We start from the raw sequence: 47,893 nt of genomic DNA, 5'->3' as shown, positions 1-47,893 counted from the left end.
CGAGCAGGGTGGCCGTGAGGGAGGGGTTGGTGAGGATGCCGGAGGTGCGCGCGAGGGGGACGTGGTCGACGGTGAGGGAGGCCGCGGCGAGGAGGTCCGGGGAGAGGTCGCACTTGCCCGGTTCGTCCGCGCTGAGCGTGGTGAGGTGCTGGCCCTCGCGGGTGTCCGCGAGGGCGAGCAGTGGGGTGCGCGACCACGTCGCCAGGAGGACGAGGTCGGACGCCGCGCTGACGGCGGACGGGGAGGGGGCGACGGTCCCGTCGTGTCGCGCGGCGAAGGACGCGGCCCGCTCCGGGGCGCTGTCGTGGACGGTCAGTGAGGGCCAGGCGCGAAGTCTGTGCAGACCTGCAATCGTGATCTCGGCCTGCGCGCCCGCCCCGATCACCCCGAGGCGACCGCCCGGCGCACCCAGTGCGTCCAGCGCGAGCGCAGCGGACAGGCCGGTCCGCCACGCGGTGATCGTCGCCGAGTCGAGCAGGGCCAACAGCTCGCCGTCGGCGGCGGCATGCAGGCAGATGACGCCGCGCAGCGCGGGGCGGGCGGCGGGGAATTTGGCGTTGACCTTCACCGTGTAGGCGTCGACGCCCGGCAGCAGCCCGGGGATGAGCGCGGTGGCCCTGCCGGGGAAGGGCAGTTCGGCCACGACCCGCTGCCCGGAGGGCGCGTGGGGGTCGGCGGCGAGGAACGCGGAGCGCAGCGCGTCGAGGCAGGCGTCCGGGTCGAGGACGGCGAGCAGGTCGGAGCGGGTGAGCAGCAGGGTCACCCGTCCAGGGTCCCAGCGGAAAAGCCACGGGGCCCCGACCTCGGTGAGAGGTCGGGGCCCCGAAGTGGAGCGGAGGCTGAGGGATTTGAACCCTCGATGGGCGGTAAAACCCAAACCGCATTAGCAGTGCGGCGCCATAGACCGGACTAGGCGAAGCCTCCTCAGCGTTTGCGCTCGCCCACTGGCGATCACAACCGTCTGCAGGGATGATGCCACAACCCTGGGGGCTGCGGCCAACCTCAGACCACGTTACTAGGCGGGTCGCCGGGATCGCAAAAACAATGCGATAGTGCTAGCTGGCCGCTGCGGCCCCACCCAGGAGGAGCCGCAAGGAGCCGCAAGGTGCAAGAAAGCGAGTAGGAGGACCTCCCGTCGTGAGCAGCAGGCCGACCCGAGGCACTGCTCGCCTCGCCGCGATACTCGACGCCCTTCCCGACGCGCTACTGCTGGTGAACAGCAACGGCACCATCGTCGACGCCAACGCCGCGGCGGTGCGGAGCCTCCAGGCGCCGGGGACGTCGCTGGTCGGCCGGGGCGTGCTGTCCGTCCTGCCCGAGTTCGACCCGAGCCGGATCCCCGGCTCGATGCGGCCGCGCAAGAACGCGGAGGGCGTCGAGGAGGACGACGACGAGCCGGTGCGCATGAACGCCGTGCGCACGGACGGTTCCGTGCTGCCCGTCGAGGTGCAGCCCGCCGAGTTCGAGGACGACGGCCGGATCTCGCTGGGCACCCTGGGCAGCTCGTCGAGCAGCTACTCCGGCTCCTACTACGGCGGCACCGGCTCCGGCATCACCTCTCCCAGCGACCGCGAGCTGCTGCTGATCGTCGTGCGCGACCTCAGCGCCCGGCTGGAGGTCGAGGCGGAGCTGCGCCGTCAGCACAAGCAGACCGAGATGATCCTGCGCGCCGCGACCGAGGGCGTGGTGGGCGTGGACACCGAGGGCCTGGTCGTCCTGGTGAACCCCGCCGCCGCGCACATCCTCGGCCACCGCGCGGGCGAGCTGGGTGGCCAGGAGCTGCTGCCGCTGGTGATGCACTCCCGTCCGGACGGCACGCCGCTGCCGGCGGAGGAGTCGCCGCTCGCGGACACCCTGGAGTCCGGCCGCCGCCACCGGGTCCGCACCGCGACGCTGTGGCGCAAGGACGGCACCCCGGTGACCGTCGAGCTGTCGACCGCGCCGGTGCGCGACGGCGACCAGCTGGTCGGCGCGGTGATGACGTTCACAGACCGCACCTCCTACCTGAACCTGGCCGAGCGGCACGAGCACCTGACGGCCGTGCTGGAGCAGGAGCTGCGCAAGCCCCTGGACCGGCTCAACGACACCCTGGAGCAGCTGGCCCGCGACCCCGCCGGGCAGCTGTGGCCGGAGGCCAACTGGGTGCTGCTCCGGCTGGCCGACGAGTGCCGCCGCACCTCGGCCCTGGTCGACGGCGTGCTGTCCTACCAGCGCTTCGACGCCGACGTGGAGTCGGGCAAGCAGCGGCTCGAGCGGCGCCCGGTCTCGCTGGACAAGATCCTCGAGGAGGCCGTCGCCATGGCGACGGCCCTGCTCGGCGCGGGCCGGGTCGACATCACGGTGCATCCGTCCTCGGTCGAGCTGATCGGAGACGAGGGCCGGCTGGCCGAGGCCCTCGGCCATCTGCTGGCCGAGATCGCGGTCGCCGGCGACGACGCGTCGAGCGCCGGCGGCGAGCTGTTCGGCATGGCGGTCGGCGTCGCCTCCGGGCTGTCCGGGCGTCGGCCCGGCGGACGCCACGGCGCGCGCCGCGCGGGCGGCGGCGGCGTGGTGGTCGCGGCGGCGCAGCGTGGCGAGGTCGCCCGGATCGAACTGCGCGGCCCCGGCGTGGGCGGCGGCGCGGTGCACCAGCCGATCGCGCGCGGCATCGTGGAGCGTCACGGCGGCGTGCTGCAGTCGCACGACCTGCCGGAGGGTCAGGGCCGCGTCTACATCGTGGAACTGCCGCTGGACCCGGCGAACGCGGTGGCCCGCTTCGCCCCGGCGCCCGCACCCGGCGAGAACGCCACCACGCTGCTGCCGGACCTGCCACTGGAGGCCCTCCCGAAGGCGCCGACGAGCGCGCCGGCGGAGGACGAGGCCGCGCCCGCGCAGCAGCCGTCCGGATCGTCGGCGACCCCGACCCAGGGCACCGACCGCTCGCGCCGGCGCAACCGGCTGCCCGAGCCGGAGATCGTCCGCCCGCCGCGCGCCGTCCAGCAGCAGCTGGAGGAGCAGCAGGCGCTGGAGGCGGCCGAGGCGGCGGCGCGGGAGCAGCAGGGGGCGCACCTGCCCGCGCTGCCCGGCGCCGAGCACGGTGCGGAGCAGGGCGGTCAGCCGGGCCAGGGCCGAGCGGCCCGGCGCCGCGCCCAGGCCGGACAGCAGGCCGACCAACAGGCCGACCAGCAGCACGCGCAGGGCGGGCACCCCGGCCGGCAGGGTCACCCGGATCAGCCCGGCCGACAGCAGCCCGGTGACTTCCCGGGCCTGATCGGCGGTCCGGTCTACCCCGGCCTGGAGAACGCGCTGCCGCCGGCCGGCAGCGTGGTCGCGCCCGAGCCGCGCCGGCAGGCCACCCCCGGCAACGGCCGTCGCCGCCAGCTCGCCCTCGGCCCCGCCAAGGGCGACGAGAACCCCGCCGCGCAGCAGTCCGCCGAGTCGGGCCCGGCCGCGCTGGAGCCGGTCCACCCCGCCGCCCCGCCCGTGCAGGCGGCGCAGGCGCCCTTCGGCGGCCGCTTCGAGCTCGGCCCGGCGCCGGTGAACGGCGCGCAGCACAACGGACAGAACGGGGCCCAGAACGGGGCCCAGAACGGCGCGGTGAACGGCCAGGCCGCGTCCGGCCACCAGGGACGCAACGCGGCCAACGCGGCCGGCAACCGGACCAACGGCGCCAACACGGGCACCAACATGCCGGTTCCGCAGCAGTCGCGCTCCCGCGGTCGCGGCCCGCTGCCGCTGCCGCCCGCCGCGCCGGTGCCCGCAGGCGGCACCTTCGGCGGCCGCGGCGGCGTGATGAGCCTGTCCCAGTCGCCGCTCCAGTCCGTGCAGACGCCGCCGAAGGGGACCAACGTCCCCACCCAGCAGGCGCCGCAGCAGACCGACCAGCCGTCGCAGGGCCCGGTCCAGGGCCCCCTCCCGCGCCAGGAACCCCGGCAGCCGGGCGGCGACGGGCCGCAGCAGCTCGGCGACGAGGGCCCGCTGACGGAGAGCCGGCTGGAGTTCATCGCCGGCGCCGACTACCCGACGATGGTCGCCCCGGCCTCCGACGGGCGGCCGCGCCGCCTGCTGGTCTGGCCGGAGCCCGACCCGTCGACCCGTCAGTCGCTGCAGGAGCGCGGCTACCAGCCGATTCTGGTCCGCACCCGGGACGAGCTGGACGCGCAGGTCCCGGGCTTCCCGGCGGCGCTCTTCGTCGACCCGCTGACCGAGCCGATCACCCGCACGGCGCTGCAGTCGCTGCGCACCGCCGCAGGGGACGCGAACGTGCCGGTGCTGGTGACGGCCGGCCTCGGCCAGGCCACGCCGGAGGCCGCCTACGGCGCCGACCCGGCGGTGCTGCTGCGCGCGCTCGCGCCGCGCGACAGTGAGCGGCACGCCCCGCGTGTGCTGCTGATCGAGCACGACCCCCACGTCGCCTCGGCGTTCACCGCCGCGCTGGAGCGGCGCGGCATGCACGTCGAGCACGCCGCGTCCGAGAACGACGCGGTCTCGCGGGCGAGCAGCGTGCAGCCGAACCTGGTGGTGATGGACCTGATGCTGATCCGGCGCCGCCGGATGGGCATCGTCGACTGGCTGCGCAGCAACAACCGGCTGCACCGCACGCCGCTGGTCGTCTACACCTCCGTGGACGGCCCGGAGCAGCGTGCCGGCCTGCGCTCGGGCGAGACGGTCCTCTTCCTCGCGGAGCGCTCCACCTCTCCCGAGGTGCAGGCCCGCATCGTCGACCTGCTCGGCCGCATCGGCGCCCTCGGCGAGGTCTGAGCAGCACACCGAACGACCGAAGGGGCGCGGGTCCTGCCGATCGGCAGAACCCGCGCCCCTTCGACACCCGTACGGCTACTCGCCCTTGCCGAGGGTCGTCACGTCCAGCTCGCCGGCGGCGTAGCCCGCGCGGATGACCTTCTTGTCGAACTTGCCCACGCTCGTTTTCGGCACGGCCTCGACCAGCGACCAGCGCTCCGGCAGCTGCCAGGAGGCGACGCGCTCGGCGAGGAAGGCGCGCAGCTCGGCGAAGCCGATCTTCGCGTCCGGGCGGAGGACGACGGTGGCCAGCGGGCGCTCGCCCCACTTGTCGTCGGGGACGGCGACGACCGCGGCCTCCAGGACGTCGGGGTGGGCCATCAGGTGGTTCTCCAGCTCCACGCTGGAGATCCACTCGCCACCGGACTTGATGACGTCCTTGGCACGGTCGGTGAGGGTGAGGAAGCCGTCGGGGCTGATCGTGCCGACGTCGCCGGTGCGCAGCCAGCCGTCCTCGCTGAACTTGTCGGAGGAGAGCTCCTCGTCGCCGTAGTAGGAGCCGGCGATCCACGGGCCGCGGACCTCCAGCTCGCCCGCCGTCTCGCCGTCGAACGGCACGGGGGTGCCGTCGGGGCCGATGATGCGCGGCTCGACGGAGGCGGGGAAGCGGCCCTGGGTGAGGCGGTAGGGCCACTGCTCCTCTGCGGTCAGGCCGCCCGGCGGGAGGGCGAAGGAGCCCAGCGGGGAGGTCTCGGTCATGCCCCAGGCGTGGACGAGGGTGATGTGGTGGCGCTCCTCGAAGGCCTTCATCAGCGAGGGCGGGCAGGCCGACCCGCCGATGACGACGCGGCGCAGCGAGGAAGTGTCGTAGGAGCCGTGGTCGAGCTCGTCCAGCAGGCCGGTCCAGATGGTGGGGACCGCGCCGCTGACGGTGGGGCGCTCGGCCTGGATCATCTCGGCCAGCGGCTTGGGCTGCAGGAAGCGGTCCGGCATCAGCAGCGAGCAGCCCACCATGAACGCGGCGTGCGGCAGGCCCCAGGCGTTGACGTGAAACATGGGTACGACGGGCAGCGCCTTGTCCGCGGAGGTCAGCGCGAAGTCCTCGGCGGAGATGACCTGCAGACAGTGCAGGTAGACGGAGCGGTGGCTGTAGACGACGCCCTTCGGGTCGCCGGTGGTGCCGGAGGTGTAGCACATGGCCGCGGCGGTGCGCTCGTCCAGGTCGGTCGGGAACGGGTAGCTGGTCGGCCGGTCGGCGATCAGCTCCTCGGAGTCGTGGACGGCGATGCCGCGGGCCTTGGCGTCGTCCAGCGCGGCGCGGTCGCCGGGGCCGACGACGACGATGTGACGCAGCGTCGGTTCGAGCGTCGGCAGGAGGGGGGCGAGCAGCGGCAGCAGGCTGCCGTTGACGAAGATCGCGTGGTCCGCGGCGTGGTTGACGATGTAGGAGAGCTGGGCGGCGGGCAGTCGCAGGTTCAGGGTGTGCAGCACCGCGCCCATGGAGGGCACCGCCAGGTAGATCTCCTGGTGCTCGGTGTTGTTCCACATCAGCGTGGCGACGCGCTGGTCGCCGGTGACGCCGAGCTCGTCGCGCAGGGCGTGGGCGAGCTGCGCGGCGCGGGCGCCGACCTCGGCGAAGGTGCGGCTGTCGGCGCTGGTGCCGTTCCAGGTGGACACGGTGGCGGCGCCGTGGAATCCCGCCCCGTGGGCGAGGATGCGGCCTACGGTGAGTGGGACGTCCTGCATCGTGCTGAGCACCTGGGTCCTCCTTGACGTGACCTGACCCGCCGGCTCCGCCGGCGCGCCCCCGATTACCGGTGGGTAGGGGCGTGTGTGGGGGAATTCTCGCCCCCGCCCGGCCGCAGGACAATGGCCGCGGCGGCCGACGGCCTGTCCAGAGGACAAGCGTCACACCGACCGCCGCGCCCGGCACCCGCTACCGACCTGCACCGCCTCCCGCTAGGGAACGACCGCGACCGGGGCGTCGACGGCGTTGCGGTCGATCATCGCGCTCTGGCCGCCGTGGTTCTCGACGGCGTTGCCGACGTACTGGTGCACCCGCCGGTGCCCCGCCCACTGGCTCTGGCTGAGGGCCTTGTAACCGTCGGTGGAGGCGCGGTGGTCCCAGCGCGCGTACCAGACCACGTCGGGCATGGTGCCGGGCGGCGGCGCGGCCCGGCCGGTCGCGGCCAGCGAGGCGAGGTCGGCCACGCCGGAGTCGGCGGAGCTGTAGAAGCCGGAGAGGTAGCCGGCCTGGTGCACGGCCCGGGACCAGGCGGCGGTGTAGCGCAGCACGGCGAGGCTGCACCTGCCGCGGTCGCGCGAGTACGCCTCCATGTCCAGGTAGACGGGGCTGCCGGCGCCCAGGCCCAGCCCCCGCGCGGCGCGGACCGCATCCTGCCCGTCGGACTGGCCCTGGCCGAAGGCGTTGGCCGAGTTGATCCGGCCGGTGCGGGCGTGGGCGTCGGTCACGCAGGGCGCCTGGGCCCCGACGTAGAGGGGAAGCATCCGCCAGCCCATGCCGGCCGCCGCGCGCACGTAGCCGCGGGTGAGCAACGGCTGGGAACAGGCCCGGTTGCCGCCGCCGATGTAGAGGCCGAGCGCGCCGTAGGGCGAGCTGCGGCGCCAGGCGCGCAGCAGCGCGGGGCTCGGGGCGGAGCAGGTGTCGAAGGCCCGCCCGGTGAAGACCTGTGGCAGACCGCGCCGGGTCGTCGCGGCGGCCTCGGTCGGGCAGACCAGCGCCGGTACGAACACCAGCGCCAGCATCGTGCAGAGCAGAGAGCGCAGCGGGGTGCGCGTACGCGGAGAGCGACGAGGACGCAGAGGGGTTCGTTGAGTGGTCACATTCGATCGTTAGCTGAATGCCCGTTATCTGACGATATGCCACGCCAGAGTAAGGTTCTTGCTGCTGTTACACCCCTGATGCCGCCTCCCCCGGACGGGGGCGCTCAGCCCAGCTGCTTCCGCTGGGCGACCCAGGTCTGCTTGGCCCGGTAGCCCAGCCGTTCGTACAGCCCGACCGCCCCCGTCGGGGAGTCCGCGTCCACGCCCAGGGAGGACCGGTCGTATCCGGCGGCCGCCCCCTCCCGCAGCACGTGGGCGAGCAGCGCGGAGGCGATGCCCCGCCTGCGGCCGGCGCGGGCCGTGCCGACGAGGGCGACGTAGAGGTCGCGTCCCGCCTCGGAGGAGGACTCCTCACACATCACGATGGCCAGCGGCTCGCCGCTCACCCTGTCGTAGGCGAGGTGGCTGCTCCCGGCCCGGAACGACGCGCCGCCGGTGAAGTGCGCCCACCCCTGCGGGGTCTGCGGCGCCATGTCGTAGTGGTCGCGGAACGCGTCGTTGCGCACCGTCAGGGCGTCCGCCGCGCGCTCCTCGGTGAACACGCGGAACTCGACGCCGTCCGGGACGGGCAAGGGCGGCAGCGCGGCCACGGTCGCCGCGAGGTCGTCGACGACCATGCTGCGGTACCACCGCGCCTGCTCGTAGCCGAGCCGGGCGAAGAGCTGCTCGGAGGCGGTCGAGCCGACGCAGCACCCGTCCACCAGCGCCAGCGGCGCGCCCGGGAACCGCTCCTCGTGCAGCGGGCGCGCGGCCTGCTCGGCCCAGGTCAGCAGGCGGAGGCCGACACCTCGGCCGCGGTACTCCGGGTCGACCCCGCCCAGCTGCCAGAACTCGTGCCCCGGATCGGCGGCGGTGCGCGCCTTCATCCAGTGGTACCCGACCATGCGCTCGCCGTCCCAGGCGGCGAGGCTGCCCCGGGCCATGTCCACGTAGGGATCGTCGAAACGGTCCAGCAGGTCGGCCTCGGTGGAGTGCTCGTCGTCCTGCTCGACCACCTCGATCGCGTCCAGCAGCAGCTTCCACGCGGCGACGTGGCCGCGCTCGATGGGGCGCCAGCTGAGCCCGCTCGGCTCCGTCGCTCGGTCGGCAGTCATGCCACCGAGTCTGCGCGCGGCGTCACGGCGGGAGCAAAGGATTTAGCCGTCCGCCGTCAGCACCAGGCCCGAGGTCGGCACGCCCGTCCCCGCGGTGACCAGCACCGCGGACGCGTCCGCGACCTGGTTGACGCTGCTGCCGCGCAGTTGGCGCACGCCCTCGGCGATGCCGTTCATCCCGTGCAGGTACGCCTCGCCGAGCTGGCCGCCGTGGGTGTTGACCGGGAGCCGGCCACCCAGCTCCAAGCCGCCGTCGGCGGCGAAGTCCGCCGCCTCGCCGCGGGCGCAGAAGCCGAACTCCTCCAACTGCATCAGTACGAACGGCGTGAAGTGGTCGTACAGCACCGCCGTGTCGATGTCCTGCGGCCCCAGGCCGCTGCTGCCCCACAGCTGCCGGGCGACGACGCCGAGCTCCGGCAGCCCGGTGAGGTCGTCGCGGTAGAAGCTGGTCATCGCCTCCTGTGCCCGCCCGGCGCCCTGTGCGGCAGCCGCGATGACGGCGGGCGCGTGCCGCAGCTCGCGGGCGCGCTCGACGGAGGTGACGACGACGGCCTGGCCGCCGTCGGTCTCCTGACAGCAGTCGAGCAGGCGCAGCGGCTCGACGATCCAGCGGGAGGCGGCGTGCTCGGCCAGGGTGATCGGCCGCTGGTAGAAGTAGGCGGCCGGGTTGGCGGCGGCGTGCCGGCGGTCGGCGACGGCGACATGACCGAGGACGTCCGGGCTGAGGCGGTAGGTGTGCAGGTAGCGGGCGGCGTGCAGGGCCACCCAGGAGGCCGGGGTGAGCAGCCCCGGCGGCATCGTCCACCCCATCGCGACACCCTCGGCGGACGGCTGCCGCGACTGGAGCCCGGAGCCGAAGCGGTGGCCGGAGCGTTCGTTGAACGCCCGGTAGCAGACCACGACCTCCGCCACACCGGTCGCGACGGCCATGGCCGCCTGCTGGACGGTCGCGCACGCGGCGCCGCCGCCGTAGTGGATGCGGCTGAAGAAGGACAACTCGCCGATGCCCGCCGCCTGCGCGACGGTGATCTCGGGGTTGCTGTCCATGGTGAAGGTGACCAGCCCGTCCACGTCCGCGGGCGTCAGCCCGGCGTCGTCGAGCGCGGCGTGGACGGCCTCGACGGCGAGCTTCAGCTCGCTGCGGCCGGAGTCCTTGGAGAACTCGGTGGCCCCGATCCCGACGACGGCGGCGCGGCCGCCGAGCGTGTCGGCGCGGTGCAGGCTCATGTGGTGGCCCTCCCGACCTTCCTGGTCACGTTCACGGTCACCGTCACCGTCCCGCTGACATGGACCCCGAGCCGGTTCGTGCCCCGGACGGCGAGCACCAGCCGTCCGTCCTCGCCCCGTTCGGTGACCTCGCCGCTGAACTGCAGCTCGTCCCCCGGGTAGGCGGGCACCCCGAGCCGGATGGCGATCGACTCGATCCGGGCGTCGGGGCCGGTCCAGTCGGTGACGTAGCGGCCGACGAGGCCGTTGGTGGTCAGGATGTTCATGAAGATGTCCGGCGCGCCCTTGGCCCGCGCCAACTCCGCGTCGTGGTGCACGTCCTGGTAGTCGCGGGAGGCGATGGCGCCGGAGACGATCAGCGTCCGGGTGAGCGGCACGCGCAGCGGCGGCAGCCGGTCCGGTCCGGCCAGGTGGAAGACGGGCAGCTCCAACTCCTCGTCGTAGCGCTGGAACCCGAGCCGCACCGGCGTGCCGATGGCGATGTCCTCGGGCGCTGCTCCGACCACGTTCGCCACGACCCGAACGTCCTCAGCGAGTTCGACGAGCGCGACGGTGTAGGGCTTGGTGCCGAAGGCCGGTGGGAGCGGGTGGTGGACGACGACCTTGGAGTACACCTCGCCCGCGCCGCTCGCCGCCTCGGCGTGCCAGCGGTCGCTGCCGCAGGCGTTGCAGCCGGGCAGCCAGGGGAAGCGGGCGGTTCCACAGGCGTCGCAACGCTGGAAGCGCAGTTCGCCTGCGGCGACGCCCTCCCAGTAGCCGGCGTTGTCGCGGTTGACCACGGGCCTGGGCCGTCGCGGCTTCGCGTCCACACCCTGTGGACGCTCGGCCCGCTCGGCGGGCCGGAACTTCAGGATCCGGAAGCGGTGGGTCCCGACCGGGGTCGCCTCCCCCGGCTTCTCGCCGGCCGCCTCGTCATAGGCGCGGACGTCCATCCGGGTGGTGATGAAGTAGCCCGTGCCCAGCGCGGTCCGCTTCTCCGCCGAGACGCTCTCGATGTCGGACTCGAAGAGGACCCGCTCGCCGATCCGCAACGGCCTGGCGTACTGCTGCTCGCAGTCCGTCGCCACCACGGAGGCGAACCCCGCAGTCTCCAACTCCCGCATCAGTGCGTTGAAGTGACCGCGGCGGCCGGAGGAGCCCATGGTCCACGCCTGCAGCATCGCCGGGGGCGCGAACGCCTCCGCTCCGGCCGCCGTGTAGGCGGGGTTGGCGTCGCCCATCGCCTCGCACCAGTGCCGGATCATGGGCGCGTTGACGAGATCCGGTCCGACGCCGGCGACGGTCGAGGGAAGTCCCTGGTATGCCTCCAGATTCACAGATCTGACAGTGCGTCAGATTCACGCGCACTGTCAAGGCTGCTGCTGCCGGAGAGCCCGGAGACCCTGGAGACGCGGCGACGGCCCCGAGGGGGACACCCGGGGCCGTCGCCGTACGCACACGCCGGGGAGCGTTACCCCCCGAAGTCGATCCGCACGTTGCTGTTGGACTGGTTGCTGAAGATCGGGCCGTTGTTGCCCTTCACGGCGAAGGTGTTGTTCTGGTTCGCCGCGCCCGACCCGTTGGCCGTCTGCTGCGTCCAGTTCGCGTTGCCGTCCACCCAACCGGACAGGTTGCCCGTCCCGTTGTCGGAGACGGAGGTGGTGGTCGTGCTGCTGGTCGAACCCCCACCCGCGATCGCCCCGTTGTCGGCGGACGCCACCCCTGCTCCGAGCAGCAGCGCGGCGGCGGTGAGCGGGACGGCGACAAGAGCGGTACGGATACGGGACATGCGGTCCTCCTGGCTGGCTCTGCGGTACTGCGGACTGCGACGTCGCACCCTCAGAATTCCTCAATGAATCGACAAAGCTCCAGACTTTTCGGCCCAGTTCGCCCTTTGGTGTGGATCGCGCACGGAGCGTGCATGAAGACCCCTCCGGCGGCGCAGCGCCCGCGTGTCGCCGTGGATTACGTGGGCTCCGAGGATTCCGAGGATTCCGTGGAAATTCGCTTGCCCCGGCCGCGGTGCACGGGTGCACTGTGCCGGGCGCCCGAGCCGTGGCGCCGCGATCCAGGGGAGGCAGAGCCCGCCATGCAGATCCGCTCCACCGCCACCGCCGAGGACCGCGACGTCTTCGTCAGCACCGTCGACGTCGCGTTCGGACACTTCTCCGCGACGCCCGACGAGAACGGCGGCGGGGTCTGGTGGGCGGCCCTGGAACCCGACCGGTGCCTGCTGGCGTTCGACGCGGACGGACGCCCGGTCGGCACCACCGGCTCGTACGCCTTCGAGCTCACCCTGCCCGGCGAGCTCACCGCCCCGGCGGCCGGCATCACCGCCGTCGGCGTCGTGCCCACTCACCGGCGCCGCGGCGTGCTCACGGCGATGATGCGGCATCAGCTGGGGGAACTGCGCGCCCGAGGCGAGTTCCTCTCGGTGCTGCTGGCCACCTCGGCGGAGATCTACGGACGCTTCGGCTACGGCCCGGCCACCCACACCCAGCGACTGACGGTGCCGCGCCACCGGGCCGCGTTCGCCGCGCCACGTGCGGGCGGCGCGGACAGCGGGGGGACCGGGAGCGGCAGCACGGACCGCGGCTCCGTCGAGGTGCTGCGGCGTGCCGAGTGCGGCGACGTCCTGGAGGCGGTCTACGACCGGTACCGCCGGACCCAGCCCGGCGCGCTCTCCCGTCCCCCGCGCTGGTGGGCCCTCGGCGCGGGCCAGCCCCCGGTGGCCCAAGCCCCGCGCTACATCGCCCTCCACCGCGACGCCGCCGGGGTCCCGGACGGCTACGCCAGCTACGCCCGGAACGGCTCGGAACTGACGGTCGACGAGATCGTCGCCGTCGACGACACCGTGTACACGGCCCTGGCCGGTTTCGCACTCGGCCACGACCTGGTCACCGAGGTCCTGATCAAGCATTTCCCGCCGGAGCACCCGCTGCGCTGGCGGCTCGCGGACTTCAACGCCGGGCAGATCGGCAACCACACCGACTGGCTCTGGGTGCGCCTGCTCGACGTCCCCCGCGCGCTGACGGCCCGCGCCTGGTCCACCGACGGCGAGCTCGTCCTCGACGTCACCGACCCGTTCCTCGGGGAGCACGACCGCTACCTGCTCACCGTCCGCGACGGCAAGGCCGACTGCGCGCCGACCACCCGCGCGCCCGACCTCTCGCTCGACGTCCGCGACCTCGGCTCCCTCTACCTCGGCGGCACCACCCCGTCCACCCTCGTCCGCGCCGGCCACGTCCGCGCCCACCACGCCGAGGCGGCGGCCCTGGCCGACGCCTTCTTCCGCACCGACCGCATCCCGCACTGCCTGCACTGGTTCTGATCCGCCACAGGCGGAACCGGACGCCAGAAGGGCGGGTCCCCACCCGGGGCCCGCCCTCCACTGTGCCGACGTCGACGCCGCGTCAGATCCCGGGGGTGGTCTGCACCGCGGCGAGGTGGGTCAGCGACGCGACCGGGAGGATGTCGGTCACGGTGTCGGCCAGGGAGCCGGCGGTGCCGAGGACGTCGCCGACACGCACGGAGGCGCCGTAGCCCTGGACGCTGGCCGCGGCGCTGGCGATGCCGCCGGAGATGAAGTCCAGCTCGCCGTCCGAAATCTCGGCGGTGGCGATCTGCGAGTCGGCGTTGGTACGCATGGTGTGGCCTTTCTTCAACTGCTGCGAGGAGTGGCGGAGACGGGTGTGAACCGCGTTCCGCACTCTCTACGCAGCCCGGGGGGTGCCGGGTTACAGTGACGCCGGTCACACGCATGGCCCGCCCGGGCGTCAGCGAACGTAGACCTCGTCGAGGCGGGTCACCAGGCCCGATGCGTCCCGTCGGACCGCGAAGAGCTGATCGGGATGACCGGTCAGCTCCGTGACCAGTTCCTGGAGCGAGCTCAGCCGTGAGTCGGAGCCGCTGCTGAGGGGGGCCGTCGTGGTCACCACGACGTCGGGCGCCGTCGCCAACGCCTGCTGCGGGCCACTGGGCACCGGCCGCCCGTGGACACAGGACACCGGGATGGCCGACAGCATCGAGTCCGTCCCTGTCCTCAGCGCACCGGCGGCGCCCAGCGCGTGCAGCAGGACCAGGCTTTCGCCCTTCACGGGCACCGCGCACGCGGCGTCGCCGATCGGTGCCGGCGGCACCGGTCGCGAGGACGGCGAGGCCGCGGTTGCGGTCGGACTCCCGGAGGGTCGCGCGGAGGCACGCGCCCCGGGCGCACGGCTCACCCCGGAAGCCGGCACGGTGGGTGCGCCGGATGTACGGGGCGCGACCGGGAGGGCGCTCTGCGCGGGCGTGGTGGGCCCACCGTCGGTGGAGTGGTGACCGGTGAGCGCGAAGGCGGTGACGCCCACGAGCAGCCCAGCGGCGGCAGCCGAGGGCACGACCGCCAACCCGATGCGCCGACGCCGGTGCCCGGCCCGGGCACGCAGCTCGGCCCCGCTCAACGCGGGTGTGCCGCCGGCGCTGTCCGCGAGGCGGCGCAACGCCAGGCGCAGCCCGTCGTCGCCGGGCACGGAGGCGTCGTCGTGGTGCTGGTCGCTGCCCATCATGCCTTCAGGTCCGTGAGATCCCCGGTCAGGTGCCGGGCGAGTGAGGCGCGGGCCCGAGCGAGACGGACCTTAACGGTACCGACCGGCGCACCGGTCTGTTCGGCGACCTCGGCAACGGGCAGGTCGCAGAGGTAGTGCAGGACAACCACTCGGCGCTGCTCCTCGGGAATCTTGCGCAGTGCCGCCACCAGCGCGGCGTGCTCCGGGTCCGGTCCCGCCGCCTCGCTCGGCGTGCCGTGGCGGACCAGCGCCGACAGATAACTCCGCGCGCGCCGCCACCGGCTGACGGCGAGTCGCCACGCCACCGTCCTGACCCACGCCTCCGGCGCCCCGGACGCGGACAGCTCCTCCCGCCGCCGCCAGGCACGCACGTACGCCTCCTGGACCACGTCCTGAGCCTCGGCCAGATCCCCGGTCATCACGTACAGCTGACCGACCAGCCGCGACCAGCTCCCGGCGTAGAACTCGTCGAACTCCTCGGGCGACAAGCGCTCCCGCTCCCTGCTTCGGCCGCTCCGGCACTACGCGATGCATCCGTCCGCGGATGGGCATCGCCCGGGACATCATCTGATCACGTGCCCGGCGTCGTTCAGTTCCACGACGGTGAAGCTTCCGGGGAGATCAAGGGCTGGTTCGGTGATTCACCTGATCCACGGGGGCCAGGCAAACGAACCGGGCCCGGCGGATTTCTGGCATGGCGTAGTTCGATACCGAGGCGCAGACACCGTTGGCGATCGATGACCCTGGCCGAGCGCACGCAAACGTGGGGCAACAGACTCACGGATCATCGATGACAAAGCGGCCCCCGACCGTTGTTGCTGGTCGGGGGCCGTTCTACTGCGGAGTCTGTGGGATTTGAACCCACGGTGGCGGTGAAGCCACGACGGTTTTCAAGACCGTTCCCTTAGGCCGCTCGGGCAAGACTCCCTGGGTGGACGGGGTGATCGTATGCGATCACGTCCACGCCAGGGATCTTCTCACGAGTTGGGGCGGGCGTGGTGGTGATTACTGGTTGTCACCGCTGCGGGAGCCAAGCGTGAGGGTGGTGGTGTGGGTCTGGCCGTTGCGGGTGAAGGTGACGGAGATCTTGTCGCCCGGGTGGTGGGCCCAGATCTCGCTGACCAGGGTCGGGCCGGAGTCGATGATGACGCCGTCGAGCGCGGTGATGACGTCGCCCGGCTTCAGGCCGGCCTTGTCGGCCGGGCCGCCCGGGGTGACCGGCGGGGTGCCCTGGACGGAGGTGCTGTTGATGCGCGCGCCGTCACCGGTGAAGCTGTCGTCGCGAAGGATGCCGATGATCGGGTAGACCGGGACGCCGGTCTTGATCAGCTGCTCGGCCACCCAGTGCGCCTGGTTGATCGGGATGGCGAAGCCGAGCCCGATGCTGCCGGACTGGCCGCCGCCCGTGGACTGGCCGGAGGACTGGATCGCCGAGTCGATGCCGATGACCTGGCCCTCCCCGTTCATCAGCGGGCCGCCCGAGTTGCCCGGGTTGATGGAGGCGTCCGTCTGCAGGGCGTTCATGTAGGACGTCTGCGCGCCGGTCTGGTCGCCGGAGGCGACCGGGCGGTTCTTGGCGCTGACGATGCCCGAGGTGACCGTGCCGGAGAGCCCGAAGGGCGCGCCGATGGCGATCGTGGTGTCGCCGACCTGGACCGCGTCCGAGTCGCCCAGCGGGAGCGGGACCAGCTGCTCCTTCGGGGTGGTGTCGAGCTTGATCACCGCGACGTCGTAACCCTGGGCGCGCCCGACGACGGAGGCGCCGTAGCTGGACCCGTCGGCGAACTTCACCGTCAGCTTGCCACCGCCCAGTGAGGGCGCGACGACGTGGTTGTTGGTCAGGATGTGGCCCTGGGTGTCGAAGACGAACCCGGTGCCGGTGCCGGACTCCGAGGAGCCGCTCGCCTCGATGGTGACGACGCTGGGCAGCGCCTTCGCCGCGATCGCGGCGATCGAGCCGGGCGCACGGCTGAGCGCCTTCGGGTCGGTGGAGCTGGAGACGGTGGTGCTGGCGTCGGCGCCACCGGAGTTGCGGCTCTCGAGCCAGGCGCCGAGCCCGCCACCGAGGCCGCCCGCGAGGATCGCGGTCGCGGCGAGCACGGAGATGAACGCGCCACGACGGCTGCCCTTGGGCTTCTCGTACGGCGTACCCGCGCCGTACACGCCGTAGGGGGCCGAGCCGCCGTACGGCGGCTGGCCGCCGAACGCACCGCCGCCGAACGTGCCGCCGCCGTTGGCGGTCGGCGGGGTCGGGGGGACCGGCGGCACCTGTGGGGCGCCGTACGGCTGGGCGGGCGCCTGCGGCGCCGCGACCGTGGGCGGCTCGGTGGGCAGCTGCGCCGTCGGGGCCTCGGCGTGCGAGGGCTGCGCGGGCGTCGCGGCGTAGGCCGGCGTGGCGGGAGCAGCAGCGGGAGGCGCCGGGGGCTGGAACGGCGGGACGGGAGGCTCGGGCAGCTGCTGCGTCGGCGCGCTGTCGCTCACCGGCGCCACCGGCGCCGCGTCGGCCGGGGCGGCGGGAGCCGCGGGCGCGGCCGACGTGGGTGCCGGGTAGCCGGCCAGCTCGGGGTCGGCCGGGGGCTCGACAGGGCTGCTCGTGGGCGTCTGCTCCGCCGGACGATCCGTGCTGTCCGCCGGAACCGCAGCGGGGGCAGGGGACTGCGTCCCCTCGGGCGCGCCCTCGTGCTCGGTGCTCACGAACGACCTCCTTGTTGAGGGACCAACGTCCCTAGCATTCCGCACAGGTTGTCGGGGCATCGTAAGTCCCAGCCGTGGGCACGGCACCCGATTCGGACCCGCTCCGACGTCCAAGCTGCGGCGATGGTCTTGGCCGAACCGGAATGACGGCTTACCATGCCGTCGAACACACGCATCATATGCGCGGGAGCTCGGACCTCACTCCGGGCTGAGAGGGCAGCAAGCCGCACACGCGGCAGGGCAGCCGACCGCCTGAACCTGACCGGGTAATGCCGGCGTAGGGAGCTCTGTAGACGGCCATGTCCGCGACCTTGAACGACGCCACCGAGGCGTCCACCGACACACGCGCCGAGGCACCGCTCGTCCTCGACACCAGACCCCCGCGCACCCTGGGCTTCCGGGACCAGGCGGCGTTCTGGGCCAACCTCGGCGTCAGCCTGATCGGGTTCTCCAGCGCCGCGACGGTGATGGTGAACGCCGAGGGCAAGAACCTGGCGCTGGCCGCCTCGATCACCGCGATCGTGGTCGGCACCGTCGTCGGCACGCTGATGCTCGCCCTCGCCGCGCTGATCGGCGCACGGACCGGCGCGCCCGCGATGGCGGTGCTGCGCGGCCTCTTCGGCACGCGGCTCTCCTACCTCCCGACCGTGCTGAACATCCTCCAGTGCATCGGCTGGGGCGTCTACGAGCTGATCGTGATCACACAGGGCGCGCAGGCGCTGTACGGCGGCATCCCGCGCTGGGTCTACGTCGTGCTGGCCGGGCTGCTGACCACCACGATGACCATCTGGCCGCTCGGCTCGATCGCGGCGCTGCGCCGCTACGTGGCGATCGCGGTCGGCGTCTCGATGCTGTACTTCACCGTGCAGCTGGCCCGGCACGGCGTGACCAACCCCGGCGGCGGCAACTGGAACGGCTTCCTGCAGGCCACGGACTACGTCGTCGCGGTCTCCATCTCCTTCGTGCCGCTGGCCGCCGACTACACGCGCCACTCGCGCAGCGGCAAGGGCTCCTTCTGGGGCACCTTCACCGGCTACACGGTGGCGCAGGTCTGGTGCTACGTCGTCGGCGCCATCGCGCTGACCCAGGTGGGCGGCGACCCCAACAAGATCTTCTCCACCTTCACCGGGCTGACCGCCGGCTGGCTCTTCTTCCTGGTGCTGGTGCTGCGTGAGGCCGACCAGTCCTTCGCGAACGTGTACTCGACCGCGATGTCGATCCACAACCTGTTCCCGCGGGTGGACCGGCGCCTGCTGACCCTCGGCATCGGCGCGGTCGTGACGGCGGCCGCGCTCTCGATCGACGGCTTCACCAACACCTACTACGCGTTCCTGGGCCTGATCGGCGCCTTCTTCGTGCCGCTGCTCGCGGTGCTGGCGGTCGACTTCTTCCTCGGCGCCGGCAAGGACGGCTGGGACATGAGCGCGGATGCGCCGACCCGCTGGCTGATGCTGCTGCCGTGGGCGCTGGGCTTCGTGCTGTACGAGCTGATCAACCCGGCGACGCTGCCCTACGGCTGGTGGACCGGCTTCTGGGCCGACGCGCAGAAGTACACCCACATCCACCCCACCTCGTGGACCTCGGCCTCGGTCTTCTCCTTCCTCATCGCGGGCGGGGTGACGCTCGCGCTCACGCCGCTGCTGCGCAGGCGCGGCGCGCAGGCGGACGCACAGGCAAGCGCGCAGGCGGACGCGTAGGCCTCCGGGGACGAGGGGCGGCGAGGGCCGGACGGCGGGTCCGGACGGCGCGGAGGCCCGTTCATCCGGAAGACACGCACGCCGCCTAAGGTGGGTGACGTGCACAGCCAGCCCAACCCCCGCACCCTCGTCCCGAACCGCGCGCAGACGCGGGTCATCGCGCACCGCGGTGCCTCCGGGACCTTCGCCGAACACACCCTCGCCGCCTACCAGCTGGCGCTGGAGCAGGGCGCGGACGGGCTCGAGTGCGACGTCCGGCTGACCGCCGACGGCCATCTCGTGTGCGTCCACGACCGCACCGTCAACCGGACCTCGAACGGCCGCGGCGTCGTCTCCACCCTGGAGCTGGCCCAGCTGTCCGAGCTGGACTTCGGCGGCTGGAAGGCGAACGGCTCGGACGCGCCGGAGGAGGCCGACTGGGCCTCGCCGGAGCACACCAGGGTGCTGACGCTGGAGCGCCTGCTCGAACTGCACGCCGACGCCGGCCGCCGCGTCGAGCTGGCCATCGAGACCAAGCACCCCACCCGCTACGCGGGCCTGGTCGAGAAGCGCCTGCTGGAGCTGCTGCGCCGGTTCGACCTGCTGCCGAACCGGGCTGACGGCCCCTCACCGGTGCGCGTGATGAGCTTCTCTCAGCTGTCGCTGAAGCGGATCCGGCAGATGGCTCCCGAGCTGCCCACGGTCTTCCTGATGGAGCGCGTCCTGCCGTGGCTGCGGGACGGCGCCCTCCCGTACGGCGCCCGGATCGCCGGCCCCGGCATCGACCTGATCCGCGCCAACCCCGGCTACGTCGCGGCGCTGCACCGTGCCGGCCACCGGGTCCACGTGTGGACGGTGGACACGCCGGAGGACGTCGAGCTCTGCCTGCGGTTGGGCGTCGACACGATCATCACCAACCACCCGCGGCGGGTGCTGGACCAGCTCGGACGATAGTCGGAGCGAGTGATGGGGTTCATTCCGGCCAGTGGCCCGATCGGCTTGTCCGGAATGGCTGGAAATTCCTCTGGATCGTGGCCGGATCGCGATTACGGAACGTATTCCGAATGCGCAGCGTAGCCCGTTCGTCACGCGCCGTGAAATGCGCTCCTCGCGCCCGTCGCGAGCTCCTGGAAAGCCCGCAGGGTTGCCTTGTTTTCCGTTTTCGACTTGCCCGCACCGGGCATTCACACCCTGGCGCAAGACGAAGGAGGAGGTCCGGGGGTGGCCGTGGTGGTGGCGCATGAGGTGCCGACTTCTTCCTTGACCATGGCTGTACCTCATGGTCCGGAGAGTGTGCGTGCCGCGCGACGAAGGCTGCGGGAGGACCTCGGTGAACACCTGGTCCCGGAGCCCGTGATAGACGACGCGGTGCTGATCCTGTCGGAACTGCTGAGCAACGCCTGTCGGCACGCGCGCCCGCTGGAGCGGGAGCGGGTCGTCGCACAGGAGGGTGAAGAAGTCCTGGTGGGCTGGGAGTTGCACAGCGACGGTCTGCTGACGGTCGAAGTGACGGACGGTGGCGGCCCGACGCGGCCGAGACGCGGCAACCCGTCGCTGACGTCGAAGGGCGGCCGCGGGCTGGGCATCGTCGGCCAACTGGCCTCCGAGTGGGGCGTCCGCGACGACTCGCCGGGCGAGGTCACCGTCTGGGCGGTCCTCCGCATCCGCGCCCGCCACGCCCGCCGGGAGGAACCGCCGGCTGCGGCAGCGAGCTAGGAGCGAGCCGTACCCGCACACCTCTAGGCTCTCCCGAAGGGAACTCCGTTCCCGTCCAGGTTCCGTTCCATCGGGAGTACGCACCATGGCCAAGAAGAAGGCCCCCCTCCGGTCCGCCGCCGTCGTGAGCGACGGGCCGGTGCCCGTCGTCGGCGCGCGGGAAGCATGTCCGTGCGGGTCCGGGCGTCGTTACAAGGCGTGCCACGGGCGGGAGGCCGCCCACGCGGTCGCGGAGCTGGTGCAGCGGCCGTTCGAGGGACTGCCGGGCGAGGGCGACTGGGTCGCCCTGCGCGAGCTGGTGCCCGCCGCGACCGCGTCGCTGACGGTGAAGCCGGAGACGCTGGCCGAGGCCGAGGGTGACGTCCCGTCGGTCACGCTGGCCACGGTGCTCCCGATGGCCTGGCCGGCCATGCGCCGCCAGGACGGCGCCGTGCTGCTGGGGCTGCAGACGCAGACCTCCTCCGGCGACCTGAGCCGGGACCTCGCGGACGCGCTGGTCCAGGCGCTGGCCACCGCGCCGGGCAACCCGGTGCCGCCGCGCCGGCCCGCGCCCGGTGGACCGCGCCTGCAGGAGCTGCTGGATCTCGACGCCGCGTTCGAGCCGGACGTGCACACCGGTTTCGAGTTCTGGCTGGAGGACGCGGCGAACGCGACCGGTGAGGTCGCCGCCTCGCTGGAGCAGGCCAACGCCGCGATCATCCCGACCGCCAAGCTGGACTCGGTGTCGCAGGCCTACTGGTGCGCCGCGCCGGACCGCAACCACCTGCGCTGGGTGATGCCGCACGAGGAGGAGCACCTGCTGGACGCGCTCGCGCGGCTCGCCGCGGCCGGTGAGGCGTCCCTCGGGGAGGGCACCAAGCTGGTCGGCTCGTTCCGGGCGCACGGTCTGGTCGTGCCGGTGTGGGACCTGCCGCAGTCGGTCACCGCCGCGGACGTGGAGAAGCCCGCCGCGGAATTCGCGGAGCGACTCGCCGCCGCGCTGGCCGTCACCGAGCCGCTGACCCCGGAACAGCGCAAGGCGCGCGCCTCCCTCACCAGCCGCCAGGTGACGCTGAGCTGAATTGCTCTCACTTTCGGCATTCGGCGCACCGCATAGCCAGTGATCTCGGTCACATTGGGGCGCTGGAGTCGATAATTCCGCACAAACTGACGCCCTCAGGGAATTTGCTTGGGAGCCAGAGTTTGTTACGGTTTGAACAGCCCGGTCGCTGGTGCATCCCCCGTCGCCAGCGGCCGGGCCTTTGTCTTGTTACGGGTTGAACAACCCATCAGGGCGCGAGAGTTGCTCCATCCGGCGCAGCCACGCTGGCCGCGACCAGCGCCTCCACCAGATCACCCACCACAGGCAGCCACGGCGTCCGGCGCGTGGACGCCGGCCGGCGGACCCAGCGCAGCGCGCCCGTCGAGGTGCGCGAGGGCGGCAGCACGACGTAACCGCCGGGGCCGTGGTAACGCAGGCTGGTGGGCACCCAGTCCTGGGTCTCCAGGAGCTCGGCGAGCTCGGGGAACGAGTAGGGCGCGACGAGCAGCACGTAACGCGTCGGCGTCGTGATCACCGGGCCGGTCGGGACGCGGAGCGCGTCGAAGTAGTCCAGCACCCGCGCGCCCGCCTCGGCGGGCAGGCTGAGCGCGCAGACGTGGGTGCCCGTCGCGACGATGACCGGCGCCTGCGGACGGCGCGACCACCACCAGCGGATCATGCGGGCGTCCGTGGTCGCCGCGAGCAGCTTGGGGTCGTGCGGATGGACCCCGGGAATCACGCATTCGGGCCGAGGGCAGCGGCACGCGCCCTCCGCGTCCAGGCCGACGCCGGGCAGCACCGGCCAACCCCACCCCTGAGAAGCGATCCTGGCCGCGCCGAGCAGTCGCGCCCGGGAGCGGAGCCGACTCACCTTGCTGACGAGTGTTGATACCCCGCGCATGAGCACTCGTTCCTTTCCGTGACGGTCAAGGATCGGTACGTGACCTCGCGCAACGAGAAGCGCACCACGTCCGCCGCACCAGTGCTGCCGGTGGACCAGGGGCGCGGGGTGGCGTTGACGTCCGCCTACGGACCGAACTGCGGACCCGGACGACGCCGCCCTACCCGGTTCTCTACCCATCGACGGCACACGCGAGCACGTTCTGGGACGAGACTGACGCATCGTCCGGAATGACGCACGGTGAGCGGCGATGGTTCCTCCGTTCGGGGTATTCGCGCAGCGGTGTGCGAACGGCTCTGCTAGGGGAGTGACGCGGGGGTGTCCGGAGGCGGCGGGAACCGTACCATCCGGGCATGGTCCCCGATTCCGCATCGGCCCACGAGGCTGACCCCGCATCAGTTCCCCTGCCCGAAACCGAAGACGCCGCCGTCGTCGTGATCCAGGCCCACAACGACGCGGGCCGGATCGCGCTGACGGTGCTGGCCGCGCGCGCCCTCCCGGAGGTGCGGAAGGTGCTGGTGCTGGAGTCCGGCTCGACCGACTCCACCCGGCGGGTGGCCGCCGACAGTGGCGCGGTCCTGCTGCACGACGCCTCGCAGCTGGCCGGCTACGCCCCGCTGCCGCTGCTCTTCGTCGACGCGGGCCGGCAGCAGCGGATGGCGGAGGCGCTGGCCCTGCTCAGGCCGGTGACGGCGGGAACCGCCGACGCAGCGGTCGCGGTGGGCCCGGCGACGGAGCGTGGCGACGCGGCGGGGCGGCTGGCCCGGCGCGGCCTGGCCCGCGCCGGCCTGGTCCTTCCGGGTGCCCTGACGGGTGAGTGCTGCCTCAGCAGCACCGCCTGGTCGCTCAGCTGGCCGCCGGCCGCGGGCGCGGGCGCACTGCCGGGCGTCGTGGCGGATCTGCTCCGCGCCGGGCGCGCGGTCGTGCCGATCGCACTCGAAGCACCGCGCCCACTGCCGCGTCATGGCTTGAAAGGCCGCCGACAAGTGGCCAAAGCCCTGCGTGAGCGGCGGGGACAACCGGCGGTCACCCGGAACTCGCTCGGATAAACGATCATTCGCACCGATGTTTTTCGGCCAAATATTCGGGCAAAGACACCAACCACCTGGCAGCGGCCAGTTCTGGACATCACCCGATCGGTGTGTGTAGAAGAGACTCATTAATTGCCGTATGGCATGACATGGGGGTGCATAGTGATTCAATTCAGACAATCTACTAAGAATCCAGCATCACTCTTCGTAGTTTTTGCAGGTGCGGACCATGGCTGAGCCGCAGACCACCACTCCGCCCACGGCCCTGGGCGTCCCCGCGCCCACCAGCCCTGCTGAAACGATCAGCGGCGAGCAGCTCTGCGCCCTGCGCGAGCGCTCCGCCGACCCCCTGGCTGATTTGACCACCCTCTACGACCTCAGCGACCGGCTCGGCAGCGCGCCCGACCTGGCCGCGGCGCTGGCCGGAGTGCTCGCCGACGGCGCCGCGCTGGTCGGCGCGCGCCGCGGCATGCTGCTGCTGACGCACCCCTGCACCACCCTCGGCCTCGGCCTCGACCACTCCGACCTCGGCGCGCTGGAGACCGTCCCCGCCGCACAGGTGCTGCGCCCCACCGCGGGCGAGCCCACCGGTGACCGCTTCCAGGAGGTCGCCGTCCAGCTCGGCATCGCCGCGTCCTACTCCCTGCCGCTGGACGACCTCGGCTCGGTCGTCTGGTTCTACGACACCCCCACCCAGCCGAGCGAGCGCGAACAGCGCCTGGCCGGGCTCTACTGCGCCTCCGCGGCGCGCCAGCTGCGCAGGGAGGTCGAACGCGACCGCCTGCGCCGCACCGCGGACGCGCTGCGCCGCGGCCTGCTGCCGGGCGCGCTCCCGCGCGCCCCCGGCATGGCGCTCGCCGCGCGCTGCGTCCCCGCGGGCCTGGACGGCGCGGGCGGCTGCGACTGGTACGACGCGATCTCGCTGCCGGAGGGCGCCCTCGCCCTCAGCGTCGGCAGCGTCACCGGCGGCGGCCCCGACTCGGCGGCCGCGATGGGCCGGCTGCGGGCGGCGCTGCGCGCGTACGCGGTGCTGGAGGGCGAGGACCCGGTCGCCGTGCTCGGCGATCTGGAGCTGCTGCTCAAGAGCACGGAGGCCGCCCGGACGGCCACCGCGCTGTACGCGTACGTCGAGCCCGCCGCGCGCCGGCTCTCGCTGGCCGGGGCCGGCCAGTGCCCGCCGCTGCTGGTCACCTCGTTCGGCGCCTCCTTCGTGGAGACGTCGCTGAGCGCGCCGCTGGGCATGTTGAGCTGCTGGGAAGCGCCGGGCGTGGAGTTGCGCGCGGACCGCGGCGACGTGCTGCTGCTCTACACCGACGGCCTCGCCCGCCGCTCCGGCAGCTCCCTCCACTCCGGCCAGGCCCGCCTCCGCGCCGCCGCCTCGGACGCCCCCCGCGACGTCCGTCACGACCCGGAACGTTTCTGCGACTACCTCCTGGAGTCGTGCGTCGGCACGGCCCGGCCGGAGCCGGGCGAGGACGACATCGTGCTGCTGGCGGCACGTTTCGAGTAGCCGGTCACCCTCAGGGGCGCGCAGTTCCTCGCGCCCCGAGGGAGTGCGACAACCTGCAGGGGGCGTCTCCGAAAGTTACCCAACGACTGTTATGAACAGGCCCTCGCGCCGTACTCTTGTACGGACCGCGTGCCCAGGAGACCCCTGACATACGAGCGCGTGTCCACGTATCACGAGGAGGCGACAGAGCGTGACCGAGGAGAACCTCGCGCCCGAGGAGACCGAAGAGGCCGCGCCGCAGGCGATCAAGCAGCGGAAGAACGGTCTGTACCCGGCGATCTCGGACGAGCTGACCGCCGTCATGAAGAGCGGTTGGGCCGACACCGAGCTGCGGGACCTCGTTCCCGCCGAGCAGTCCGCGTACGCGGCCAAGCGGCGGGCCGCGCTCTCCGCGCGGTTCCCGGGTGAGCGGCTGGTGATCCCCGCCGGAAACCTGAAGACCCGGTCGAACGACACGGAGTACAGCTTCCGCGCCGCGACGGAGTACGTGCACCTGACCGGCGACCAGACCGAGGACGCGGTCCTCGTGCTGGAGCCGCACGGCGACGCGCACGACGCGTACCTCTACCTGCTGCCGCGCTCGGACCGCGAGAACGGCGAGTTCTGGCTCAGCGGCCAGGGGGAGCTGTGGGTGGGCCGCCGGCACAGCCTGACCGAGGCGGAGACGCTGCTCGGGCTGCCCGCCAGGGACGTGCGCAACGCCGCGACCGAGCTGGCCGAGCGTGCCGAGGAGTTCCCGGCCGTCACCCGCGTGGTGCGCGGGCACGACGCGGTGATCGAGGCCGCGCTCGCCCCGCACACGACCAAGCACGGCGACGACGAGCTCAAGGTGTTCCTGAGCGAGCTGCGCCTGGTCAAGGACGAGTGGGAGATCGCGCAGCTGCAGGCCGCCTGCGACGCGACCACCAACGGTTTCAACGACGTCGTGCGCGAGCTCGCGCAGGCCGTGGCCACCTCGGAGCGGTGGATCGAGGGCACCTTCTTCCGGCGCGCCCGGGTCGAGGGCAACGACGTGGGCTACGGCTCCATCTGCGCCGCCGGTCCGCACGCGACGACGCTGCACTGGGTCCGCAACGACGGCCCGGTCCGCCCCGGCGAGCTGCTGCTGCTGGACGCGGGCGTGGAGACGACGACGCTCTACACCGCCGACGTCACCCGCACCCTGCCGATCAACGGCACCTTCGACGAGCTGCAGCGCAAGATCTACCAGGCCGTCTACGACGCCCAGGAGGCCGGCATCGCGGCCGTGAAGCCGGGCGCGCGCTACCGCGACTTCCACGAGGCCTCGCAGCAGGTGCTGGCCGAGCGGCTGGTCGAGTGGGGCCTGGTCGAGGGCCCGGTGGAGCGGGTGCTGGAGCTCGGGCTGCAGCGCCGCTGGACCCTGCACGGCACCGGCCACATGCTCGGCCTGGACGTCCACGACTGCGCGCAGGCGCGCGTCGAGGCCTACGTCGACTGCGTGCTGGAGCCGGGCATGGTCCTCACCGTCGAGCCCGGCCTGTACTTCCAGGCCGACGACCTGACCGTGCCGGAGGAGTACCGCGGCATCGGCGTCCGGATCGAGGACGACATCCTGGTCACCACGGACGGCAACCGGAACCTCTCGGCGGCGCTCCCCCGCACCGCCGACGAGGTCGAGAACTGGATGGCGGGCCTCACCGGCTGAGGCCCGCCCGGCGGGGTGGTCGCGCGGTTCAGCCGAGCCGCGCGGCCATCGCCTCGAGGACGTTCAGCGAGCCCTTGGTGACGTCGAGGTGCGCGTTGGTGCCCTCGATGTTGACGAACGAGATGGTGTTCCCCCGCTGGACGAAGAACTCCTGCGCGTCGGTGGGCAGGTCGGGGACGTTGCCCGGCCGCCCGGCGGCGTTCCGGATCTCCAGTCGGTAGGAGACACCCTGCTGGATCCACGCGGTGCGGTCGACGCGGGCGTGCACGGGCTTGTGGAGGTCGTAGTCCACAGCGCCGTGGTCGATGAGGCCGACGCAGTGCGCGTAGTCGGCCTCGATCCGGGTGAGGGCGGTCTTCGCCTTCGCGGCGCTGGAGAAGTGGAACAGGACCTGCGAGCCCTGCACGCCACGCGTCCTGGTGCCGAACTGCTCCACCGAGATGGAGCTGGTGCCCAGTTCGTGGGCGGGGCGCTTGTTGTATCCGCAGGTGAAGAGCCACTGGAACTCGCCGGTGGTGGTGTAGCGGGTCTTCGGCTCCGCCTGCCAGTGGAAGGAGCCCGCCTGCGGCATCTGCCGGCCGGTCAGCCACGGCGAGGTGTGGCCGGCCGCGTTCGCGGTGCCGGTGGCCCCGGCGGCCAGACCCAGCGCGACGGCGGTGACGGCGGCGAACTTGGCGGCGCGGGACGAACGCAGAGCGCGCATGACTGGACCCCCCAGGGTGATTCGGTGTGACGCGGTGTCGCGCCTCGCTGTGATCACTATTAGAGCGGACCGACCGTCACTGCTCTCCGTTCGAACCGTCTTGATCACGTAACAGCGGGATAAGCTCGCGCCATGGCCGTCGACCTCGTCCTGAGCAGGCAATCCACGTCCGCGCACACCGTGGCGGTGCTGGCGTTCGACGGCATGGCCCCGTTCGAACTCGGGGTGGTGGTCGAGGTGTTCGGCCTCTCCCGGCCCGAGCTGGGGGAGCTGCCCTGGTACGAGTTGAAGGTCTGCGCCGAGCAGCCGGGGCGCGATCTGCGCGCGGTGGGCGGGTTCAGCGTCAAGGCCGAGCACGGGCTCGACGTCCTGGCCGCCGCGGACACCGTCATCGTCCCTGGCGTGCCGCACGCGGGTGGGGAGGTCTCCCCGGCGCTGGTCGACGCGCTGCGCACCGCGCACGCACGCGGCGCGCGGCTGGTCTCCATCTGCTCGGGCGCGTTCGCGCTCGCCGCGGCGGGCGTGCTGACGGGCCGTCGGGCGACGACGCACTGGCGCTACGCCGAACTGCTGGCCGCGCGGTACCCGGCCGTGGAGGTCGACCCGGACGTCCTCTACGTCGACAACGGGGACGTGCTGACCAGCGCGGGCAGCGCCGCCGGCATCGACCTGTGCCTGTACCTGGTCCGCGCGGACCATGGCGCGCAGGTCGCCAACACCGTCGCCCGCAGGTTCGTCGTGCCGCCCCACCGGGAGGGCGGGCAGGCCCAGTTCATCGAGGCGGCCGTCGGTCCGCTGCGCGCGGAGGACGACGGGGTCGCGCAGAGCATGGCCTGGGCGCTGGAGCGGCTGGCCGAGCCGCTGACCGTGCCGGAGCTGGCCCGGGCCGCCCGCATGTCGGAGCGCTCCTACCTGCGCCACTTCACCCGCAGGAACGGCACCAGCCCGATGCGCTGGGTGACCGTGCAGCGCATCGCGGCGAGCCTGCCGCTGCTGGAGACCGGCGCCGCGCCGATCGACGAGGTGGCCGCAGCGGTCGGCTTCGACAGCGCGGCGACGTACCGCCACCACTTCACCCGCGCGATGCGCACCACCCCGACCGCGTACCGCCGGGCGTTCGGCCGCGCCGCGTAGGGGCTGGGGTTGTCCCCACCCCGGATCCGGGGAGTGGCCGGATGTCCGCGCGGGGCCGCCGTTGGGAGGGTGAAGGGACCAAGCACCCGCTCAGGCAAGGGGGATCCTTCCATGCGCAGCACCAGGCTCCGGACCCGACTTCTCGCGCTCGCTGCCGCGCTCGCGCTCGCCGGCGGCATGGCGACACCCGCCTTCGCGTCGGATACGGCGTCGGGGAGCGCGTCGGGGGCGGCCACCGCGCGGGCGGACCGGGGGGCCGTCGTGAGCGTCACGCCGCTGGCGCGGTTCAGCGCCGCCCAGGCGACGCAGTACGCGCGCGGCACGGGGCTGGACGTGCCCGCGGTCCGCGACGGCGTCGACGCGTACCGGGTCGTCTACCGGACCGTCACCCCGCAGGGGCGGCCGACCACGGCCAGCGGCGTGGTGGCGCTGCCCCGGGGAGCGAAGGGCCCGCTGCCGACGATGGAGTACACGCACGGCACCATGCCGTACCGCGGTGACGCACCGTCCGTCTCGGACGGAGCCGATCGCGCGGTGGCGGTGATGTTCGCGGGCGACGGCTTCGCCGGGGTCGCGCCGGACTACCTCGGGCTCGGCGTCGGTCCGGGCGCGCACCCGTACCTGGACGTGCGGTCCGAGACGACGGCCTCCGTCGACCTGCTGCGCGCCGCCCGCACCGTCGCCGCCCGGCACGGTGAGCGGCTGGACGGACGGCTGTTCACGACCGGGTTCTCACAGGGCGGCGCCGCGGCGATGGGCGTGGGCCGGGCTGTGCAGCGCGGGGACGCGCCCGGGTTCCGGCTCGCGGGGCTGGCCCCGGTCAGCGGCCCGTACGACCTGAGCGGCCAGGAGCTGCCGGCCGCCTTCGACGGACGACTGGCCGGCCCGACCGCGGCGTTCTACCTGACCTACGTGCTGACGTCGTGGAACCGGCTGCACCCGCTCTACGGCTCCCCCTCCGAGGCGTTCCGTGCCCCCTACGACCGTACGCTCGTGCCGCTCTTCGACGGCGCGCACACGGACGAGCAGATCGTCGCCGCCCTGGCGCCGAACCCGCAGGCGCTGCTGACGCCGCGGTTCGTCGCGAAGCTCCGACACCCGACCGGCGCGCTCGCCGCGATGCTGCGGTCCGGGGACGCGGTCTGCACCGACTGGACGCCGCGCGTCCCGGTCCGCCTCTACGCGGCCGACCGCGACACGGACGTCGCCTTCGGCAACGCCCTCTCCTGCGACCGCTCGCTGCGGGCGCACGGCGTCGACGCGCCGCTGGTCGACGTGGGGCACGTCGACCACAACACGTCCGCGCTGCGCTCCTACCCGCGGATCCTGCGCTGGTTACTGGCGCTGGCGGCGCGACGCTGACACCGGCCGGACGACGACGCGCGCCGACGCACGGCGGTCGGACCACCGTGCGTCGGCTCGTGCGTCAGTCCTGCGTCAGCTCGCCGCGGCCTCGCCGCGCGCCGAGTTGGCCAGGATCGCGTCGCGGAACCAGGCCGCCGCGCCGGGCGCGACCTTCTCGAAGGTCTCGGTGAAGCGCTGGTCGGTGATGTACATCTCGGCCATGCAGCGGTGGAACTGGAACGAGACGTCGTAGAACCGCCGGGTGATGTGCTGCCGGTGGTCCTCGGCAATCTGCATCGCCTGCTCGCTGTCGGGTGCGCCGCCGGCCGCGATCGCCTCGGCGATGCGGTCGTTGAGCGCGTCGCCCTCGGCCTTGATCTCGACCCAGTCCTCCTTGGAGTACTGCGCCGCGCGCTGCTGGGACTGCTTCCAGGCCTCGGTCTCGCCCCAGCGCTGCTCCGCCTCGTCCTGGTAGTCGACGTAGTCCTCGCCGAAAACCTCGAACTTCTCCTCGGGGGTCAGTTGGATCCCCATCTTCCTCGCCTCCAGTGCGTGTTCCACGGACGCGACCATCTCCTGGAGCCGGTCGATCCGCTCCAGCAGCAGGCTGCGCTGGCGGCGCAGGTGCTCGCTCGGGCTGACCTCGGAGTCGTCCAGGATGGCCGCGATGTCGTCGAGGGAGAAGCCGAGTTCCCGGTAGAAGAGGATCTGCTGGAGCCGGTCCAGGTCCGCGTCGTCGTAGCGGCGGTAGCCGGACGGCGTGCGGTCGCTGGGCGACAGCAGCTTGATCTCGTCGTAGTGGTGCAGGGTGCGCACGGTGATCTTGGCGAACCGCGCGACCTGACCGACCGAGTAACTCATGGGGCCCTTGTCCTCTCCCTCTCGTCACCCAGCCTGCGGCCTCACGTGACGTGAGGGTCAACCGCATTCTGCCGGGCGGCGGAGGCAGGGCTCAGGAGGCGGGGGCTGACCAGGCCCGAACGCTCAGGAGGCGTGGGCAAAGGGACGACCACGGCGATCGCCGTGGTCGCGGTAGGTGAGCGTCCGGTCGAAGCAGACGACCGCGCCGGAGCGCGGGTGATTGCGGAACTGGACGCTGTCGGAGAGCGCCCGGATCAGGAAGAGGCCGCGCCCGCTCTCGGCGCACACCTCCGGCGCGGTGGACGGCGCCGTCTTCGGCGCGCGCGGCGACGCCCCGGCCGAACGGACCGCCGGGGCCTTGGCACGGCGGCGGGCCGCGCCACGGCGCAGCCGGACCGCGAAGCCCGGACCGGAGTCGGTCACCTCGATGTGCAACCGGTCGCCGACGATCGCGGCGGTGACCTGGAAGCCGTCGTCGCCGCCCGCCTCACCCGGCTCCGCGTGCTCGACGGCGTTCGCGCAGGCCTCGCTCAGAGCCACGCCGACCTCGTAGGAGACGTCCGGGTCGACCCCGGCCGCCGCCATCGTTCCGAGCAGGATCCGCCGGGCCAACGGGACACTCGCCGGCTCACGCCGTAGGTGCAGAGACCACCAGATGTCCACGAAAGGCTCCTCCTGGCTGCGGCACCACATACCAGTAGGTATTGCCGACCCGCCCGGGAACGAACCACTCCGCTCGGATCTTGTCGCTCTCTTGGCGGAATACCGGAGCGCACGAGCGCATTGGGGGCGTGCGATTGCCCCGTCCCGCGCCCAGTTTCGGCCCCGCGAGCGTCCGTCCCGTCCCGCTCTGAGAGACTGACGGGCGTCATGGCCACCCCCGGCGCCTCCGGCGCGACCAGCTGGGACCTTCGCGTGTTGCGGGCGCTGCCCTTCGCGACGGTCTGTGTCCTGGTGTCCGCGCTCGGCCACGCCTGCGCGGGCGGTGGGCCGGTGCCACTGCCGACACTGCTCGTCGGCCTGCTGCTGGTGACGCTGCCGGCGGCCGCGCTGGCCGGGCGGGAACGCGGACTCGGCGCGATCGCGGGCGGGCTCGCCGTCGGCGAGCTCGGGCTGCACGTGCTGTTCCACCTGAGCGCCCACCAGGCGGGCGGCTCCATGGCCGGGATGCCCGGCATGGCCGCCGGCTCCTCGGACCCGATCGCGCGCCTCGCCGCCTCGCTGCTGTGCGGACCGCTGCCCGCGGACAAGACCGCCTGGCAGATCGTGAGCGACGCCGGGCTGGACCCGCACCTCTATCTCGCCTCGGCGCCGGCGCACCCTGCCGGCTCCACGGGCCTGTGGATGGTGCTCGGCCTGACGCCGGTCATGCTGGCCGGCCACCTGCTGGCCGCGCTCGTCGCCGGCTGGTGGCTGCGGCGCGGCGAGGCCGCCGTGTTCCGGCTGCTGACGCTGGCCGTCGCACCGCTGTGCACGCTGGTCCGCCGACTGGTCGGTCTGCTCGCGATAGTCGTCGCCACCGCCTCCGAGCCGACCGGGCCGCGCCGCGCGCGCCGCGCGGACGAACCCTGGCGGCTCCCCGGCGCCCTGCATCTTCGGCACCAACTGGTCCGGCGCGGCCCGCCGCGCGCTCTCCTGGTCTGACCGCTCCCGCCCTCGCGCGGTGCCCGGCAGACCCTCGCCTATCTGCCACGAGCCCCGCACCCGCGGGGTCCCTTCCCTGCCCTCCGCGCGTCGACGCCTCCTGTCAGCCGTCGCCACGGAGCAGGCTTTCACACAGGCTTGAGGAGAGATCCACCCATGCGTATGCGCACCGACGCCCGCACCGCCGTCCGCCGTCTCGCCGTCCCCGCCGCTCTCGCCGCCGGCGGCGTGCTGCTGATCGCCGGACCGGCCTCCGCCCACGTGACCGTGCAGCCGAACCAGGCCGCCGCCGGGGCCGCGGACCAGGTCTTCGCCTTCCGGGTGCCGAACGAGTCGGACACCGCCTCGACCGTGAAGGTCGACGTCTACTTCCCCACCGACCACCCGATCGCCTCCGCTCTGGTCGGCCCGGTCGCGGGCTGGACCAGCGAGGTGAAGACCGCGAAGCTCGCCACGCCGATCCAGACCGACGACGGCCCGGTCACCGACGCCGTCTCGGAGATCATCTGGACCGGCGGCAAGATCGCGCCGGGCCAGTACCAGGACTTCACCGTCGACTTCGGCCAACTGCCCAGCAACGCCAAGCAACTGCAGTTCAAGACGCTGCAGACCTACTCGGACGGCAACGTGGTCCGCTGGATCGACGCCCCGGCCGCCGCCGGCGGCACCGAGCCGCAGCACCCGGCCCCGACGCTGAACCTGACCGCGGCCGGTTCCGACTCCGCGTCCCCCGCGGGGAGCACGGACGCCAAGACGTCCGGCGGCAACAACCAGGCGAGCGCCTCCAGCAGCTCCAGTGACGACGCGGCCCGTGTGCTCGGCGGCATCGGCGTGGCGGTGGGCGTCGCCGGCGTCGCGCTCGGCTTCCTCGGCTGGCGGCGCGGCGGGCGCGGCAGCGCCTCCTGATCCGCGCCCGATCCGCACCGGCGGGCCGCCTCGCGCGGCGGCCCGCCGGCCCCTCCGTCAAGCCTCCAGGGAAAGCCCCGACATGACCTCCTCCTCGTTCCCGACCCGCCCGACCCGGCGCTCCGTCCTGCTCGGCTCGGTCGGCGGCGCCGCCGCACTGCTGCTGGCCGCCTGCGGCTCCTCCTCCTCGGGCGCCGCCTCCGCCGACGGCAGCCAGCTCACACCGTCGACGCAGGCGCAGCAGGGCCCCTACCAGGGCACGCCGCTGGGCCGCACCTTCGACAAGCCCGCCGTCACGCTCACCGACACCAGCGGCAAGCCCTTCGACCTGGCCGCCGGCACGCGCGGCAAGGCGATGCTGCTCTACTTCGGCTACACGCACTGCCCCGACGTCTGCCCGACGACCATGGGCGACATCGCGGTGGCCGTCAGCAAGCTGCCGAAGGACCAGCAGAGCAAGATCGACGTGGTCTTCGTCTCCACCGACCCGGCCAGGGACACGCCCTCCGGGATCCGCACCTGGCTGGCCGCGTTCAACCCGTCGTTCATCGGCCTCACCGGAGACATCCAGACGATCATCGCGGCGGCCAAGTCCGTCGGCGTCTACGTCGCCGCCCCGGTCAAGGGCCAGGAGCCGGTGCACGGCGCGCAGACGCTCGCCTTCCTGCCCACCGACGACAAGGCGCACGTCCTCTACACCAGCGGCACCACCTCGGCCGTCTTCCAGCACGACCTGCCACTGCTGATCAAGGGCGTGGCGGCGTGAGGCGGCGCGCCGCCCTGGCCGCCGCCGCCCTCGCCGCGCCGCTGGCGCTGGCCGGCTGCTCCTCGTCCGGCTCCGCGTCCGGCACCGCGCAGGCCTCGCCGCCGCGGCTCAGCGTCTCCGGTGCCTACATACCGCTGCCGTCCCTGCCGGACATGGCCGCGGGCTACCTCGTGGTCCGCAACGACGGCGGCCGGGCCGCGACGCTGACGGGTGTCACCAGCCCGCAGGCGCAGTCCGTCTCGATGCACCAGAGCACCGCCTCGACGATGCTCGACACGCCGACCGTCCAGATCCCCGCCCACGGCACGGTGGCGTTCGCGCGCGGCGGGCGGCACCTGATGCTGATGGGCCTGAGCCCGGCGCCGAAGCTCGGCGCGCGGATCGAGCTGAACCTGCGCTTCGACGACGCCGCACCGGTTACCGTCCAGGCGACGGTGCAGCCGCTGACCTATCAGCCCGGACAGAGCAGCTGATGAGCCGCACGGGAAGAGAAGGGACGCCGCGATGAGGCGATTCGTGCGCTCCGGCGCGGCGCTGCTCGCGCTGCTGGCCGCGCTGCTGCTCGGCGGGGCCGGCGTGGCCTCGGCGCACGCCGCGCTGCTGTCGACGGACCCGGCCCAGGGCGCCGTGGTCGCCGTACCGCCGGGCTCGGTGACGCTGCGGTTCAGCGAGTCGGTGACCCTGGAGCCGGACGCGCTACGGGTCTTCGACCCGAGCGGCAAGCGCGTCGACACCGGCACGGCCGGGCACTCCTCCGGGGACGCGTCGACGGCGCAGATCCGGATCGACTCGAACGCGGCCGCCGCCCAGGGCACCTACACCGTCGCGTGGCGGGTCATCTCCGCCGACACCCACCCGGTCGCGGGCGCGTTCACCTTCTCCATCGGGCGCACCTCCCCGCCGGCCGCGCTGAGCGGCGTCGCCGGTGTCGGCGCCGGCACCGGGCCGACCGCGACGGGCACGCTCTACGGGCTGTCGCGCGGCGTGCAGTACGGGGCGATGGCGCTGCTGGTGGGCTCCGTCGCCGCGGTCCTGCTGTGCTGGCACGGCGGTCTGCGGCGGCGCGGCGTGCAGCGGCTGATGATCGTCGGCTGGGCGGGGCTGCTGCTGTCGACGCTGGCGGAGCTGGCGCTGCGCGGGACGTACGAGGCGGGGTCGGGGCTCGGCAAGGTCCTCGACCTGTCGCTGCTGCGGCAGGTGCTGGGCGAGAAGCTGGGCGTGCTGCTGGCGGTGCGGGTGCTGTTGCTGGCCGGGGCGGGGGTCTTCCTGGCGCTGCTCGGCGGGCACGCGGACAGCACTGACGATCCGAAGGTCACGGAAGGAGCCGATGGCGGTGACGCGGGCGAGAGCGGTGCTCTCGTCGCGGAGCGGCGGCGCCGAATCGGACTGGGCGTCACCGGAGCACTGCTCGCGATCGCGATCGCCGTCACCTGGCCGCTGGGCGACCACGCCTCGGTCGGCCTCCAGGTCCCGCTCGCGGTCACCCTCGACACCGTCCACATCCTCGCCATGTCGCTGTGGCTGGGCGGCCTGGCCACCGTCCTCGTCGGCCTGCGCGCCCACGCCCGGGCGGGCGGCATCGACGCAGCGGCCGTCGGCCGGTTCTCGACGCTCGCGTTCTGGTGCGTCGTCGCGCTCACCGCGACCGGCGTCTACCAGGCCTGGCGCGGCCTCGGCTCCTGGTCCGCGCTGACCGGAACCACCTACGGGCGGCTGCTGCTCGTCAAGATCGGCGCGGTGCTCGTCATCCTCGGCGCCGCCTGGATGTCCCGCCGCTGGCTCGCCCTGCTGCGCACGGACGCCTCGGCCGACGCGCAGTCGGAGGCCGAGCCGGAGACCGAGCCGTCCGAGGCCGAGGCCGAGGTGCTCGCCGAGGTGCCGGCCGCCGCGCGGAGCGGCCAACACAGGGGCGCGCACGACGACGGCGACCCGGCGCGCGCGGCGCAGCTCGTCCGGCAGGCCAAGGCCCGGCAGCAGGCACAGCAGCGCAAGGCCCGGGAGGCCGCACCGGCGCGCGGCATGCTGCTGCGCTCCGTCGGGCTGGAGGCCGTCTTCGCGGTCGTCGTGCTGGCGCTGACCACCGCACTGACGAACTCCCCGCCCGGTCGCGCCGTCGCCGAGCAGCAGTCCGTCGCCGCGGCGGCCGCCCACGGGCCCGTCGACGTGACCCTCCCCTACGACACCACCGGCAGCACGCGCGCGGCCAAGGGCAAGGTCACCATCGACATCGACCCGGCCCGCCCGGGTCAGAACACCCTGCACGCCTACCTCTACGACAGCGGCGGCAAGCCCGTGGACGTCCCCGAGATCGACATCGCGCTCACGCTCAAGTCGAAGAACCTGGGCCCGCTCCCGGTCAAGCTGACCCACCTCGACATCGGCCACTACGGCACGTCCGACCTGGAGCTGCCGCTGCCTGGTCAGTGGACGCTCGCCGTGACCGTCCGCTCGGACGACATCGACGAGGCCACCGTCGCCACGCAGATCAGCGTGAACTGACGCGATGTCCGCGAAAACGACGTCCGAGAAAGCAAGGAAAGAAAGCACCGCCATGAGCTCCGACCAACCCCACCCGCAGCTGTCCCGCCGTCGCCTCCTCGGCGCGGCGGGTGCGGGCGGGGCCGCCGGCCTCGCCCTCGGCGCGGGCGGCTACGCCCTCGCCGGGCCGGGCCCGAAGCAGTCGACGGCGGCCGTCACCCCCGCGACCGCGCTCGGCAGCTCGGCGGTGCCGTTCCACGGCGCCCACCAGGCGGGGATCGTCGAGCCGATGCAGTCCACCCTGCACGCCACCGCCTTCGACCTCAGCCCCGGCATCGGACGGCCGGGTCTCACCGCGCTGATGAAGCGCTGGTCCGCCGCGGCGGCGGCGATGGCCGAGGGCCGCACACCGCCCGGCCTGACGGACGACCAGGTCGCCCTCGACGCCGGGCCGAGCTCCCTCACCGTCACCTTCGGATTCGGCGCCTCCGTCTTCGCCAAGGCCGGGCTCGCGGCACAGCTGCCGGGTGAGCTGGCCGCGCTCCCGCCGTTCCCCGAGGACCGGATCGACCGCGCCCGCAGCGACGGCGACCTGTGGCTGCAGGTCTGCGCCGACGACCCGCTGGTCGCCTTCCACGCGATGCGCACCCTCCAGCGCCTCGCCGCCGGCCAGGCCGCCCCGCGCTGGCAGATGACCGGCTTCAGCCGCGCCCCCGGCGCCACGGCGCGGCCGGTGACCGGCCGCAATCTGATGGGCCAGATCGACGGCACCAACAACCCCAAGCCGAGCGACGCCGACTTCGCCTCCCGCGTCTTCGTCCCCTCCGGCGGCCGGCCGGCGTGGATGGCGGGCGGCAGCTACGCCGTCTTCCGACGGATCCGGATGCTGCTCGACGACTGGGACCAGCAGTCCCTCACCGTGCAGGAGCGCACAGTCGGCCGCCGCAAGGCGTCCGGCGCGCCGCTGTCCGGTGGCACCGAGGCCACACCCGTCGACCTGGCCCGACAGAACGCGGACGGCTCCCTGGCCGTTCCCGGCGACGCGCACGTGCGGGTGGCCGCCCCCGCGTCCAACCAGGGCGCGGCGATGCTGCGCCGCGGCTACTCGTACCACGACGGCCTCCGCCCCGACGGCGCCCCGGACGCGGGCCTGCTCTTCATCTGCTTCCAGTCCGATCCCGGAACGGGCTTCGTCCCGGTCCAGCGCAAACTCGCCCGCGGCGACGCGCTGTCGCGCTTCCTCGTCCACGAGTCCTCGGGCCTGTACGCCATCCCTGGCGGGGCCCCGGCAGACGGATACGTGGGACAAGCCCTCCTCGAGGGGTGACCCCTGGGGGTGTCCCACTGCGCAAGACCCGGAGTCTCACCGCCCCGCCAGTCGTTAACGTTACGTACGTGCCGTATGCAGCTTGGGAGGTCGCCGTGTCCGCGAACCGATTCACCTACCTCGGTCCGGAGGGCACCTTTACCGAGGCCGCGCTGCGGACGCTGCCCGAGGCCGCCACGAGGGAGCTCGTGCCCGCCGTCTCCGTGCCCGCCGCGCTGGATGCCGTGCGGAGGGGTGAGGCCGCCGGGGCGCTGGTGCCGATCGAGAACTCCGTCGAGGGCGGGATCCGGCAGACCATGGACGAGCTGGCCCAGGGCGAGCCGTTGATGATCTACCGCGAGGTGCTGCTGCCGATCGCTTTCGCGCTGCTGGTGCGGCCCGGCACCAAGCTGGAGGACGTGAAGACCGTCACCGGCCACCCCGCGGCGCAGCCGCAGGTGCGGCACTGGATGGGCGAGCATCTGCCGGACGCGCAGTGGGAGTCGGCGGCGAGCAACGCCGACGGCGCGCGGCTGGTGCAGGAGGGGCGGTACGACGGCGCCTTCGCGGGCGAGTTCGCCGCACCGCTGTACCACCTGGAGCCGCTGGCGTCGGAGATCCACGACGCGGCGAACGCCACGACCCGCTTCGTACTGGTGGGCCGGCCGGGCCGGCCGCCGGCGGCGACGGGCCGTGACAAGACCTCGGCGGTCTTCTGGCTGGCGGACGACCACCCGGGCGCGCTGCTGGAGCTGCTGCAGGAGTTCGCCGTGCGCGGCGTCAACCTGATGCGGATCGAGTCGCGGCCGACGGGTGAGGGGCTGGGCAAGTACTGCTTCGCCGCCGACGCGGAGGGGCACATCACCGACCGCCGGGTGGGCGAGGCGCTGATGGGCCTGCACCGGATCTGCCCGCAGGTGCGACTGCTGGGCTCCTACCCGCGCGCGGACGCGGTGGCGGCGACGGTGCGTCCGGGCACCTCGGACCAGGAGTTCTCTCGCGCTGCGGACTGGCTGTCCCGAGCGCTGGACGGCCGCGGGGAGCTGTAGTCCACAACCCCGGCCGAGTTATCCACAGGGGACTGGGTTATCCACAGCCTGGGGGTACGGTGCAGGATCCGGCGAAACTCGCCTTGCGCAGCAAAGCTTGCAGATCGGGCAAGTCGGACATAAAGGGATTCAGCTCGTCTGTTTCCCCAAAGTCCCCTTCGTGGACCCAAAAAATCACGCCCCTGGCCGCCAACTCCAGGTTTAGCGAGCTCAGAGGCGTGATTACCCACAATCCACAGGGCTTCCGCCCGCCCTGTGGATAAAGCCGGGATATCCACAGGTCTTCCGCGTCAGGCGTCGGGGAAGTTGACGGAGTAACCCTGCTGGATCAGCCACGGCAGCAGCTGGGCGAGGGCCGCCACGGTCTGGCTCCGGTCACCGCCGGCGTCATGCATCAGAATGATCGAGCCGGGCCGCACGTTCTTCTTCACGTTGGCCACGATCGAGGCCACACCGGGCCGCTTCCAGTCATTGGTGTCGATGCTCCAGGCGAGCGGACGCAGTCCGTTCGCCGCGGATATCTGCCGGATCTCGGGAGAGAAATCACCGCCCGGCGCACGGAACCAGCTGACCTGGGTTCCGGAACCGCCGGCCGCCTCGATCATCTTCTTGGCGCCGACGATCTCATTCGTCTCGTAGGCGAGGCCCCGCTTCGACATCGCCTCGTTGTGGTGGATCGAGTGGTCGCACAGGCGGTTTCCGCCGGCGAGTATCTCGCGGACCACACCCGGTTCCGCCTGGGCCTCCGGGCCTATCTCACAGAAGGTCGCGTGCGCGTTGTACTTCGCGAGCAGCGCGAGAATCTTCGGCGTCCACTGACCGCTCGGGCCGTCGTCGAAGGTGAGCGCGACCGTCTTCTCGCCGCCCGGGTGGGCGATGTAGTACTCCAGTTCCTTGCTGACCGTGTCGGTCCCGCCGGTGGGAACGGTGTCGCCGGAGGTGCTCTTCGGGTCGGGGGTCGCGCTCGACGACGCGCTCGTCCCGTTGCCGTTCGCCCCCTGCGCACCGGCGCCCCCGCCGCAGGCGGAGAGTGCCAGCACCGCCGCCAGCACTGCTCCAGCCGCTGCCACCGTGCGCGTCCTCATGCCTGTCCCACCTTCCGTTCGCCGCCCGCAGGTTGTCGTCTGCCGGTCATCGTCTGCTCAGCAACTGTCGCAGCACGCAGAGGGTGCTCAGAGCGATCGCACAGCTTTGGGGTGCTGCCGGAACGAAGATGTGACAAACCAGACCCCACGACTGTGAGTCGGCTCACCCCTCCCCGGGCCCGGTACTCTCGTTACCGTGATTGACCTTCGCCTGCTTCGCGTGGACCCGGACCGTGTGCGTGCCTCTCAGCGCGCCCGAGGTGAGGACGTCGAGCTCGTCGACGCCCTGCTCGTCGCCGACGAGCGCCAGCGATCGTCCAGTTCCCGCTTCGACGAACTCCGCAACGAGCAGCGTCAGCTGGGCAAGCAGGTGGCACAGGCCAAGGGCGACGAGAAGGCCGCCCTGCTGGAGCGCACCAAGCAGCTGGCCGCCGACGTCAAGGCCGCCAACGCCGCGCAGACCGAGGCGGAGGCCGAGGTGCAGCGCCTGCTGGGCGGGCTCGCCAACCTGCTCGACCCGGACGCCCCGATCGGCGGCGAGGAGGACTTCGTCACCCTTGAGGAGGTCGGCACCCCGCGCGACTTCGCCGCGGAGGGCTTCGAGCCGCGCGACCACGTCGAGTTGGGCAAGATCCTCGGCGCCATCGACACCGAGCGCGCCGCCAAGGTCTCCGGCTCGCGCTTCTACTACCTGACCGGCGTCGGCGCGCTGCTGGAGCTCGCCCTGGTCAACATGGCAATCGCGCAGGCCACCGAGGCCGGCTTCATCCCGATGATCACGCCCGCGCTGGTCAAGTCGCGCGCCATGGAGGGCACCGGATTCCTCGGCCAGGCCGCGGAGAACGTCTTCCACCTCGCGGAGGACGACTTCTACCTGGTCGGCACGTCCGAGGTGCCGCTGGCCGGCTACCACATGGACGAGATCCTCGACGCCGACCAGCTGCCGCTGCGCTACGCCGGTTTCTCGCCCTGCTTCCGCCGCGAGGCGGGCACCTACGGCAAGGACACCCGCGGCATCATCCGGGTCCACCAGTTCGACAAGGTGGAGATGTTCTCCTACGTCGCGCCGGAGGACGCGGAGGCGGAGCACAAGCGCCTGCTGCAGTGGGAGAAGGACTTCCTCAACAAGCTCGGCCTCGCCTACCGCGTCATCGACGTGGCCTCGGGCGACCTGGGCGCGTCCGCGATGCGCAAGTACGACATCGAGGCGTGGATCCCCACCCAGGGCAAGTACCGCGAGCTGACCTCCACCTCCAACTGCGGCGAGTTCCAGGCCCGTCGTCTCGGCATCCGGATGCGCGGCGAGGACGGCAACCGCCCGCTCGCCACGCTGAACGGCACGCTGTGCGCGGTGCCGCGCACGATCGTGGCGATCCTGGAGACGCACCAGCTGGCCGACGGCTCCGTCGCGGTGCCGGAGGCGCTGCGTCCGTACCTGGGCGGACGCGAGGTGCTGACCCCGGTCGGCAAGTAGCCGTCCGGCACGCACGCACCAGCTGAGAGAGAGTCACACCACGTGAGCTCCGCCCCCCGGCCGTTCGACCTGATCGCGACCGACCTGGACGGGACGCTGCTGCGCGACGACCACACCGTCTCGCCGCGCACGCAGCGCACCCTGGAGGCTGCGAAGGCCACGGGGGCGCAGCACATCGTGGTGACCGGGCGCTCCGCCCGGTGGACCCGGCCCACGCTCGACTCGATCGGCTACACCGGGCTGGCCGTCTGCAGCCAGGGCGGCCAGCTCTACGACGCGGGCGCGCACCGGCTGGTGACGTCCGTCACCCTGGACCGGCAGGTGGCCGGCATCGCGCTCGCCAAGGCGGAGGCGGCCGTCGGCCCGATGGCGATCGCCGTCGTCCAGGACGGCCTGGAGGGCGAGGTCCTGTTCGACCGGACCTACGACATGCCCTCCGCCGGTGACAACCTGGCCGCGCCCGAGCCGGTCGCCGACATCGCGGAGCTCTGGGCCAAGCCGCTGAGCCGGGTGCTGGTGCAGCACAGGTCCCTGTCGGACGACGAGTTGGCGGCGGCCGTCGCCGAGGCCGCGGGCGGCCTGGTGACCGTGGTGCTGGCCGGTCAGGGCTTCGTCGAGCTGCTGCCGCTGGGTCTCTCCAAGGCGACCGGCCTGGCGCTGGCGTCCGCCCGGCTGGGCACGACGAAGGACCGGACCGTCGCCTTCGGCGACATGCCGAACGACGTCCCGATGTTCCGCTGGGTCGGTCACGCGGTCGCGATGGCCAACGCGCACCCGGAGTTGAAGGCGATCGCGGACGAGATCACGCTGAGCAACGAGGAGGAGGGCGTCGCCGTCGCCCTCGAGCGAATTTTCTCCGTCTGATTCTTGTTAGCATGAGGCGAGCAGATACCTCACTGGGAAGGCAAGGCAGAGCAATGGCGACGGCACTGGGCGATGCGGTGCTCATCGACCTCGCTGCTCTGATCGACGCCAACATCAAGCGACCGGAGAGCTGAAGCCGCGCGCCTTCGTGCGCCGTCCGGCCCTCTCCTGCTCCTTCTTCTCGTTCGCTTGAGGCTCACCCATGTCCCGCTCCGTGCTCGACACGCCCGTTTCCTCCACCTCCGCGCCTTCTGCGGCCTCGCGGCTGGCCCGCGTCGTCGCTCACCCGGCGACCGCGCTCGTCGGCATCCTGCTCGTCTCGCTCAACATGCGCGCCTCGGTCTCCGCGATCTCGCCGCTGCTCGGTGACGTCAGCACCCACTACGGCCTGTCCGCCACCGCCGGGGGTCTGCTGACCACGATCCCGGTGCTGATGATGGGCTCGGTCGCCCCGCTCGCCGCCCGGCTGAACCGCCGGGTCGGCGCCGAGCGCGTGGTCGCGCTGGCGCTGCTCACACTGATCGCCGGGATCGTGGTCCGGGTCCTTCCCGGCGCCTGGGCGCTCTTCGCCGGCAGCATGGTGCTGGGCGCGGGCATCGCGCTGCTCAACGTCACCATGCCGGGCCTGGTCAAGCGCGACTTCCCGGAGCGCGCGGCGGCGATGACCGGCGTCTACACCACCTCGATGATCGTCGGCGCGACGCTGGCCGCGGCGCTGAGCGTGCCGTTGGAGCACGCGTTCGGCGGCTGGGCCGGCTCGATGGCGTCCTGGTCGGTGCTGGCGGCGTTCGCCTTCCTTGCCTGGCTCCCGCAGCTCCGCTCCGCGAAGCGGCCCGCGCCTGCCGCGTCTGCCACCACGTCGAAGGTGGCCGGACTGTGGAAGCACCCGCTGGCCTGGCAGCTCGCCGTCTTCATGGGCATCCAGTCGCTGCTCTCCTACACGCTGATCGCCTGGCTCCCGACGATTCTCACCACCCAGGGCATGGCGCGCGGCACGGCCGGCGCGGTCTTCGCGGTCAGTTCGCTGGTGCAGATCCCCGCCGCGTTCTTCATCCCGCTGACCGCCGGCCGCACCAACAACCAGCGGGTGCTGGTCGCGCTGATGGTCGGCTCCATGGCCACGGGGGTTGCGGGCCTGCTGGTCGCGCCGACCGCTGCCGCGTGGGTGTGGGCGATCCTCATCGGCGTCGCACAGGGCGGCGGCTTCGGGCTCGCCATGGCGATGATCGTGCTCCGCAGCGGGTCGGCGCAGGTCGCCTCCCAGCTGAGCGGGATGTCCCAGCTCGTCGGCTACTTCATCGCCGCGGCGGGCCCGGTCGGCTTCGGTGCTGCGCACCAGGCCACGGGCGGCTGGGCGCTCCCCCTCGGCATCCTCCTCGCCTGCTGCGCCCTCGGCCTGGGCGCAGGCCTCGGCGCAGGCCGCAAGCTCGTGCTCTCAAGCTGACGTCGCACTCCCCAGGGGCGCAGTTCCCCGCGCCCCTGGGTAGTGCCTACTCCTCGCCTGCCAACGTCAGTCGTGTCAGGCGAGCGGACGCGAGCCACGCACCGCCGAGCGTCGCCACGATCAGCAGCGGGACCGCCGTAGGCAGGTGCACGGAGGAGCTGATGACGCCCGGGGAGGCGATCTTCTGGCCGATCGAGAGCGCCCACTGGTGCACGCTCAGCGTCTGCGCGCCCGGGACGTACTGGCCGACGACCGTCTCCCACAGGAGCGCGTACATCAGGCCCCAGACGACTGCGTGGCGGGAGACCACACCCAGCAGCAGGAAGAGCGAGCTGTACGCGACCCCGGCGATCAGCGCCGCGATCGTGAAGCCCAGCGTCAGGTTCTCGAAGGTGCCGAAGAGGATCAGCCCGGCGAAGTACGTGGGCAGCGCGGCGAAGACGATCGAGCAGCCGATCGCGACGACGAGCTTGGAGGTGATGATCTTCCACCGCGGCTGCGGCTTGGAGAGCAGGTAGATGATCGAGCCGTCGTCGATCTCGGGGCCGATGGCCCCGGTCCCGGCGACGAGGCCGACCAGCGGGACCATCGTGCCGATGGCGAGGCCGCCGAGGACGCTGGACGCGGTGCCCTCGTCCTGGCCTGCGACGCCGCGGATCAGCGCGGAGAGGGCGAGCAGCAGCACGGGCAGTGCCAGCAGCAGGAGGCCCCGGCGGCGGCCGAGCAGGCCGCGTGCGGTCAGCCGGGCGACGGTGACGTTCATGGAGGTCTCGGCCTTCCCTACGTGGCTACTTGGCGGCGACGAGGTAGGAGAAGACACTCTCCAACGACTCGTCGGCCGGGGAGACGGTCAGCAGGCGGATGCCTGCCTCCTTGGCGACGCGCGGCACCAGCTCGGTGAACCGGTAGAAGTCGATCGCCTGGATCTGCAGCGCCCGCTCCTTGTAGTCCAGCTCGATGCCGGCCGTGGACGCGTCCGCGATCAGCGCCGCGGCGAGGGCGCGGTCGTCGCTGGACTTCACGGTGTAGCGGTGCGGGCGGTCCGTCATCAGGCGACGGATCTTGCGGTAGTCGCCGGACGCGGCGTGGCGGCCGGCCACGATCACCTCGATGTGGCGGGCGAGCTGCTCGACCTCCTCCAGGATGTGCGAGGAGAACAGGACGGTGCGCCCGTCGGCGCCGAACCGGCGCAGCAGCTCCATCAGCTGCATGCGCTGGCGCGGGTCCATGCCGTTGAACGGCTCGTCCAGCAGCAGCACGTCCGGGTCGTGGACGAGGGCCGAGGCCATCTTCACGCGCTGCTTCATGCCCTTGCTGTACGTGGAGACCTGGCGGTCCTGCGCGTACTCCATCTCCACCGTGGCGAGCGCGCGCTTGGCCGCCGCGCCCGGGTCGGGCAGGCCGTGCAGCTCGGCGTTGGCGAGGACGAAGTCCCAGCCGGAGAGGAAGTCGTACATGGCCTCGCGCTCGGGGACGAGCCCGATCTGCTTGTAGGCCTGCTGGTTCTTCCAGATCTGGATGCCGTCGAGGGTGACGGTGCCCGAGGACGGCGGCAGGAAGCCGCTCATCATATGGATCAGCGTGGACTTGCCGGCGCCGTTCGGGCCGAGCAGGCCCGTCACGCCGGGGCCGATCGTCATCGAGACGTCGTTGACCGCGACGACGTTGCCGAACCAGCGGGACGCCCGGTCGATGCTGATGGTGGTCATGTGCTGCCTCCTCAGATCTTCCGGTAGCGACGGATGAGCAGGGCGTAGGTGCCGACCGCCAGCAGGACCATCTCCGCGAGGAAGACGATGCCGCCGACCGTCGTGGGCACGGCGGCCGGACCTCGCAGGGGCAGGCCGAACATCCACGCCACCGTGGAGTCGATCAGGAAGCCCGGGTTGAGCATGGAGATCCAGAACGCCGAGGCCTGGTGGCCGGTGACGTGCAGCACGCCGCGCAGCGCGCCGGCGACGCCCTCGGAGACCATGAACAGCGCGATGATCGCGGCGACGCCGAAGCCGCGGCGCGGCGTGGCGGAGGCGATCAGCAGACCGAGACCGGCGTAGAGCAGCGCGTACAGCACCGCGGCGACGACGCCGAAGGCGAAGTGCTTCAGGTTGTAGCCGAAGTCCATCGAGCCGAGCATCGAGCCGATCCACATGATGAGCATCGGCAGCAGGGTGAGGATGAAGACTGCGGAGACCATGGCCGCGTACTTGGCCCGCACGTAGTCGGTGGAGCGCAGCGGCCGGGAGAAGTAGAGCGGGACCGTCATGAACCGCAGATCCCGCGAGAGCAGCACCGGCGCCTGCGCCGCGGTGAAGACGGCGGTGACGAACTGCAGGTCGGTCAGGTAGTTCGGGTAGTCCACGGGCAGCTTGCCCGACTTGATGTAGATCGAGACGGCCACCATGATCAGCGCGGGGAGCGCCATGATCACGACCATGGCCATCGGCAGGATCTTGGACTTGCCGGACCGGCCCAGGCCGAAGGCGCCGCGCAGGCTGGAGGTGTACAGCGAGCGGGTGGCGTAGGCCGTGCTCAGCCGCGGGCCCTCGTAGTGGCGGTACCCGATGTCGTGGATGACGTCCTGGGGGTTCTCGGGCGCGCGCACGCCCGACATGTGCTCAGACATGGGCGGCCTCCTCGGCGTCGTCACGGTTGGCGCCGGCCTGGGCGGGGGCGTCCACGGCGAACACCTCGGAGATGTGGTGGCGACGCTGCTCCAGCCGGACCAGGCCGACGCCCAGCTCCGCGACCGCGTCGCGGATCGCGTCGTAGACCTCGTCCCCGCTGAGCTCCACCAGCAGGACGTGGCCGGAGTCGGGACTGACCGTCAGCCCGGCCTCGGTCAGCCGCGCCCGCAGGGCGGCGTTCACGTCGAAGGACGCATCGCCCTGGCGCTCCGTCACCTCGACCGCGAGCAGCGAGGTGGCGGCCGTCAGGTCGGCCGTCGAGGAGCTGCGCAGCAGCTTGCCGCCGTCGATGACGACGACGTGGTCGCAGGTGCGCTCCAGCTCACCGAGCAGGTGCGAGGTGACCAGCACCGAGATGCCGAACTCGCGGTGGACGCGCCGGATCAGCTCCAGCATGTCGTCGCGGCCGACCGGGTCCAGCCCGTTGGTCGGCTCGTCCAGCAGCACCAGCTGCGGGTCGTGCACGAGCGCCTGGGCGAGTTTGACGCGCTGCTTCATGCCCGTCGAGTAGCCGCCGATCGGGCGGTAGCGCTCCTCGTACAGGCCGACATGCCGCAGGATGTCCGCGGTGCGCTCGCGCGCGGCCGTGGCGGGCAGCCCCGACATCCGGGCCATGTGCACCACGAACTCCGTGGCGGACACGTCCGGTGGCAGGCAGTCGTGTTCGGGCATGTACCCCACCCGCTCGCGGATCGCGCCGCCCTCGGTGGCGACGTCGAGCCCGAGCACGCGGGCCGTGCCCTCCGTGGCCGGGGCGAGCCCCAGCAGGATCTTGATGAGAGTGGACTTACCCGCGCCGTTCGCCCCGACCAGACCGACCACTCCGGGCTGCACCTCGACAGTGAGGTGGTCCAGAGCGGTGACCCGGGGGAACCTCTTGGTGAGGTTATCCGTAGTGATGACAGCCACAGGACGACCCTAGCCACCCCGTGGCCCCGGTCACATCAGGTTCGTGGCTGACTTTTCCCTAGCCCTGGGATGTATCCGAGGGGGTGGATCCCCTAGGGGATCCACCCGGATCCACCCTCACGGCATCAGGGTCAGCCGCGCAGCAGCTGCATCTGCAGGACCAGCGCCTGGTCGAAGTCGACCGGGTTGACCGCCTTGGGGTTGGTCATCACCAGCAGCCCCATGACGTCCTCGTTGATGAAGATCGCCGTGCGCATGGCCGGCACCCCGCCGCCGGCGGGACGGCTCCCGCTGTTGGCGACCCCGGCGGGCACGGCGATGTCCGTGCCGCCGGTCAGGTCCAGCCCGGGCGCCGCGGCGAGCCGCGCCGTCATCTGGCCGTTGAACGCGGTCTGGCAGCTGGTCGCGCCGCGGAACGCGAGCAGGTAGACGGCGACGTGCGTCCCGTCCGGCATCCGCCAGCCGCTCGCCGCGACATGCCGCACGCCGTTCTCGCCCAGCAGTTCGTTCGCGCCGTCCTGGTCGGCGAACAGCTTGGTGTAGTCCCCGAGCGGCACCCACCCCTTGGCCCCCGGGTACGCACGGTCGGCGACTCCGCCGACCGTGCGTACCCGGGG

Annotated in this window: 41 protein-coding genes, 2 tRNA genes and 1 pseudogene; 21 read left to right on the top strand and 23 right to left on the bottom strand. The window is 72.5% G+C overall.

Features of this window, described 5'->3' with window-relative positions; genetic code table 11:
• Together DN069_RS06205 and DN069_RS06200 are read right to left on the bottom strand one after the other, a co-directional pair.
• On the bottom strand, nt 1–763 hold a 763-nt coding region (locus tag DN069_RS06205), incomplete at its 3' end, for an ornithine cyclodeaminase family protein (RefSeq protein ID WP_111499820.1).
• Between the two features lie 70 nt (nt 764–833).
• Nucleotides 834–924 (bottom strand) — tRNA-Ser (locus DN069_RS06200).
• A 213-nt stretch (nt 925–1,137) separates the two neighbouring features.
• On the opposite strand from DN069_RS06200, the gene DN069_RS06195 reads away from it, so the two are divergent.
• On the top strand, nt 1,138–4,740 hold the full coding sequence (locus DN069_RS06195) for a PAS domain-containing protein (protein WP_111499819.1): 3,603 nt from the start codon (nt 1,138–1,140) through the stop codon (nt 4,738–4,740).
• A gap of 75 nt (nt 4,741–4,815) precedes the next feature.
• Here the strand turns inward: DN069_RS06195 and DN069_RS06190 are convergent, their stop codons facing one another.
• From DN069_RS06190 to DN069_RS06165, 6 genes are all read right to left on the bottom strand, one after another.
• A complete protein-coding gene (locus DN069_RS06190) occupies nt 4,816–6,477 on the bottom strand; it encodes a long-chain fatty acid--CoA ligase (RefSeq protein ID WP_111499818.1) in 1,662 nt (553 codons plus the stop codon).
• A 201-nt stretch (nt 6,478–6,678) separates the two neighbouring features.
• Nucleotides 6,679–7,485, bottom strand: a complete 807-nt coding sequence (locus DN069_RS06185) for a glycoside hydrolase domain-containing protein (RefSeq protein WP_111499817.1) — start codon at nt 7,483–7,485, stop codon at nt 6,679–6,681.
• Nucleotides 7,486–7,667: 182 nt separating this feature from the next.
• Nucleotides 7,668–8,657 carry a GNAT family N-acetyltransferase gene (locus DN069_RS06180; protein ID WP_111499816.1) on the bottom strand — a complete coding sequence of 330 codons (990 nt, stop codon included), beginning with the start codon at nt 8,655–8,657 and terminating at the stop codon, nt 7,668–7,670.
• Between the two features lie 42 nt (nt 8,658–8,699).
• Complete coding sequence (locus DN069_RS06175; RefSeq protein WP_111499815.1) at nt 8,700–9,884, bottom strand: lipid-transfer protein; 1,185 nt, start codon at nt 9,882–9,884, stop codon at nt 8,700–8,702.
• Nucleotides 9,881–11,200, bottom strand: a complete 1,320-nt coding sequence (locus DN069_RS41345) for an OB-fold domain-containing protein (protein WP_341538445.1) — start codon at nt 11,198–11,200, stop codon at nt 9,881–9,883. Before DN069_RS41345 ends, DN069_RS06175 begins: the two co-directional genes overlap by 4 nt.
• 134 nt (nt 11,201–11,334) lie before the next feature.
• Nucleotides 11,335–11,652: a hypothetical protein gene (locus DN069_RS06165; protein WP_111499814.1), complete on the bottom strand. Its 318-nt coding sequence runs from the start codon at nt 11,650–11,652 to the stop codon at nt 11,335–11,337.
• A 300-nt stretch (nt 11,653–11,952) separates the two neighbouring features.
• Here DN069_RS06165 and DN069_RS06160 point away from each other — a divergent pair, with 300 nt between their 5' ends.
• Nucleotides 11,953–13,194, top strand: coding sequence for a GNAT family N-acetyltransferase (locus DN069_RS06160; protein WP_111499813.1), 1,242 nt, complete (start codon nt 11,953–11,955; stop codon nt 13,192–13,194).
• An 82-nt stretch (nt 13,195–13,276) separates the two neighbouring features.
• On the opposite strand, the gene DN069_RS06155 is transcribed toward DN069_RS06160, so the two are convergent.
• From DN069_RS06155 to DN069_RS06135, 5 genes are all read right to left on the bottom strand, one after another.
• Nucleotides 13,277–13,510 (bottom strand): hypothetical protein, encoded by a 234-nt coding sequence (locus DN069_RS06155; protein ID WP_111499812.1) that lies wholly within the window; start codon nt 13,508–13,510, stop codon nt 13,277–13,279.
• 129 nt (nt 13,511–13,639) lie between these two features.
• Complete coding sequence (locus tag DN069_RS06150) at nt 13,640–14,410, bottom strand: hypothetical protein (RefSeq protein WP_133259832.1); 771 nt, start codon at nt 14,408–14,410, stop codon at nt 13,640–13,642.
• Nucleotides 14,407–14,898: a SigE family RNA polymerase sigma factor gene (locus tag DN069_RS06145; RefSeq protein WP_111499810.1), complete on the bottom strand. Its 492-nt coding sequence runs from the start codon at nt 14,896–14,898 to the stop codon at nt 14,407–14,409. Before DN069_RS06145 ends, DN069_RS06150 begins: the two co-directional genes overlap by 4 nt.
• 352 nt (nt 14,899–15,250) lie before the next feature.
• Nucleotides 15,251–15,337, bottom strand: a tRNA-Ser gene (locus tag DN069_RS06140).
• Nucleotides 15,338–15,415: 78 nt separating this feature from the next.
• Nucleotides 15,416–17,104, bottom strand: a complete 1,689-nt coding sequence (locus DN069_RS06135) for a S1C family serine protease (protein ID WP_243638950.1) — start codon at nt 17,102–17,104, stop codon at nt 15,416–15,418.
• 299 nt (nt 17,105–17,403) lie between these two features.
• Between DN069_RS06135 and DN069_RS06130 the strand changes: the two genes are divergently transcribed.
• The 4 genes from DN069_RS06130 to DN069_RS06115 all read left to right on the top strand — a co-directional run bounded on the left by DN069_RS06130 (nt 17,404) and on the right by DN069_RS06115 (nt 21,556).
• The gene (locus tag DN069_RS06130) at nt 17,404–18,801 is read left to right on the top strand and encodes a purine-cytosine permease family protein (protein WP_111499808.1); all 1,398 of its coding nucleotides are present in this window, start codon (nt 17,404–17,406) and stop codon (nt 18,799–18,801) included.
• Nucleotides 18,802–18,900: 99 nt separating this feature from the next.
• The gene (locus DN069_RS06125; RefSeq protein ID WP_111499821.1) at nt 18,901–19,734 is read left to right on the top strand and encodes a glycerophosphodiester phosphodiesterase; all 834 of its coding nucleotides are present in this window, start codon (nt 18,901–18,903) and stop codon (nt 19,732–19,734) included.
• Between the two features lie 267 nt (nt 19,735–20,001).
• Complete coding sequence (locus DN069_RS06120; RefSeq protein ID WP_243638949.1) at nt 20,002–20,496, top strand: ATP-binding protein; 495 nt, start codon at nt 20,002–20,004, stop codon at nt 20,494–20,496.
• 85 nt (nt 20,497–20,581) lie between these two features.
• The gene (locus tag DN069_RS06115; RefSeq protein ID WP_111499806.1) at nt 20,582–21,556 is read left to right on the top strand and encodes a DUF5926 family protein; all 975 of its coding nucleotides are present in this window, start codon (nt 20,582–20,584) and stop codon (nt 21,554–21,556) included.
• 208 nt (nt 21,557–21,764) lie between these two features.
• Here DN069_RS06115 and DN069_RS06110 read toward each other — a convergent pair whose 3' ends face one another.
• Entirely contained in the window at nt 21,765–22,418 is a 654-nt protein-coding gene (locus tag DN069_RS06110) for a bifunctional DNA primase/polymerase (protein WP_111499805.1), read from the bottom strand.
• Between the two features lie 353 nt (nt 22,419–22,771).
• On the opposite strand from DN069_RS06110, the gene DN069_RS06105 reads away from it, so the two are divergent.
• From DN069_RS06105 to DN069_RS06095, 3 genes are all read left to right on the top strand, one after another.
• Nucleotides 22,772–23,467 carry a glycosyltransferase family protein gene (locus DN069_RS06105; RefSeq protein WP_133259831.1) on the top strand — a complete coding sequence of 232 codons (696 nt, stop codon included), beginning with the start codon at nt 22,772–22,774 and terminating at the stop codon, nt 23,465–23,467.
• Nucleotides 23,468–23,678: 211 nt separating this feature from the next.
• Nucleotides 23,679–24,959 carry a PP2C family protein-serine/threonine phosphatase gene (locus tag DN069_RS06100; RefSeq protein WP_111499803.1) on the top strand — a complete coding sequence of 427 codons (1,281 nt, stop codon included), beginning with the start codon at nt 23,679–23,681 and terminating at the stop codon, nt 24,957–24,959.
• Nucleotides 24,960–25,149: 190 nt separating this feature from the next.
• On the top strand, nt 25,150–26,625 hold the full coding sequence (locus DN069_RS06095; protein ID WP_111499802.1) for an aminopeptidase P family protein: 1,476 nt from the start codon (nt 25,150–25,152) through the stop codon (nt 26,623–26,625).
• Nucleotides 26,626–26,653: 28 nt separating this feature from the next.
• Here DN069_RS06095 and DN069_RS06090 read toward each other — a convergent pair whose 3' ends face one another.
• The gene (locus DN069_RS06090) at nt 26,654–27,328 is read right to left on the bottom strand and encodes a hypothetical protein (RefSeq protein WP_111499801.1); all 675 of its coding nucleotides are present in this window, start codon (nt 27,326–27,328) and stop codon (nt 26,654–26,656) included.
• A 132-nt stretch (nt 27,329–27,460) separates the two neighbouring features.
• Between DN069_RS06090 and DN069_RS06085 the strand changes: the two genes are divergently transcribed.
• Nucleotides 27,461–28,462 (top strand): helix-turn-helix domain-containing protein, encoded by a 1,002-nt coding sequence (locus DN069_RS06085; RefSeq protein WP_111499800.1) that lies wholly within the window; start codon nt 27,461–27,463, stop codon nt 28,460–28,462.
• Nucleotides 28,463–28,573: 111 nt separating this feature from the next.
• Nucleotides 28,574–29,824 (top strand): alpha/beta hydrolase family protein, encoded by a 1,251-nt coding sequence (locus DN069_RS06080; protein WP_111499799.1) that lies wholly within the window; start codon nt 28,574–28,576, stop codon nt 29,822–29,824.
• A gap of 75 nt (nt 29,825–29,899) precedes the next feature.
• On the opposite strand, the gene DN069_RS06075 is transcribed toward DN069_RS06080, so the two are convergent.
• Both DN069_RS06075 and DN069_RS06070 read right to left on the bottom strand, forming a co-directional pair.
• Entirely contained in the window at nt 29,900–30,667 is a 768-nt protein-coding gene (locus DN069_RS06075) for a MerR family transcriptional regulator (protein ID WP_111499798.1), read from the bottom strand.
• 123 nt (nt 30,668–30,790) lie between these two features.
• Nucleotides 30,791–31,330 (bottom strand): ATP-binding protein, encoded by a 540-nt coding sequence (locus tag DN069_RS06070; protein WP_111499797.1) that lies wholly within the window; start codon nt 31,328–31,330, stop codon nt 30,791–30,793.
• Nucleotides 31,331–31,537: 207 nt separating this feature from the next.
• On the opposite strand from DN069_RS06070, the gene DN069_RS06065 reads away from it, so the two are divergent.
• From DN069_RS06065 to pheA, 7 genes are all read left to right on the top strand, one after another.
• The gene (locus DN069_RS06065) at nt 31,538–32,311 is read left to right on the top strand and encodes a hypothetical protein (RefSeq protein ID WP_111499796.1); all 774 of its coding nucleotides are present in this window, start codon (nt 31,538–31,540) and stop codon (nt 32,309–32,311) included.
• 156 nt (nt 32,312–32,467) lie between these two features.
• Nucleotides 32,468–33,217, top strand: a complete 750-nt coding sequence (locus DN069_RS06060; RefSeq protein WP_341538444.1) for a YcnI family copper-binding membrane protein — start codon at nt 32,468–32,470, stop codon at nt 33,215–33,217.
• Nucleotides 33,218–33,299: 82 nt separating this feature from the next.
• A complete protein-coding gene (locus DN069_RS06055; protein WP_111499794.1) occupies nt 33,300–33,983 on the top strand; it encodes an SCO family protein in 684 nt (227 codons plus the stop codon).
• Nucleotides 33,980–34,456 carry a copper chaperone PCu(A)C gene (locus tag DN069_RS06050; RefSeq protein ID WP_111499793.1) on the top strand — a complete coding sequence of 159 codons (477 nt, stop codon included), beginning with the start codon at nt 33,980–33,982 and terminating at the stop codon, nt 34,454–34,456. The genes DN069_RS06055 and DN069_RS06050 overlap by 4 nt, the downstream gene beginning before the upstream one ends.
• A gap of 31 nt (nt 34,457–34,487) precedes the next feature.
• Nucleotides 34,488–36,482: a copper resistance protein CopC gene (locus DN069_RS06045; RefSeq protein WP_243638948.1), complete on the top strand. Its 1,995-nt coding sequence runs from the start codon at nt 34,488–34,490 to the stop codon at nt 36,480–36,482.
• 52 nt (nt 36,483–36,534) lie between these two features.
• Nucleotides 36,535–37,788 carry an iron uptake transporter deferrochelatase/peroxidase subunit gene (gene efeB, locus DN069_RS06040; RefSeq protein ID WP_243638947.1) on the top strand — a complete coding sequence of 418 codons (1,254 nt, stop codon included), beginning with the start codon at nt 36,535–36,537 and terminating at the stop codon, nt 37,786–37,788.
• 95 nt (nt 37,789–37,883) lie between these two features.
• A complete protein-coding gene (pheA, locus tag DN069_RS06035) occupies nt 37,884–38,816 on the top strand; it encodes a prephenate dehydratase (protein ID WP_111499790.1) in 933 nt (310 codons plus the stop codon).
• A 290-nt stretch (nt 38,817–39,106) separates the two neighbouring features.
• Here pheA and DN069_RS06030 read toward each other — a convergent pair whose 3' ends face one another.
• Nucleotides 39,107–39,901 (bottom strand): polysaccharide deacetylase family protein, encoded by a 795-nt coding sequence (locus DN069_RS06030; RefSeq protein ID WP_111499789.1) that lies wholly within the window; start codon nt 39,899–39,901, stop codon nt 39,107–39,109.
• Between the two features lie 196 nt (nt 39,902–40,097).
• Here DN069_RS06030 and serS point away from each other — a divergent pair, with 196 nt between their 5' ends.
• The 3 genes from serS (at nt 40,098) to DN069_RS06015 (ending at nt 43,683) form a co-directional block, all read left to right on the top strand.
• Complete coding sequence (serS, locus tag DN069_RS06025; RefSeq protein ID WP_111499788.1) at nt 40,098–41,375, top strand: serine--tRNA ligase; 1,278 nt, start codon at nt 40,098–40,100, stop codon at nt 41,373–41,375.
• Nucleotides 41,376–41,417: 42 nt separating this feature from the next.
• A complete protein-coding gene (locus tag DN069_RS06020) occupies nt 41,418–42,239 on the top strand; it encodes an HAD family hydrolase (RefSeq protein WP_111499787.1) in 822 nt (273 codons plus the stop codon).
• Between the two features lie 202 nt (nt 42,240–42,441).
• Nucleotides 42,442–43,683, top strand: coding sequence for a CynX/NimT family MFS transporter (locus DN069_RS06015; RefSeq protein WP_111499786.1), 1,242 nt, complete (start codon nt 42,442–42,444; stop codon nt 43,681–43,683).
• 46 nt (nt 43,684–43,729) lie between these two features.
• Here the strand turns inward: DN069_RS06015 and DN069_RS06010 are convergent, their stop codons facing one another.
• The 5 genes and pseudogenes from DN069_RS06010 to DN069_RS39850 form a co-directional block, all read right to left on the bottom strand.
• On the bottom strand, nt 43,730–44,446 hold the full coding sequence (locus DN069_RS06010) for an ABC transporter permease subunit (protein ID WP_111499785.1): 717 nt from the start codon (nt 44,444–44,446) through the stop codon (nt 43,730–43,732).
• Nucleotides 44,447–44,471: 25 nt separating this feature from the next.
• Nucleotides 44,472–45,392, bottom strand: coding sequence for an ABC transporter ATP-binding protein (locus tag DN069_RS06005; protein WP_111499784.1), 921 nt, complete (start codon nt 45,390–45,392; stop codon nt 44,472–44,474).
• An 11-nt stretch (nt 45,393–45,403) separates the two neighbouring features.
• Entirely contained in the window at nt 45,404–46,306 is a 903-nt protein-coding gene (locus DN069_RS06000) for an ABC transporter permease (protein WP_243638946.1), read from the bottom strand.
• Nucleotides 46,299–47,276: an ABC transporter ATP-binding protein gene (locus DN069_RS05995; RefSeq protein WP_111499782.1), complete on the bottom strand. Its 978-nt coding sequence runs from the start codon at nt 47,274–47,276 to the stop codon at nt 46,299–46,301. Before DN069_RS05995 ends, DN069_RS06000 begins: the two co-directional genes overlap by 8 nt.
• 131 nt (nt 47,277–47,407) lie before the next feature.
• Nucleotides 47,408–47,893: pseudogene (locus tag DN069_RS39850) on the bottom strand (hypothetical protein); the annotation flags it as partial.

Origin of the sequence: Streptacidiphilus pinicola (assembly GCF_003258295.1) — a bacterium.
Lineage (GTDB): Bacteria > Actinomycetota > Actinomycetes > Streptomycetales > Streptomycetaceae > Streptacidiphilus > Streptacidiphilus pinicola.
The sequence above is the reverse complement of the archived record's forward strand: the minus strand, read 5'-3'. Positions and strand labels throughout refer to the sequence as shown.

Coding starts and splice junctions, on each gene's coding strand:
- DN069_RS06185 (WP_111499817.1), bottom strand. CDS start 7,485: ATGCTGGCGCTGGTGTTCGTACCGGCGCTGGTCTGCCCGACCGAGGCC.
- DN069_RS06180 (WP_111499816.1), bottom strand. CDS start 8,657: ATGACTGCCGACCGAGCGACGGAGCCGAGCGGGCTCAGCTGGCGCCCC.
- DN069_RS06175 (WP_111499815.1), bottom strand. CDS start 9,884: ATGAGCCTGCACCGCGCCGACACGCTCGGCGGCCGCGCCGCCGTCGTC.
- DN069_RS06165 (WP_111499814.1), bottom strand. CDS start 11,652: ATGTCCCGTATCCGTACCGCTCTTGTCGCCGTCCCGCTCACCGCCGCC.
- DN069_RS06160 (WP_111499813.1), top strand. CDS start 11,953: ATGCAGATCCGCTCCACCGCCACCGCCGAGGACCGCGACGTCTTCGTC.
- DN069_RS06155 (WP_111499812.1), bottom strand. CDS start 13,510: ATGCGTACCAACGCCGACTCGCAGATCGCCACCGCCGAGATTTCGGAC.
- DN069_RS06150 (WP_133259832.1), bottom strand. CDS start 14,410: ATGATGGGCAGCGACCAGCACCACGACGACGCCTCCGTGCCCGGCGAC.
- DN069_RS06130 (WP_111499808.1), top strand. CDS start 17,404: ATGTCCGCGACCTTGAACGACGCCACCGAGGCGTCCACCGACACACGC.
- DN069_RS06115 (WP_111499806.1), top strand. CDS start 20,582: ATGGCCAAGAAGAAGGCCCCCCTCCGGTCCGCCGCCGTCGTGAGCGAC.
- DN069_RS06110 (WP_111499805.1), bottom strand. CDS start 22,418: ATGCGCGGGGTATCAACACTCGTCAGCAAGGTGAGTCGGCTCCGCTCC.
- DN069_RS06105 (WP_133259831.1), top strand. CDS start 22,772: ATGGTCCCCGATTCCGCATCGGCCCACGAGGCTGACCCCGCATCAGTT.
- DN069_RS06100 (WP_111499803.1), top strand. CDS start 23,679: ATGGCTGAGCCGCAGACCACCACTCCGCCCACGGCCCTGGGCGTCCCC.
- DN069_RS06090 (WP_111499801.1), bottom strand. CDS start 27,328: ATGCGCGCTCTGCGTTCGTCCCGCGCCGCCAAGTTCGCCGCCGTCACC.
- DN069_RS06085 (WP_111499800.1), top strand. CDS start 27,461: ATGGCCGTCGACCTCGTCCTGAGCAGGCAATCCACGTCCGCGCACACC.
- DN069_RS06080 (WP_111499799.1), top strand. CDS start 28,574: ATGCGCAGCACCAGGCTCCGGACCCGACTTCTCGCGCTCGCTGCCGCG.
- DN069_RS06075 (WP_111499798.1), bottom strand. CDS start 30,667: ATGAGTTACTCGGTCGGTCAGGTCGCGCGGTTCGCCAAGATCACCGTG.
- DN069_RS06065 (WP_111499796.1), top strand. CDS start 31,538: ATGGCCACCCCCGGCGCCTCCGGCGCGACCAGCTGGGACCTTCGCGTG.
- DN069_RS06060 (WP_341538444.1), top strand. CDS start 32,468: ATGCGTATGCGCACCGACGCCCGCACCGCCGTCCGCCGTCTCGCCGTC.
- DN069_RS06055 (WP_111499794.1), top strand. CDS start 33,300: ATGACCTCCTCCTCGTTCCCGACCCGCCCGACCCGGCGCTCCGTCCTG.
- DN069_RS06045 (WP_243638948.1), top strand. CDS start 34,488: ATGAGGCGATTCGTGCGCTCCGGCGCGGCGCTGCTCGCGCTGCTGGCC.
- efeB (WP_243638947.1), top strand. CDS start 36,535: ATGAGCTCCGACCAACCCCACCCGCAGCTGTCCCGCCGTCGCCTCCTC.
- DN069_RS06030 (WP_111499789.1), bottom strand. CDS start 39,901: ATGAGGACGCGCACGGTGGCAGCGGCTGGAGCAGTGCTGGCGGCGGTG.
- DN069_RS06015 (WP_111499786.1), top strand. CDS start 42,442: ATGTCCCGCTCCGTGCTCGACACGCCCGTTTCCTCCACCTCCGCGCCT.
- DN069_RS06010 (WP_111499785.1), bottom strand. CDS start 44,446: ATGAACGTCACCGTCGCCCGGCTGACCGCACGCGGCCTGCTCGGCCGC.
- DN069_RS06005 (WP_111499784.1), bottom strand. CDS start 45,392: ATGACCACCATCAGCATCGACCGGGCGTCCCGCTGGTTCGGCAACGTC.
- DN069_RS06000 (WP_243638946.1), bottom strand. CDS start 46,306: ATGTCTGAGCACATGTCGGGCGTGCGCGCGCCCGAGAACCCCCAGGAC.